Origin of the sequence: Velocimicrobium porci (assembly GCF_009696045.1) — a bacterium.
GTDB lineage: Bacteria > Bacillota > Clostridia > Lachnospirales > Lachnospiraceae > Velocimicrobium > Velocimicrobium porci.
In genome coordinates, this window is sequence record NZ_VUMT01000002.1 from 115343 (window position 1) to 173013 (window position 57671).

55 protein-coding genes and 2 tRNA genes (2 of these 57 running past the window's edge) are annotated in these 57671 nt (G+C 33.4%); 13 read left to right on the forward strand and 44 right to left on the reverse strand.

Annotated features, from left to right (window positions below; all coding sequences use genetic code 11):
- From FYJ58_RS02090 to FYJ58_RS02120, 7 genes are all read right to left on the reverse strand, one after another.
- Nucleotides 1-1382: the 5' portion of a chemotaxis protein CheA gene (locus FYJ58_RS02090; protein ID WP_154516554.1), read on the reverse strand. The gene continues 775 nt to the left of window position 1, outside the view; 1382 of the gene's 2157 nt are visible here — the first part of the coding sequence; its start codon is at nt 1380-1382; its stop codon lies off the left edge, out of view.
- An 80-nt stretch (nt 1383-1462) separates the two neighbouring features.
- Complete coding sequence (locus FYJ58_RS02095; protein WP_154516557.1) at nt 1463-1855, reverse strand: response regulator; 393 nt, start codon at nt 1853-1855, stop codon at nt 1463-1465.
- Nucleotides 1856-1926: 71 nt separating this feature from the next.
- Nucleotides 1927-2955 (reverse strand): protein-glutamate methylesterase/protein-glutamine glutaminase, encoded by a 1029-nt coding sequence (locus tag FYJ58_RS02100; RefSeq protein ID WP_154516560.1) that lies wholly within the window; start codon nt 2953-2955, stop codon nt 1927-1929.
- Nucleotides 2956-2973: 18 nt separating this feature from the next.
- Nucleotides 2974-3786 carry a CheR family methyltransferase gene (locus FYJ58_RS02105; RefSeq protein WP_154516562.1) on the reverse strand — a complete coding sequence of 271 codons (813 nt, stop codon included), beginning with the start codon at nt 3784-3786 and terminating at the stop codon, nt 2974-2976.
- A gap of 245 nt (nt 3787-4031) precedes the next feature.
- On the reverse strand, nt 4032-5219 hold the full coding sequence (locus FYJ58_RS02110) for a pyridoxal phosphate-dependent aminotransferase (protein WP_154516565.1): 1188 nt from the start codon (nt 5217-5219) through the stop codon (nt 4032-4034).
- Between the two features lie 121 nt (nt 5220-5340).
- Nucleotides 5341-6048, reverse strand: coding sequence for a TraX family protein (locus FYJ58_RS02115; RefSeq protein ID WP_154516568.1), 708 nt, complete (start codon nt 6046-6048; stop codon nt 5341-5343).
- An 82-nt stretch (nt 6049-6130) separates the two neighbouring features.
- The gene (locus FYJ58_RS02120) at nt 6131-7834 is read right to left on the reverse strand and encodes a S8 family peptidase (protein WP_154516571.1); all 1704 of its coding nucleotides are present in this window, start codon (nt 7832-7834) and stop codon (nt 6131-6133) included.
- 284 nt (nt 7835-8118) lie between these two features.
- On the opposite strand from FYJ58_RS02120, the gene FYJ58_RS02125 reads away from it, so the two are divergent.
- Complete coding sequence (locus FYJ58_RS02125; protein WP_154516573.1) at nt 8119-9540, forward strand: S8 family peptidase; 1422 nt, start codon at nt 8119-8121, stop codon at nt 9538-9540.
- 103 nt (nt 9541-9643) lie between these two features.
- Here the strand turns inward: FYJ58_RS02125 and FYJ58_RS02130 are convergent, their stop codons facing one another.
- From FYJ58_RS02130 to FYJ58_RS02160, 7 genes are all read right to left on the reverse strand, one after another.
- On the reverse strand, nt 9644-10279 hold the full coding sequence (locus FYJ58_RS02130) for a DUF3793 family protein (RefSeq protein ID WP_154516576.1): 636 nt from the start codon (nt 10277-10279) through the stop codon (nt 9644-9646).
- A 33-nt stretch (nt 10280-10312) separates the two neighbouring features.
- The gene (locus FYJ58_RS02135) at nt 10313-11977 is read right to left on the reverse strand and encodes an amino acid ABC transporter ATP-binding/permease protein (protein WP_154516578.1); all 1665 of its coding nucleotides are present in this window, start codon (nt 11975-11977) and stop codon (nt 10313-10315) included.
- Nucleotides 11970-13775, reverse strand: a complete 1806-nt coding sequence (locus FYJ58_RS02140) for an ABC transporter ATP-binding protein/permease (protein WP_154516581.1) — start codon at nt 13773-13775, stop codon at nt 11970-11972. Before FYJ58_RS02140 ends, FYJ58_RS02135 begins: the two co-directional genes overlap by 8 nt.
- A 36-nt stretch (nt 13776-13811) precedes the next feature.
- Nucleotides 13812-14240, reverse strand: coding sequence for a YbaN family protein (locus tag FYJ58_RS02145; RefSeq protein ID WP_154516584.1), 429 nt, complete (start codon nt 14238-14240; stop codon nt 13812-13814).
- Nucleotides 14228-14512 (reverse strand): DUF2325 domain-containing protein, encoded by a 285-nt coding sequence (locus FYJ58_RS02150; RefSeq protein ID WP_154516587.1) that lies wholly within the window; start codon nt 14510-14512, stop codon nt 14228-14230. Before FYJ58_RS02150 ends, FYJ58_RS02145 begins: the two co-directional genes overlap by 13 nt.
- A 101-nt stretch (nt 14513-14613) precedes the next feature.
- Complete coding sequence (locus FYJ58_RS02155) at nt 14614-15042, reverse strand: flavodoxin (RefSeq protein ID WP_154516590.1); 429 nt, start codon at nt 15040-15042, stop codon at nt 14614-14616.
- A gap of 54 nt (nt 15043-15096) precedes the next feature.
- The gene (locus tag FYJ58_RS02160) at nt 15097-15699 is read right to left on the reverse strand and encodes a DUF3793 family protein (protein WP_154516593.1); all 603 of its coding nucleotides are present in this window, start codon (nt 15697-15699) and stop codon (nt 15097-15099) included.
- A 465-nt stretch (nt 15700-16164) separates the two neighbouring features.
- Here FYJ58_RS02160 and FYJ58_RS02165 point away from each other — a divergent pair, with 465 nt between their 5' ends.
- Nucleotides 16165-16338 (forward strand): hypothetical protein, encoded by a 174-nt coding sequence (locus tag FYJ58_RS02165; RefSeq protein WP_328597780.1) that lies wholly within the window; start codon nt 16165-16167, stop codon nt 16336-16338.
- A gap of 101 nt (nt 16339-16439) precedes the next feature.
- Here the strand turns inward: FYJ58_RS02165 and FYJ58_RS02170 are convergent, their stop codons facing one another.
- Nucleotides 16440-17630, reverse strand: coding sequence for a phosphopentomutase (locus tag FYJ58_RS02170; RefSeq protein WP_154516599.1), 1191 nt, complete (start codon nt 17628-17630; stop codon nt 16440-16442).
- A 249-nt stretch (nt 17631-17879) separates the two neighbouring features.
- Here FYJ58_RS02170 and FYJ58_RS02175 point away from each other — a divergent pair, with 249 nt between their 5' ends.
- On the forward strand, nt 17880-19259 hold the full coding sequence (locus tag FYJ58_RS02175; protein WP_154516602.1) for an MATE family efflux transporter: 1380 nt from the start codon (nt 17880-17882) through the stop codon (nt 19257-19259).
- A gap of 102 nt (nt 19260-19361) precedes the next feature.
- Here the strand turns inward: FYJ58_RS02175 and clpX are convergent, their stop codons facing one another.
- Both clpX and FYJ58_RS02185 read right to left on the reverse strand, forming a co-directional pair.
- Nucleotides 19362-20759 (reverse strand): ATP-dependent Clp protease ATP-binding subunit ClpX, encoded by a 1398-nt coding sequence (gene clpX / locus FYJ58_RS02180; RefSeq protein WP_154516605.1) that lies wholly within the window; start codon nt 20757-20759, stop codon nt 19362-19364.
- 126 nt (nt 20760-20885) lie between these two features.
- Nucleotides 20886-22544, reverse strand: a complete 1659-nt coding sequence (locus FYJ58_RS02185; protein ID WP_154516608.1) for a S1C family serine protease — start codon at nt 22542-22544, stop codon at nt 20886-20888.
- Nucleotides 22545-22931: 387 nt separating this feature from the next.
- Between FYJ58_RS02185 and FYJ58_RS02190 the strand changes: the two genes are divergently transcribed.
- Entirely contained in the window at nt 22932-24404 is a 1473-nt protein-coding gene (locus tag FYJ58_RS02190; protein ID WP_154516611.1) for an undecaprenyl-phosphate glucose phosphotransferase, read from the forward strand.
- A gap of 55 nt (nt 24405-24459) precedes the next feature.
- Here the strand turns inward: FYJ58_RS02190 and FYJ58_RS02195 are convergent, their stop codons facing one another.
- Together FYJ58_RS02195 and FYJ58_RS02200 are read right to left on the reverse strand one after the other, a co-directional pair.
- Nucleotides 24460-25689 carry an HD domain-containing protein gene (locus FYJ58_RS02195; protein WP_154516614.1) on the reverse strand — a complete coding sequence of 410 codons (1230 nt, stop codon included), beginning with the start codon at nt 25687-25689 and terminating at the stop codon, nt 24460-24462.
- Nucleotides 25690-25812: 123 nt separating this feature from the next.
- Nucleotides 25813-28179 carry an ATP-dependent DNA helicase gene (locus FYJ58_RS02200; RefSeq protein WP_154516616.1) on the reverse strand — a complete coding sequence of 789 codons (2367 nt, stop codon included), beginning with the start codon at nt 28177-28179 and terminating at the stop codon, nt 25813-25815.
- Between the two features lie 176 nt (nt 28180-28355).
- On the opposite strand from FYJ58_RS02200, the gene FYJ58_RS02205 reads away from it, so the two are divergent.
- A complete protein-coding gene (locus FYJ58_RS02205) occupies nt 28356-28715 on the forward strand; it encodes a DUF1292 domain-containing protein (RefSeq protein WP_154516619.1) in 360 nt (119 codons plus the stop codon).
- 165 nt (nt 28716-28880) lie between these two features.
- Here FYJ58_RS02205 and FYJ58_RS02210 read toward each other — a convergent pair whose 3' ends face one another.
- The 25 genes from FYJ58_RS02210 to FYJ58_RS02330 form a co-directional block, all read right to left on the reverse strand.
- The gene (locus tag FYJ58_RS02210; protein WP_154516622.1) at nt 28881-30722 is read right to left on the reverse strand and encodes an ATP-dependent helicase; all 1842 of its coding nucleotides are present in this window, start codon (nt 30720-30722) and stop codon (nt 28881-28883) included.
- 32 nt (nt 30723-30754) lie between these two features.
- On the reverse strand, nt 30755-32224 hold the full coding sequence (gene gltX, locus FYJ58_RS02215; protein WP_154516625.1) for a glutamate--tRNA ligase: 1470 nt from the start codon (nt 32222-32224) through the stop codon (nt 30755-30757).
- A gap of 338 nt (nt 32225-32562) precedes the next feature.
- Entirely contained in the window at nt 32563-33171 is a 609-nt protein-coding gene (locus tag FYJ58_RS02220; protein WP_154516628.1) for a cytidylate kinase-like family protein, read from the reverse strand.
- A 92-nt stretch (nt 33172-33263) separates the two neighbouring features.
- Nucleotides 33264-34853: a peptide chain release factor 3 gene (locus tag FYJ58_RS02225; RefSeq protein ID WP_154516631.1), complete on the reverse strand. Its 1590-nt coding sequence runs from the start codon at nt 34851-34853 to the stop codon at nt 33264-33266.
- A 73-nt stretch (nt 34854-34926) separates the two neighbouring features.
- On the reverse strand, nt 34927-35349 hold the full coding sequence (locus FYJ58_RS02230) for an arsenate reductase/protein-tyrosine-phosphatase family protein (protein ID WP_154516634.1): 423 nt from the start codon (nt 35347-35349) through the stop codon (nt 34927-34929).
- A 31-nt stretch (nt 35350-35380) separates the two neighbouring features.
- Nucleotides 35381-35728 carry a thioredoxin family protein gene (locus FYJ58_RS02235; RefSeq protein WP_154516636.1) on the reverse strand — a complete coding sequence of 116 codons (348 nt, stop codon included), beginning with the start codon at nt 35726-35728 and terminating at the stop codon, nt 35381-35383.
- A gap of 12 nt (nt 35729-35740) precedes the next feature.
- Nucleotides 35741-36736 (reverse strand): permease, encoded by a 996-nt coding sequence (locus tag FYJ58_RS02240; RefSeq protein ID WP_154516639.1) that lies wholly within the window; start codon nt 36734-36736, stop codon nt 35741-35743.
- Nucleotides 36733-37026, reverse strand: a complete 294-nt coding sequence (locus tag FYJ58_RS02245) for an ArsR/SmtB family transcription factor (RefSeq protein WP_154516642.1) — start codon at nt 37024-37026, stop codon at nt 36733-36735. The genes FYJ58_RS02240 and FYJ58_RS02245 overlap by 4 nt, the downstream gene beginning before the upstream one ends.
- Nucleotides 37027-37286: 260 nt before the next feature.
- On the reverse strand, nt 37287-37850 hold the full coding sequence (locus FYJ58_RS02250; protein WP_154516645.1) for a GNAT family N-acetyltransferase: 564 nt from the start codon (nt 37848-37850) through the stop codon (nt 37287-37289).
- A gap of 197 nt (nt 37851-38047) precedes the next feature.
- Nucleotides 38048-38563 carry an ATP-binding protein gene (locus tag FYJ58_RS02255; protein ID WP_154516648.1) on the reverse strand — a complete coding sequence of 172 codons (516 nt, stop codon included), beginning with the start codon at nt 38561-38563 and terminating at the stop codon, nt 38048-38050.
- On the reverse strand, nt 38563-39042 hold the full coding sequence (locus tag FYJ58_RS02260; protein ID WP_154516651.1) for a GNAT family N-acetyltransferase: 480 nt from the start codon (nt 39040-39042) through the stop codon (nt 38563-38565). Before FYJ58_RS02260 ends, FYJ58_RS02255 begins: the two co-directional genes overlap by 1 nt.
- A 222-nt stretch (nt 39043-39264) precedes the next feature.
- Nucleotides 39265-39348 (reverse strand) — tRNA-Leu (locus FYJ58_RS02265).
- Nucleotides 39349-39377: 29 nt separating this feature from the next.
- Nucleotides 39378-39449 (reverse strand) — tRNA-Asn (locus FYJ58_RS02270).
- A gap of 140 nt (nt 39450-39589) precedes the next feature.
- On the reverse strand, nt 39590-39949 hold the full coding sequence (gene rplT / locus FYJ58_RS02275; RefSeq protein ID WP_154516653.1) for a 50S ribosomal protein L20: 360 nt from the start codon (nt 39947-39949) through the stop codon (nt 39590-39592).
- Nucleotides 39950-39981: 32 nt separating this feature from the next.
- Nucleotides 39982-40179, reverse strand: coding sequence for a 50S ribosomal protein L35 (gene rpmI / locus FYJ58_RS02280; RefSeq protein WP_154516656.1), 198 nt, complete (start codon nt 40177-40179; stop codon nt 39982-39984).
- Nucleotides 40180-40243: 64 nt separating this feature from the next.
- Entirely contained in the window at nt 40244-40738 is a 495-nt protein-coding gene (gene infC / locus FYJ58_RS02285; RefSeq protein WP_154516659.1) for a translation initiation factor IF-3, read from the reverse strand.
- A gap of 346 nt (nt 40739-41084) precedes the next feature.
- Nucleotides 41085-41666, reverse strand: coding sequence for an accessory gene regulator B family protein (locus tag FYJ58_RS02290; RefSeq protein WP_154516662.1), 582 nt, complete (start codon nt 41664-41666; stop codon nt 41085-41087).
- A gap of 10 nt (nt 41667-41676) precedes the next feature.
- Complete coding sequence (locus FYJ58_RS02295; protein ID WP_235912530.1) at nt 41677-41841, reverse strand: cyclic lactone autoinducer peptide; 165 nt, start codon at nt 41839-41841, stop codon at nt 41677-41679.
- Nucleotides 41842-41956: 115 nt separating this feature from the next.
- Nucleotides 41957-43261: an ATP-binding protein gene (locus tag FYJ58_RS02300; protein ID WP_154516665.1), complete on the reverse strand. Its 1305-nt coding sequence runs from the start codon at nt 43259-43261 to the stop codon at nt 41957-41959.
- Between the two features lie 5 nt (nt 43262-43266).
- Nucleotides 43267-43995 (reverse strand): LytR/AlgR family response regulator transcription factor, encoded by a 729-nt coding sequence (locus FYJ58_RS02305; protein ID WP_154516668.1) that lies wholly within the window; start codon nt 43993-43995, stop codon nt 43267-43269.
- Nucleotides 43996-44140: 145 nt separating this feature from the next.
- On the reverse strand, nt 44141-45487 hold the full coding sequence (locus FYJ58_RS02310) for a lanthionine synthetase C family protein (protein WP_154516671.1): 1347 nt from the start codon (nt 45485-45487) through the stop codon (nt 44141-44143).
- A 1-nt stretch (nt 45488) separates the two neighbouring features.
- Complete coding sequence (locus tag FYJ58_RS02315; RefSeq protein WP_235912531.1) at nt 45489-47300, reverse strand: ABC transporter ATP-binding protein; 1812 nt, start codon at nt 47298-47300, stop codon at nt 45489-45491.
- A complete protein-coding gene (locus FYJ58_RS02320) occupies nt 47284-50364 on the reverse strand; it encodes a lantibiotic dehydratase (RefSeq protein WP_154516674.1) in 3081 nt (1026 codons plus the stop codon). Before FYJ58_RS02320 ends, FYJ58_RS02315 begins: the two co-directional genes overlap by 17 nt.
- A 68-nt stretch (nt 50365-50432) precedes the next feature.
- Nucleotides 50433-51749: a sensor histidine kinase gene (locus tag FYJ58_RS02325; RefSeq protein WP_154516677.1), complete on the reverse strand. Its 1317-nt coding sequence runs from the start codon at nt 51747-51749 to the stop codon at nt 50433-50435.
- Complete coding sequence (locus tag FYJ58_RS02330) at nt 51734-52402, reverse strand: response regulator transcription factor (protein WP_154516680.1); 669 nt, start codon at nt 52400-52402, stop codon at nt 51734-51736. The genes FYJ58_RS02325 and FYJ58_RS02330 overlap by 16 nt, the downstream gene beginning before the upstream one ends.
- 178 nt (nt 52403-52580) lie before the next feature.
- On the opposite strand from FYJ58_RS02330, the gene FYJ58_RS02335 reads away from it, so the two are divergent.
- The 8 genes from FYJ58_RS02335 to FYJ58_RS02370 form a co-directional block, all read left to right on the forward strand.
- Nucleotides 52581-52754: a gallidermin/nisin family lantibiotic gene (locus FYJ58_RS02335; protein ID WP_154516683.1), complete on the forward strand. Its 174-nt coding sequence runs from the start codon at nt 52581-52583 to the stop codon at nt 52752-52754.
- 64 nt (nt 52755-52818) lie between these two features.
- On the forward strand, nt 52819-52992 hold the full coding sequence (locus FYJ58_RS02340) for a gallidermin/nisin family lantibiotic (protein ID WP_154516686.1): 174 nt from the start codon (nt 52819-52821) through the stop codon (nt 52990-52992).
- A gap of 187 nt (nt 52993-53179) precedes the next feature.
- Entirely contained in the window at nt 53180-54181 is a 1002-nt protein-coding gene (locus tag FYJ58_RS02345; protein ID WP_154516688.1) for an Ig-like domain-containing protein, read from the forward strand.
- A gap of 151 nt (nt 54182-54332) precedes the next feature.
- A complete protein-coding gene (locus FYJ58_RS02350; protein WP_154516691.1) occupies nt 54333-55034 on the forward strand; it encodes a lantibiotic protection ABC transporter ATP-binding protein in 702 nt (233 codons plus the stop codon).
- A 2-nt stretch (nt 55035-55036) separates the two neighbouring features.
- Complete coding sequence (locus FYJ58_RS02355; protein WP_154516694.1) at nt 55037-55765, forward strand: lantibiotic immunity ABC transporter MutE/EpiE family permease subunit; 729 nt, start codon at nt 55037-55039, stop codon at nt 55763-55765.
- Nucleotides 55765-56496 carry a lantibiotic immunity ABC transporter MutG family permease subunit gene (locus FYJ58_RS02360; protein ID WP_154516697.1) on the forward strand — a complete coding sequence of 244 codons (732 nt, stop codon included), beginning with the start codon at nt 55765-55767 and terminating at the stop codon, nt 56494-56496. The genes FYJ58_RS02355 and FYJ58_RS02360 overlap by 1 nt, the downstream gene beginning before the upstream one ends.
- The gene (locus FYJ58_RS02365; protein ID WP_154516700.1) at nt 56489-57319 is read left to right on the forward strand and encodes a NisI/SpaI family lantibiotic immunity lipoprotein; all 831 of its coding nucleotides are present in this window, start codon (nt 56489-56491) and stop codon (nt 57317-57319) included. The genes FYJ58_RS02360 and FYJ58_RS02365 overlap by 8 nt, the downstream gene beginning before the upstream one ends.
- A gap of 80 nt (nt 57320-57399) precedes the next feature.
- Nucleotides 57400-57671 carry the 5' portion of a response regulator transcription factor gene (locus FYJ58_RS02370; RefSeq protein WP_154516703.1) on the forward strand. Its footprint extends 391 nt past the window's final position, so the window shows 272 of its 663 coding nt (coding positions 1-272); it begins with the start codon at nt 57400-57402; its stop codon lies off the right edge, out of view.

Below are 57671 nucleotides of genomic sequence, written 5' to 3' on the forward strand. Positions count from 1 at the left end.
TTGCTCTCAATGCCATGATCAACAGCATTACGTATTAAGTGCATCAATGGGTCTGAAATATGTTCTATAATATTTTTATCCACCTCGGTTTCTTCACCGATTACTTCAAGTTCAATATCTTTTCCAAGTTTTTTTGAAACATCATAAACAATTCGATTCATTTTCTGGAATGTATTTTTCAATGGCATCATTCGCATTGCCATAATGGATTCCTGCAATTCGGTTGTTATTTTTGATAATTGTGCTGCTGCTTTCTGAAAATTCGTTAAATCTAATCCCGGAACCTGTAAATCCGGATTTTGTAATACAACTGCTTCTGCAATTACAATTTCACCTATTAAATCCATTAATTCATCCATTTTCTTAACATTGACACTGATAAAACTCTGTGCCTCTGCTTTTTTCGATTCCTGATGCTTCTTTGGTTCCTTTTTCTTCTGCTCCTGTTCTTTCGACTCCGATACTTGTTTATTTAATTTCTCAATTAATTTTTCCTGTTCTTTCTTTTCTTGTTCTTTCTCTTCCTGTCCCTGTTTTGGAGAACTTTCTTTTTCCTGTTCCCCATCCAAATCAATAAATATTTCTCCTCCAGAACAATAAGCTAAGAATTCCTCTGGAGTACATTCTGTAATTTCAATATGGTCCACACCAGAACTATGATCAATTAATTCCATAATTTCACTGGCATCTGCCTTTGTCTGCAAAGCCATTTTAAATCCATACTTTAGGATTTCCTCTGAACTTGCCTCATTCGTTATAATATCTTCCGGAGTATACTGAAGATCTTCTGCAACCTCTTTTAATGAATATACAGCTGTATAAGCACGTATATTACTCATTTGTGTATCTTTGTTATAAGTAATAAAAATTTTATAAAATTTACTGTCTGCTGATGCAACCGGTGCAATATAAAATTTCTTTGGAGGTACATATTCCTTTTCAGGAGGAAGTTCTTCTCCTTTTTCAGTTATATTATGCTTAATCTGGTCTAAGAATACTTTTATGTCGGTTATTAATTGTTCCGGGTCACCATCCGGTTCTCCGCCTTCTCGTATTTTTTCCAACTCACCATTTATAAAATCCGTTACCTCTAGTATGTAACTTACCAGTTCTGAATGAGGCACATCATCTGGGTGTGATTCCCGAATGTAATAAAATACATCCTCTAACGTATGAGAAACGGTAGTAATATTATTATACATCATAACTCCGGATGAACCTTTTATTGTGTGCATTGCCCGAAAAATTTCATTAATCGCATTCTCATCAAACTCATTATCATCTTTATGCTCTAATGCCAGATTTTCAATATTTTCAAGCAATTGTTCGCTCTCGAATAAGAACATATCTAACATTCCCTCTGTAATGAATTCTTCTCCCATTGTCTTCCTCCTTTCACAAATACCTATTTTGTGAGGTTGAATTTAGGATTGCCAAAATGGCAATCCCTAAGCACCACAAATTATATTAATTCCAATTTTCTAAGAACATTTTCAAATTTATCCTGGTCTATTGGCTTACCTGCATAAGCAACACAACCAAGTTCAAATGCCTTCGTTACATTACGTCCTTCATTTAACGCAGTTGTCATAATAATTTTAGCCGCTTTGTCCTCTGGAATCCCTCTGTCCTTTTCAATATCACGGATTGCTTTTAATGCCTGATAACCGTCTAAAGCCGGCATCATAATATCAAGACATACTAAATCGTATCCCTCATCTGCATCTAATGCCATAAGGAATGCATCAACTGCCTCCATTCCATCCACTGTTACATCACACTCACCATACTTCGATAAAAAGCGGAGCATAAATTTCCTACTTGCAAAATCATCTTCTGCTATTAATATTCTCATTTCTTCCTATATCCTCACTTTCATTTTCTTTTTTATCTCTATTTTAATCCGAAGCAGAGATTCCTACACACCTATCTTCCATTCAGAATGTTATAAATCTTAGGAGCTACATTATTTATATCAACCTGATATTTTACTGCTCCTATCTCATAAGCAACTTTAGGCATTCCATATACAACACAGCTTGCCTCATCCTGTCCAATTGTTTCTGCCCCCGCACGACGCATAGCCAGTAACCCCTTAGCACCGTCTGCCCCCATTCCGGTCAATAATACGCCAATCCCATGAGAACCGGCATTAGCTGCTACCGAATGAAATAATACATCAACTGATGGACAATGACCACTAACCTTTTCGCCTGCTTTACATTCTACCCGGTATGTACCGCTTATTTTTGTAAGCCGCATTTGCAAATCCCCCGGGGCAAGCAATACCTTTCCCCGTTCCACAATATCACCGGACTGTGCCTCTTTTACAAACACACTGCTTTGATTATTCAATCGTTCTGCATACATTGTAGTAAACCCGGGAGGCATATGCTGAACAATTACGGTTCCCGGTATGTCAGGCTTAAAATTTTTTATAACTGTAGCAATTGCTTCGGTTCCTCCTGTAGAGGCACCAATTGCAATAATGCGTTCTCCATAATTTTTTTCAACATTCTCTAAAATAGAAGAAGTTCCCCTGCTTTGTTTTAAGTTACCCATTTTGGCAGTCGAAGCAATTTTTATTTTTATATTCAATTCCTTTTTAACAAAATCTTCAATCTGCTTAGGATTATTTGTATTCGGTTTACTTACAAAATCCACGGCCCCAGCATTCAATGCTTCAAAGCTTTCTCTGTTTTTTACGCTAACAACAACTGCAGGCAATGGGTACTGTGGTATAAGTTTTCTTAAAAATTCAATCCCGTCCATTCTTGGCATTACAACATCCAATGTCATAACATCCGGACGATACTTTAAAATAGCATCTCTTGCCTCATACGGATTAGAAGCTTGTGCAACAACTTTCAATGCAGGATCACTTTCAATCCCTCTCACTAAAAGTTCGCGAAACACAAGAGAATCCTCTACAACCAAAACTTTAATCTGTTTCATACTATCACCTATTATTTATTAAATTACTTTTTGATAAACGGCTGGTCTTACATACCGAAACCTCGTTCTCGACTTATCAATCGTTTCCGTTGTTCCAATAAATAAATAACCGCCAGCTTCCATATGGTCGTAGATTCGATTAAGCAATTGTATTTTTGTTTCTTCATCAAAATAAATCATAACATTTCTTAAGAATACAATATGAAATTTTTTACGAAAGGGAAGTGGATTCATCAAATTAAATTCCCGGAATAAAACCTGCTTTTTTAATTCATCTGTAACCTGATACTCCTCTTCACTTTTTCGTTTAAAATAGCATTTCTTCCATACATTTGGAAGTGGAGCTATCTGTTCTGCCAAATATTTTCCCTCAATCGCAAATTTCAATACTTTCGTTGATATATCTGTTGCCAACAGGGTAGTATCCCAATTACCTTCTGCAAGCTTAAAATAATCCATTAAAAGCATTCCTAGCGTATAAGGTTCCTCACCTGTCGAAGCAGCTGCACACCATGTACGAATATCCTTATCTTTACTTTCTCTTATTCTTAGCTGTGGAAAGACATTCTCTTTTAAAAAACGAAAGTGCTCTGGTTCTCTCATAAAATAGGTATGATTTGTTGTCAACACATTAATAATATTTTTAGCTTCCTGACTATTCGGATGATATTCCACTTCATCCATATATTCGTTATAACTTGTATAGCCATTGCGGACTAAGTGATTCTCAAGTCTTCCTTCAATTAATGTCCTTTTATGTCCCAACTCAATACCATACTTTGATTTTACATAATATACAATTCTTTGAAACTCACTTTCAGAAATTTTCAAAAAAGCTCCTCCTACTCCTCACGATATAATATATTTTAATCGTTTTTTCAACTTTTGTCAATCGAATCCCCAAATTCCATGAATGGAAGTTCTTTCTTCTTTTTTCATGAAGTCATATATAATTTAACCACATTAATAAACTGTTTCATTTCTTCCTCTGTTCCTATTGTTTCTGATTTATCTGCTTCATCCCCTTGTTTTCCATAAAAGCTTTGAAAAATCAGCAATTTTATAAAATAGGATTTTTATCTATAATACTCTTTTGCCAATGCCTGAAAGCTTGGAATAGAGCGTTTTATCATATCATAATCAACACAATAAGCAAGGCGAACATATCCCGGACAACCAAATGCACTTCCCGGTACTAATAATAATCTATGTTTTTTTGCCTTTTCAGAAAATGCCACATCGTCTTTCTCAAATGCTTTTATAAACAAATAAAATGCACCTTCCGGCTTTACCATTTCATAACCGCACCGACTCAATGCATCGTATAGAAATTTACGATTTCTATCATATTGAGAAATGTTTATCGGCACATCCACGCATTTTCCAATTACTTTTTGCAATAAAGACGGTGCGTTAACAAAGCCAAGAATTCGATTCGCCACATTAGCTGCATGCACAATTTCTTCCCAATCGTCCAATTCACCTGGCATTACTAAATAACCTATTCGCTCTCCCGGAAGTGATAAAGACTTACTATAGGAATAACCTACGATTGTATTTTCATAGTACTTTGTCAAAAAAGGCACCTCTACTCCGTCATATGCAAGTTCCCGATATGGTTCATCTGATATTAAATAAATAGAAGTTCCAAATTTATCCTGCGCCTTATACATTATCTCCGCCAGTGCCTTTATTGTATTTTCCGAATATACGACACCAGTTGGATTGTTTGGTGTATTCACAATAACCGCCTTTGTTCTTTCTGAAATTCTATTAGCAAATTCCCGAAGATTTGGCAAAAAACTCTTTGTATCCGGAGGAACTACAATCAGATTTCCGTCATAATTATTTACATAATTACGATATTCCCCAAAAAATGGTGCAAATACAATTACTTCATCCCCAGGATTTAACAAGGTTTTCAAAATAACATTCAGTCCGCCGGCTGCACCAACGGTCATTAAAATATGTTCCACTCCAAATGCAGTATCAAATCGCTTATTCAAAGAAACTGCAATCTCTCTTCTAACTTCCTCATATCCCGAATTATTCATGTACCCATGAATATCCATCGGGTTTTCTTCCGTCACAATATCAATAATTGCTTTTTTTACTTCGTCTGGTGGTTCTATACTTGGATTGCCTAAGCTATAATCAAAAACATTTTCTGCCCCGTATAAATCCGCCATTTTTTTCCCCTCTTCAAACATAGCCCGAATTACAGAACTATTCTCTACAAGAGCTTCCATTTTTTTAGAAATCATGTTTCTCCTCCTAGGTTTACCTTCATTACTGTCATGTTATTATTTTAACATAGATGCTTTAATAATACAACAAAAGTCCCTTTTCATGGAACATATGTTTGTGTTAATTTCTTGCGCTTTTTTAAATATAAATTGATATTCCATAGAGTATAAGTAAATGCACCGGATAAAAAAAATAAAAGAAATATTTTAGTTTTATTCCTCTTTCATGATTATAAAATGCAATCGGAATAAAACCAAGCAATGCAAACGGCTCCCATAAAAAAGAGCATGCCCCAATAAAAATCTGTTGTTGCTTACAATTACGGTACAAATATAACACTGCTATCGAAACAATTCCAAACAGGGAATAATCCGTATATAACAAAATACTCACAACAATTCCCAATAACAAAATTATAATATATCCCATTGTAAGGATTCTTCCTGCCACCCTTTGTTCCAACGTCCGAAAGCCAATCAAAACAAGTAAACCGATAAAAAGCGTAAAAAATACATTTTGGCTTTCCATGTCACAGATCGTCCTACTCACTGCCAAATCAAACGGAATTTCAGAAATAAAAGCAAATAAAAGCAGCCTTTCTGCATATTTTTTCACATTATGTGTATGTAAAAAACCCTCTACAAGCAAAAAACAAAATATAGGAAATGCACTCCGTCCAATTGCCCTACAAATTTGATACCCCCAAAATATACTATCATGAATTTGTATTCCATTTGAAAAATGGAGCAGATTATTCAATATAACTGCTCCAATATGGTCAATTAACATTGTTAAGACTGCTATTATCTTTAATGTACTTCCATTGATACCAAATTTTATTTTCATTTCTATCCCCATACCTAGTTTAATTTTTTTATATCCACATTATACCCTATCTAAGATCGATCAATCAATCCTCTTTCTAAAATCAACTAATCCTCATGCTTTCAAATGTACTATATACATCCAAAATTCCATACCCCCATTCCCTATTTGGATAATTTAAATTAATCCTCTTTGCACCGCGAATAAATAAATTTTCGATTTCCGTAGTCTGCATTGCTCCACTATTTCCTCTGACAATCCCCCACTCCAACATTAATGCTGCAGCACCAGCTCCAATTGCACCTGCAACCGAAGTTCCACTCATTGTCCCAAATCTTCCATTTAACAGTGGTCCATATACATTTACCCCCGGTGCTGTTATTTCAGGCTTAATATCATTTGTTATCGTATAACCCCTGCTGGCACCCGGATAAATACTATTTGTAATATGATTGTATCCTGTCATTGTCAATATTGATGTCGTGTTTCCCGGCTCACATACTGTTGTATAAGGTTCTGGGTTCAAGAAATAAGTATCCTTTGTCAAAAAATGCTCCATACTCATCCAAATATTATAAAAAGCATTATCTACCCCGTCATTAAATACCCGAAGCTTCCAAATACCAGGTGTTGGTGTAACAATCTGAATTACAACTACTTCATCGCCTGTATAGGTTTCTACAACTGTATAATGAATATAAATCTGACTTGCTTCTAAAGGAAATGTAATGGCGCTACCGTCCTTGTACCAAATTGGAATCTTTCCTGTATACTCTCCCAACGGAGAAATAAGTCCCACAGAAAATAGACTGGGTGCACTTGTCCATAATTCCATATACACACCTGTTTCATTTTCTCCAACACGAAATTCTACCTCTTCTTCTGTCCCTGCACTTAACAAATCACTTTGGTAGTGATGAGATTGATTTCCCTCATTTCCTGCTGCCACAACATAAGCAGTCCCAAAAGTAGGAGAAATCATGTTAAGATACCGGCATAGTGGTAAAGTTCCGCTATGGTTTCCGGCATTTGTCCCTAATCCAACGTAAATAACAAGTGGCATGCTTTTTTGAATTGCAATATTTTGGATATATCTTAATCCCAACATAATATCAATTTCTGAGTAAGCAGCTGCCTCCTCCTGAATACAAAAAAAATCCCTAAGATGCTGTTTTGCTTCTTTCAGTTTTACAATAACAAGCTGTGCCTGAGGAGCAGCTCCTGTAAACTGATTTTCCAAATCCTCATTTCCGGCTGCTAATCCGGCTAAAAATGTCCCATGCCCATTTTCATCTCTTGATGGAACAATCGAATAAGGATCCTCCGATTGTAAGGCCTCATTAATCATATCCTGAGTATACTCAGAACCATAGTAAAGACCTTCCGGCGAAACCCCTGTTCGCTCCATTTGATCCCAAATTGCTATAATCCGGCTTGTATTATCTGCATTTTTAAATAAAGGATTGGTGTAATCAATTCCTGTATCAATTAACCCAATTAAAACTCCGCTTCCTGTTAAATTAAGATATGGCTGTCTGCGAACCCTTAATATACCGGCATCTTCCATACTAGACGTATCTAATAATCCAAAGCATTTCGGAACAGTCGAATATCCATATTGATTCAGCGTAATCATAGGATTTCCTGTAATAGGCTGCGCAATCACGAAAAAACGTTCGTTTATCTGCTGTAAACAAGTAGGGTTATAAATACGTTCTAATGACTCTATTCCTCCCAAATATTCCAATATATAATCTGCATAGCCATTATCATAAAAAATATCTCCACAATTTTCCTGTTTCGCCATCCTTATTTCCTTTATACCACACAAACATCATTTTATTATATGCAAGACAAAATTTTATGCTACAATCATTATACCTAAAACCATTGTATTTTTAGCCTAACTTTTTATTATACTGCAAATTAAGCACTTGTAAATACCGGTTAGCAGAATTGAATTAATTATACAAAGGATACCATTTTATTCAATATATTTACATTTAATTCCATGTGTGTTATAATCATTTATGTAGTATATATACACAAAACCGAAAGCGTATACCTAGCAACGGGAAAGGAGAATCAATTATGAGAGTTATGAAACAAAAAAGAAACAAGTCATTTGTCAGCTTACTATTATGCATGACAGTTGCAATGGGAACTGGGGAGCTTCCATTCAACCCAGCCGTAACAGCAAAAGCTGCTGCGATTGAACAGGATTCTGTAACAGATATCAATGAATACGAAGACAATGAAATGATTGTTGTGTACAAAACAGAAGCCACTACCGTATCAGATCTTCCAGACAGTGCAACGGAAGAAAAATTAACAGACGATTGCTCTTTAATCGAAGTAGATTCAAAAGCAGAATTAAAAGATGCAGTTGATACACTTGCTAATGACCCAAATGTCTTAGTTGTACAACCAAATTATACATATTATTCAACAGACAGACTGGGCAATAATTCTTACCACTATTTACAATGGGCATACAATGGCGAACATAATATTAACATTCTTCCTGCCTGGGACATGCCTCAGAGTGCAGAAGCCGAAACTATTGTAGCGGTTGTAGATACAGGTATTGACTTCCAGCATACATCTTTATTAAAAAATCTTTGGCAAAATACAGATGAAGATTTTTATTCCAATCAAGATAATGATGGAAATGGTTATCCTGGAGATTATTATGGATGGAATTTCTATTCTAACAACAATCAGGTATGTGAATATAGAGCTACCCAATATGGTCATGAAGACGACCATGGAACTCATGTAGCTGGTATTATAGGTGCTGATTCTGATGCTGGAAGCGGAATTGCTGGTGTTGCCTCAAAATCCGTATCCAATATTAAAATTATGCCTGTAAAAGTATTAGGCGGTCCTAATGGTTCTGGCTCTACTGATTCTATTATTAAAGGCATTCACTATGCCGAACAAAATGGTGCTACTATTTGTAACTTAAGTCTTGGAATGAATCAATATGATGCAGCTCTACATCAGACAATGCACGATTCTTCGATGTTATTTGTTTGTGCTGCCGGAAATGGTATCAAGGCTACAAACTGGAGAGGTTATGATATCGGAAGATTAAACGTATATCCAGCCTGCTATAATTTGCCAAACCAGATTACAGTTGGTAACTACAACACAACCGGTCAGATTGACCAAAGTTCTTGCTACAGCTCAACATTTGTTAACATAGCTGCTCCTGGAACTGATATTTACAGTACTGTCGTAGATCCAAGTCACAGTAGCCAAGGTGCATATAACTACATGACAGGTACTTCCATGGCAGCTCCAATGGTAACCGGTGTTGCAGCTATGGTATCTTCCTACTATGGTAACTTAAGTGCATCCCAGATTAAACAGGCAATTTTATCTGGTGCTACAAAATCTCCAATTTTAGCAAGCAAAGTAGCAAATGGTGCTAAATTAAATACATATGGTGCATTACAAGCTGCTGCTTCTTATTCTTATTATGGAATGGATGCACAAAAAGCTTCTTAATGCCTAAAATTTTTATGTAATAAACTAATTACTATTTAACCAATTGTGTATAAATACTACTTGCAAGCACCCGCTCACTCTTTATTTTAGAGTGAGCGGTCTTTTATTTCCATTCCTTTTTGTTTTCTAGTATCTGGCGTAACGTAATCCCATCTTTCAATAACTTCCAAAGCAATATTCTTCCTTCATTATAGTAATGAAACAATTTATCTTGATGAAATTCCTTATTATACACCTTCCAGTATCCAGATAGCAGATAATTTTTCCCTTTATTTTCCATAAACCCTTTAACATCATCCAATGGATACCCTAAAAAAACACCTACTTCATGCGGAAATTCTATATTTTTTGTCTGATACAGCATGTACTTTCTTTTGAGATACGCAATCATTCCTTCCAATGACTTGCTTAGATATCCATTTTGTTTTAAAAAATATCGAATCTGTGAAGAGAAAAGATATTCCTGCAATTCTTCTCTGCGATATAAAAAGACCATTATTTTTTTCTTTCTCATTTCTAATTTTTCCATCTCTATATCCGTCTTCCAAAATATCTTTTTCACATCTTCCCAATCAGTATTATCAATAATTAAAAGATTAGCAGGCTTAATATCCAATAAAACCGGTGCACACTGATATGCAATCTGTTGCTCCAACGCCAAATTCTTTGAATATCCTGTTAATTTTTCTTCCTTTTGAATGATATAACTTCCCTTCTCTTTCTTTATTACTTTTAGCATATCACCCTATTATCCATTTCATTCAAATATCATTTAAACAGTTTCTTCCATATGAATCGTTGTATCAGTAATATTCATTGTAGACCGTCTATGTGACACTAATACTATTGTCTTAGACTGCTGTTCCTTCTTTAAAGTTTTTAAAATCACCGCTTCATTTAGACTGTCCAGATTACTCGTCGGCTCATCTAAGAAAATATAGTCTGAATCTTTTAAGAATGCCCGTGCAATTCCAATCCTCTGTTTTTCCCCGCCTGAAACCGAGCTTCCAAGCTCACTGACAATTGTCTTATAACCTTGAGGCAATGCTTCAATAAAATCATGAATCGAGGCTTTCTTCGCGGCACTTATAACTTCTTCCATAGTTGCATCTTCCTTTGCAATCTTTAGATTATTTTCAATCGTATCGTGGAACAAAAAAGTTTCCTGTTCTACATATGCAATATGAGCTCTAAGAGATTTTGTGTTTATCTTGTTTATGTTTGTATCCCTATAGCAGATTTCCCCTTCTGTCGTCTCAAAAAATCTCATCAATAATTTTAAAAATGTAGATTTTCCACAACCACTTTTTCCATGAATTCCAATTATAGTTCCGTGTTTTAAATGTACATTTAATCCTGATAAAATCTGAGTCGATTTTCCTTTGTTATAATAAAATGTAAGATTGTTGCATTGAATATCCCCTGCCACAAATTCATTTCCATCATCAACTTCTTTTGTTACAGCCTCTTCCTCTAATAAATTTAACACACGATTTCCACTAGCTAATGTTTGATGCAGATTATTAGAAAGACTCGACAATGCCGCCACAGGACCAAATGAACTCATAATAGCAATAACGGTCAAAAGACTCTCTGAAAAATCAATCTTTCCTTGCTGTTCCAATATAGCAGCTACAATAATCATAAAAACTCCGGTTCCAATAATTGAAATATCTGTCATTACTCTTTGCCAGCTCTCCAATCGTTTCAATTGTGACTGAGCGGCTTTCAAATCTTCTGTTTTTTGATTCATTTTATTTTTTCTTTGCTCTATCTGGGCATATTGATTAATCTCTCGGATTCCTCTCAAATTGTCCAATACAGTAGAATTTAATTCACCGAACTTTTCCCGATATCTTTGTCCTAATTTTGCTCCCAGTTTTCCATTAAACATAGGTATCAATATACCTACCAAAAAATATCCCAAAAAGGCAACTAGACCAAGAAAAATGTGTCTTTTTCCAATAAACCATACCATAAAACCAGATGTAAGAACCGCAATACAGATTGGCGAAATCGTATGTGCATAGAAAACCTCCAATAATTCGATATCTGTTGTTATAATCGCAATCAGATTTCCTTTTTCTCTTCCATCTAATTTTGCAGGCGCAAGTATCCTCAGCTTTTGAAATACCATATGGCGAATTCTTGCTAAAAGCCGAAATGCAATATAATGATTACATGCCTGTTCACTATATCGTAAAATTCCACGAAACACTGCCAAACTAATAAGAACAATTGTAATATATTTCATTGCCATTCCTGAGAATAATCCCAGAACTGATAAAATTCCATAACCACCTAATACTGTAATAAATGTTGCACATAGATGTCCGGCAGTTCCCATTATAATTGCCACTGTCATCGGAAGAAGCAATGGTTTAATCAACCCAATCAGACCATACATTACCTGCCAGCCATTTCTTTTTTTATTCATAAACGCTTCCTCCATTCTGGTCGATTACTTGATTTTTACGAATTACACGATAATCCTCCAGCTCGCTTTGCTGTTCATACAGTTTCTTATATATCCCTTCCTCTTTTATTAACTCATTCTCAATTCCAGTTTGTACAATTTTTCCCTTTTCCATAACATATATCTTATCTGCCGACTTAGCGTTAAAAAGACGATGAGTAATTAATATTACTGTTTTTTTCTTTGCTAAACCGATGATAATCTCCATAATAAGATTTTCACTTTCGACATCAATATTAGAAGTCGCCTCATCAAATATATATATATCACTGTCGTGAAGCAAAGCTATTGCTAATGATAACCTTTGTCTTTGTCCTCCTGAAAGATTTGCTCCATTTTCTTTAAGAAGCATATCCAAGCCACCATGCTTCTTAATAAAAGAATACAATTGTACCTGCTTTAATATTTCCTCCATTTGTTCATCAGATGCCTCTTGATTTCCCATTTTAAGATTTTCTCTTACCGACCCTTGAAAGAGATAATTAATATGGTTTACCCGCGTAATCAGCTTATTTTTTGTCTGCATGGAAAGTTCCGTTATAGGAATACCACCCAGTGTAACCTTACCTTTGTCCGCACTATACTCTCCTGTTAATAAAGATGCAACTGTACTTTTTCCACATCCGGATTCACCAACAATTGCTATAAAATTATTTTCTGGTATCTTCATAGATACCTTTTTTAATATTTGTTTTTTTTCTCTCTTTTGTTCCTCTTTTTCTTTTGAAAATGGATAAGCAAAATCAACATTTTGTATCAATATATCTTTTCCGGTCAACGCATCCGCTTCCACTCTACCATTCTTTGCTTCCTCTTCATCTAAAAATGCAAAAATTCTATCTGCAGCAGCATTTCCATTCATCGCAATGTGAAAAAAAGAACCAAGCAAACGGAGCGGAAGGAAAAATTCTGCTGATACCATAATGATAAAAAAGCAATGTTCGATAGAAAGTAAATTTTGTTGAAATAACTTTAAACTAAGGATAATTCCAATCGCACTTCCTCCATATGCAATTAAATCCATGATACTAATTGAATTTAACTGCATAATCAAAACACGCATTGTTACCTTTCTGAACCGCTCTGCTTCTTTATCCATTTTTTTTGCATATCTCTCATCTGCGTTATATATTTTCAACGTCGTCAATCCTTGTAAACTTTCCAAAAAGCTGTCACCAAGTTCTGTATACGTGCCCCAATATTTTTTTAACAGTTTTTTAGCAAACTTTTGTACTGCAACTATGGAAATTGGAATAAATGGCACGCAGAGAAGTAATATCCCTGCTACTTTTATACTCATAGTTCCTACAACAAAAAACAATGTCAGAGGTGCAAGTATACTGTAAAAAAACTGTGGTATATAATTTCCAAAATAAATTTCTAATTGTTCCACTCCCTCTGTACTAATCTGGACAATTTCAGAAGTAGATTTATTCTCACTATAACGTGTTCCAATTCGAATCATCTTGTTAAAAATTAGCGTTCTTATCTTTTCTTTTACCATTAGCGATGACAAATTTGACAATTGCCCGCTGATATGAGTACAAATACCTCTTATACATAAAATTACCATAACAAGCAATACATACGAGTATAATTCCTCACTTGTTATGGTTTTTTTATACATACTTCCTATTATTCCTGCCGTTCTATATAAAAATACGATATTCGCCAAAAGACTAATCCACTGACAGACTACCATTCCTGCGGTATAGCCCCGGGTTTCTTTTAATGTGCCCAACAGCCTCTTATGAAACATAAATTTTTCCTCTCTTCCTTTTTTATCGCTCCACTCCTATGTCATAATCTTCTCTGTCTTTTTATTTTCTATTGAGCTAATTTCTTTTTCAGAAGGCTTTACTGTCTTAATTCGGAATGAAATATAAATATAATGAGCTACCGCGATTACTATAATCAATGCTTTCGCATACCAAACTGGTGAAAAAATAAAACCTATTCCAAGCAAAACAGTAATCATACTTAATGCAGAACATTTTTCTTTCTTTGTCATTGCCTTTGTCTGAACAAAACTCTCAATATATTTTTTATATAATCTGGTTGATAAAAACCACCTATGAAAATACTCTGAACCTCTTGCAAATAAAATAGCGGCTAACAATAAAAACGGTGTTGTTGGTAAAATAGGAAGAACAATTCCTATTACTCCCAGCAAAACGCAAAGGAACGCTGCTATAATACATAAAAAACGAACTATTTTCTGCATTTTTCCTCCAAAATTTCAATTAATGCACTTCCACTACTGCTGTGACAGCGAACAACTTCTACATGATTCCGTTCTGCTTCTGTTAATGCACAACGAACCATTTTATGAGATACTGTATTCGTAAATAATACAAATAAATCCGGACAGCCAAGCTGTTCTTTTAAGTTTCCAGACATTTGAGTAAATATTTTTGCTTTACAAGAATATTCCTTACATATTTTTTTATATCTACAGACCATTCGGTCATGCCCTCCGATAATTACAATACTCATATACAAGTCCTCCTCTTATTATGAACTGTTACAAAATCAATTTTATCCTTCTTATCTGTTATGTAGCATTGATTTCGTAACAGTTCTTTCTTCTTTTTATATTACTGTGCTAATTGCTTTCCTAACATTCTGCACTGTACCTTTGCATCTTCATCAGGAGCTTCCATTGCTATTACACCTTCACCCCCTACGATTTCTGCACCGGCTTCTTTCATACGTTCTTCCCAATCTCTCATCCACTGCCCATCACCCCATCCATAGGAGCCAAATAAACCTATTTTTTTCCCGGAAACAATAGACTCGATTGAAGAAACAAATGGCTCTGCTTCTCCTTCTTCTAACACTTCTGCTCCCATTGCAGGACATCCCATTGCAAAAACAGAAGATTTTTCTATCTCTTCTTTTGAAGCGGAAGCAAATTCAACTAATCTCGCTTTCTTCCCATTTTCTTCAATCCCCGCTGCAATTTCGTTTGCCATTTCTTCCGTATTACCTGTTCCTGACCAATATACAATCATAATTTCTCTCATTGTTTTACCCCATCTTCCTTTCTTTCTATTTTTATTTGATAGATAACTTCTTATTTAACTCGCAATAAGCTTTGTTTCACTTTCGTCATGACGATTGGATGAATAAAAAGATAAAATCCACTCTATTTTTACACCACTTTGAACTAAATATTTAATATGCCGTTTTGCATAATCATAATAAGAAAAAATTTGCTTTGCCTGTTCCACATTGTAATAAACCTTCCAGTACCCGCATAATAGAAAATTCTTTCCGCTATTTTCTATAAATCCTATAACATCCCTTAACGGATATCCTAAAAAAACACCTATCTCATGTGGAAATTCCATCCTGTTCTTACGATTGATATGAAAACGATACGATAATTGGTTTAATTGTTCTCTCGTTCCTGCTTTCTCATATCCAAGCCCCTCTAAAAAAGATGCTATCCTTTTTTGGTTCAAATAAGACTCTAATTCCTCTTTCCGATATACTAAATAAGTAATCTTATCTTCATTTCTGCTTAAACATTTAACGGATATTGCTCCAAAACAAAATAAGCGATAAAGTTTCTTTTCATTTTCAATATCTGTTATTAATATATTAGACATCTTAATTCCTAATAAAACAGGTGCACATTGGTTTGCAATTTGCATATCAAAATCAGTTTTCTGTGACATAATTTCATCCTTTCCTTAGTTAGCATCAACTAACTACAATTAGAATACACTAATTTTTTATAATAATCAAGTGTATTGTTTGATAAAATATTTCAATAATAAGTTCCAAAACAGTCATTTCCAAATATTTGCTTTTCTTTTCAAACTATGCTATACTATATCTAACAAAATTTAATCAGAATAAAAGAACCGTCTTAAAGAAGGGCTTTTGGTATTACGCTTGACAGCGTTGTATGAAGAGTCCTTCTTTTTTTATAAGATTGGTATACAATTGAATTACTATGTAAAAATTCAAGATGTAACAAATATGGTTCATAGCATCTGTTACAAAAAACTATTCTGCATTTTATTTTGCACTGCTTCCATAAGCGAAATAAGTATTGGTAAAATAATTTTGCCAAGCAGTGAGAGGCAGGAAAAAACTAACAAAAGCAAGGTTGAAAGAAAGAAAAAAGAAAGGAAAATATAGTTGATACGATTACCGTAGACCTTGATGGTATGAAAACCGGTACGGTCCTGACTGTTAAGGATATTCCAGAACTTATGAGCAATAAAATCGAATTGCAAGTAGATACCGATGAGATTGTACTGCGTATAAATGACAGAACAAATCATACATCAATAACATCCGAAGAATAAACAATTTAAAAATAGAATCCGTTAAATACAAAATCCTAGGGACAACTTCCAAAAAAAGTTGCCCCTAGGAACATTTTTATAGCTTGTAACAAAATTATTTATTATTTTAATTGATCCAAAATAGAGGAACCAATTGTATTCTCTGGCATAGCTACATCAAAATTATCTGCAATTGTTGCACCAATTGTAGCAAATGTGTCTACTGTAGGAAGTTCTCCATGTCCACTCATAGATGGAGAATATGCAAGGAATGGTACCTTTTCTCTTGTATGGTCTGTTCCTGTATAAGTTGGATCATTTCCATGGTCAGCGGTAATAATTAATAAATCATCTTCTTTTAACTCACCTAATAATTCACCAAGTTTTTCGTCAAAGCGTTCGATTTCCTTACCATATCCGATTGGATCTCTTCTATGACCCCAAAGTGCATCAAAGTCAACTAAGTTTACAAAACATAATCCTTTGAAGTCTTCCTTCGCAATCTCAATTGTCTGCTCCATTCCGTGAACAGAACTCTTAGAACGATGAGAATCTGTAATTCCTTCGCCAACAAAAATATCATTAATCTTACCAACAGAAATCACATCATATCCTTGTTCCTGTAGTGCATTTAATGTTGTCTTTCCATAAGGTTTTAATGCATAATCATGGCGGTTAGCAGTACGTTTAAATTCACCTTTCTTTTTACCAACATAAGGTCTTGCTATAACACGTCCTACCTTCCACTCGTCTTTCATTGTAATCTCTCTTGCAATTTCACAGCAACGATATAATTCATCTAATCCAAATGTTTCTTCATTTCCACAGATTTGAAGTACAGAGTCTGCAGATGTGTATACAATCATAGCACCTGTTTTAATCTCTTCTTCTGCTAATTCATCAAGAATTTCTGTACCACTGGCACTCTTATTACCAATTACTTTTTTTCCAGTGCGTTTTTCTAACTCGTCAATTAACTCTTTTGGGAACCCGGTTTCCGTAAATGTCTGAAAAGGAGTCTCAATTTTAAGTCCCATCATCTCCCAGTGACCAGTCATAGTATCTTTACCATTACTAGCCTCTTTCATTTCCATATAATATCCAATTGGTTCTTTCGCTGGTTCGATATTTTTTAAAGGGTGTAAATTTGCAATACCAAGCTTTGTAAGATTTGGAATCTTAAAATTGTCCATTTTTTCAGCTATATGTCCTAGTGTATCTACCCCAATATCCCCAAACTTTTCAGAATCCGGCATAGCACCGATTCCCATCGAGTCAATTACTATAGTAAAGATACGATTATACTTTTTCATAAATTTCAATCCTTTCTTATTTTTCTAAATTTACTGCTCCTATTTCTATCTCTTATCATCCATTATAAACAGTTCTTTCATTCACTGCAATTAGTATATCTGATTTCATATTATAATAAAATCCCACCTGTCCCTCATTTAGCTACCTTTTATTTTGTCCTGTTTATTATCTAAAAACAAAATAATTTGTCACTTTCCGTCTTTTATGCTATACTGTAAGTTCGTACATAAAATTAACAGGAGGTAACCATGTCAAATCAATCTACGCAAACACTTACCCTTACACAAGAGCAAAATAAGGCATTCTATCAAAAAGTCTTTGCTCTTGTGATTCCAATGGCACTACAAAATCTAATTAATGTAGGTGTAACCGCAGCAGATACAATTATGCTTGGTAAAATAAGCGAAACGGTTCTGTCCGGTGCTTCACTGGCAGGACAAATCCAATTTATTTTAACTTTAATTTTCTTTGGTCTTACATCCGGTGCCTCAGTACTTACTGCACAATATTGGGGTAAACGTGATACAAAAAAAATTGAACAAATACTTATGCTTACAATTGATGTTGCACTTATTATTTCATTAATATTCACACTTTCCGCACTGTTCATACCCGGTGCTTTGATGCACATTTATACTTCAGATCCCGCTGTCATTGAAGCAGGAATTGTATACCTTCGAATTACATCCGTTTCCTATCTCATGATGTCAATTACCATGGTATATCTTAATGTTATGAAAAGTGTTGAACGAGTTGTTATATCCACAATTGTATATACTCTTTCTCTTTTTATCAACATTGGGATCAACGCCGTATTAATTTTTGGTTTATTGGGATTTCCTAAGCTTGGGATCATGGGGGCTGCAATTGGAACATTGATTGCCAGAACATTTGAGTTAGTCCTCGTATTCATTTACGCTTATAAAATAAACAAGACCATAAGAATACGTATTTATCATATGTTTCATATTGAAAAGACATTGTTCAAAGATTTCGTTGTTTATTCTGTACCGGTACTATTAAATGAACTTTTATGGGGTGTCGGTGCTTCTGCGAATTCTGCAATTATCGGACATTTAAGTACTTCTGCTGCCGCTGCTAACTCAGTTGCACAGGTCTGCCGGCAGTTAGCTACTGTAGTAACATTTGGTGTTTCCGGTGCAACTGCCATTTTTCTTGGCAAAACAATTGGTGAACATAAATTTGAGCTTGCCAAAATATATTCTAAAAAATTCATTAAGCTTGCATTATTAACAGGCACAATTGGTGGTACGCTCATCTTCTTGTCAAGACCAATTGTTCTGTCTGTAATGAATTTTTCCGCAGAAACTGCAAATTATTTAACTGTAATGCTATTTGTTATGTTCTATTTTTCAATTGCACAAGCTTTTTCCTGTACTTTAATTGTTGGAATCTTTCGTGCAGGTGGAGATACGAAATATGGTTTGTTCTGTGATGTTGGAGCTATGTGGGGATTTTCCATCTTATTTGGTTTCCTTGCTGCTTTTGTGTTCAAATGGGATATTCGGCTTGTCTATATTATTCTTATGAGTGATGAAATTATTAAAATACCAATTGCCGTACGGAGATATAAAAGTATGAAATGGCTGAAAGATGTGACAAGATAACACTTCGCTAATTATAATAGAAGGAGGCGTAGCCTCCTTCTTTTGAAATAAAGCTATCAGTATATAAAATAGCCTGTACAGCAATAAAAATGATTAAAAAAATTAGTTTTGTGATTCAAGCAATGGTGTATGTGTAAAGCTTCCACGCATCTCAATCAATGGTGCGCCCTTTTTTTCGATATAATCTCTTGTTATCGTAACTCTTCCAATATTTTCATCTTTCGGAATTTCATACATAATATCAAGCATAAATTCTTCAATGATAGCCCGTAACGCTCTTGCCCCTGTTTTCTTTTCTAATGCCTTTTCTGCAATTGCTTCCATAGCAGAATTATCAAATACTAAATCTACTTCATCTAGTGCAAGTAATTTTTGATATTGTTTTAAAATTGCATTTTTTGGTTCTTTTAAAACTTGAATCAGCATTTCTTTTGTCAATCCCTCTAATGTAAACAGAATTGGAAGACGACCTAAAAATTCAGGTATCATACCAAATTCTCTTAAATCATCCACAATCACCTTACTAAAAATATCCGGATCGTTATCATATTTGTCTTTAAGTGTTGCACTAAAACCGATTGATGCCTGCTTATTCAAACGTGCTTTTATAATTTTTTCCAGTTCTGGAAATGCTCCACCACAAATAAATAAAATATTTCTTGTGTTAATCGTTGTAAGAGGCACCATTGCATTCTTACTAGTTGCCCCTACTGGCACTTCTACATCGGCTCCTTCTAATAATTTTAAAAGTCCCTGTTGTACAGACTCTCCACTTACATCACGATTTGTTGTACTTTTCTTTTTCGCAATTTTGTCGATTTCATCAATAAAAATAATTCCTCGCTCTGCTTTTTCCACATCATTATCTGCTGATGCAAGAAGTTTTGACAATACACTTTCCACATCATCGCCAATATATCCGGCCTCTGTCAATGATGTAGCATCGGCTATTGCAAGTGGAACCTGTAAAAGTCTTGCAAGTGTTTTTACAAGAAATGTCTTACCACTTCCGGTTGGGCCAATCATAAGCATATTGGATTTTTCAATTTCAATATCATCCATAGTTCCTGTTGCTACACGTTTATAGTGATTATACACAGCAACCGAAATAACTTTCTTTGCATATTCCTGACCAATTACATATTCATCTAACTGTCCTTTTATAATATGAGGTGCCGGTACATTCCGTATGTCCAATTCCGGTGTTTTTTCCTCTTTTACCTTCTTTTTCTTTAGCTTCTGGCTTTTTGGAATATCCATAGGAGGTGGATTAAAATTCATCATATTTGGAGGCATATTCATAAAATCTATATATGGCATACCACCTGTATTCAAAGAATCGAATGTCTTCTGCATACAATCCGCACAAATGCATATATTATTCGGAATATGAATCATTTTTCCTACTTTACTTTCAGGTCTTCTACATATATAACAAATATCTTCATAATCATCTTTTTTTTCTTTATCAATCTCTATTTCTTTATTATTGTCGCTCATCTGGATTACCTCTTTCTTTAGAAATCTAACGTTATTATAGCGTACCTTTCGATTCAGTACAAGATTAGGTTTCTTAAAATACCATAAAAAAATGGGTGTATTTTTTTTACACCCATTTTTTATAACCTAGTTACCAAAATTTTCTATAAAATTTTTAAAGATATCGTCTGCACTATAACTCTGAGAATCATCCTGACTGCTATTTGGCGCTTGTTGATTGTTTTGTGTAGTTGTGTCCGAATTTTTTGAATTGTTATCTAAACTGCTTAAAGAGCCAGAACCTTTTAATGTTATATTTAACTTAACTTCTTTATATTCTCCGTTATCGTTACGTTTAACAACAACTGTAATTTTTGTTCCTACCTTTAGGCTATTTACTTTTTCTTTTACAGCTTCAATCGAGGATATTTCTCTATCATTAATTTTAACAATGATGTCTCCAACCTTCATACCGCCTTCTTCAGCAGCACTATCTTTTGCCACTTCATATACATAAACCCCTGTAGGCATGTTATAAATATTGTTATTTTCTGTAATATCTGTACCTGTAATTCCAAGATATCCTTTTTCATTTTCGGTCAATACCTCACGATTCATTAAATCATTAATGATAGGAATTGCAGTAGAAATTGGAATTGCGTATCCCATTCCCTCTACATCAGTAGATGCATATTTTACAGAATTAATTCCAATAACTTCACCTTTCAGATTTAATAAAGCTCCACCACTATTACCCGGATTAATTGCTGCATCAGTTTGTAATAACTTCATACTTGTAGAAGAAGATTTGCTAGAAGAGTTTTCTACCGCAACTTGACGATCTTTTGCACTAATATAACCAACCGTAACAGACTGACCATATCCTAATGCGTTACCGATTGCAACAGCCATCTCTCCTACTTTAACATCATCCGAATCACCTAATGTGGCAACCTTAATCTCCTTTAATGTAGATTCTTTAATATCCTTTACATTAACTGCTACAACCGCTAAATCAGCTGAAGAATCGGTTCCTTTTACTTCTGCCTCTACTACTTCATTGTCAATAAAGCAAACTGAAATTGTTTTAGCACCGTCAATTACATGGTTATTCGTTGCAATTAATAACTGATTATCATTCTGACCTACAATAATTCCTGAACCGCTTCCTTCTGCCTGTTGAGATAAATTCCGTCCAAAATAATTGATATTTTCTTCAACTGTACTTGTAATAGAAACAATTGATGGCATTGCATTTTCAACTAAATTTGCAACACTTGTGTCATCTGTACTACTCGTTGATTTAGAAGAAGTTGTTGTTGCTGTAACAGAACTTCCGGTCTTAGTAGACTCAATGGTAACAGGATTCGAAGAATTAAAATGGGATACTGCTAAATTCGTTCCCTGAAAAACTCCACCGGCTACTAATCCAAAGACTGCCGCAATTGCTGCTGTTCTTCCCAGTGTTCTTCCAAATCCTTTCTTTTGTTTCTTATCTTTAACCTCTTTATCCTCAACTGTAAAAGCAGTACTCTCTGTCTGACTTTGACTAAAATTATCGGAATCGTATCCATAAGCAGGTGCCTGATAGGAAGTTTGTTCTGTTTTTGGAGTCTGTTCTTCTACTTGTGCTTTCCAATAATTGTAATCAGATGCTGTTTGACTATCTTTTGTACTGTTGTTATCTTCTGAGGTTTTTGACTCAGGCGAATTCACTAAAGTAAAATCGTAAGTTTCTTTTAAGCTTTCATCATTTTGTAAGTTGTTTTCTCCATTATTGTTGTTATTATAAAATTCATCTCTCATAATAATTACCCCTTTCGCATTTCTATATCAATTTGATTTATTATCTGTTCTTGATTCTGTAATCATTCTATCAGTAATTTGTGTTCAGTTTGTGAAGACTATTTGAATAGTATGTCATAGAAGTATGTACTTTTTATGAACTATTAAACCATTAAAACAATATATGCCTTGAAAACTTAGTATTTCATAATCCGTTATAATAAAAGCAAAAACGGAGATGAAAATGATAATGAAAATTTTAAAATAGGAACTCTTGATTTAAGGAAGTTTAAATATTCATGTGTTTGTCGTGAGAACTGCAAATTTATTATAGACGGATTTTATATAATGTATTATAATAAAAAGGCTATACAAGCAAAAACTAAGAAACAAAGCAGGTGCTTCATTATGATAAAAGACAATCAAAAATTATTAAATCAAGTTCACGTTATCATTGATGCAGTTATCATTGTAATTGCATTTTATTTGGCTTATCAAATTCGCTTTGACAGCCCACTTACCTATTCTATTCCATCATTGGAAATTGTTGGATACTTTTATCCATTGAGAATTTATGCAAGAATTTTATTATTATTAATCCCTGGATATATATTAATCTATTTTAAATGTAATATGTATGGTCCAAAACGGTCCCGAAGCAGATCTGTTGCAATTGATACAACGCTTTACTCGAACTTAGTTGGTATTGTATATTTTACCTTTTTAATGGTTATATTTAAGCAAAATGAAAGCGGTAGTTATTCCTCGCCATTTTTGGATTATTTCAAAGTATTTGGAGAAACTTCCCGTTGGTTTTTAGTTATTTTCTTCCTCTTAAATGTAACTTTAGACCTTATATTCCGTTTTATTCTCGTTACCGTACTACGGCATTTTCGCAAAAAAGGATATAATCTGAAACACGTTCTTATCGTAGGATATAGCCGTGCAGCAGAACGATATATCAAAAGGCTGAAATATAATCCGGAATGGGGATATCAAATTCATGGCATTTTAGATGACTCCCTTTCAAAGGGTCAGGAATTTCTTGGTGTATCTGTTATCGGTACATTAGAGGATTTACCGAACTTATTAGCCAAAAATACATTAGATGAAATCGCAATCACACTTAGTATCAATGAATATGCAAAATTAGCTTCTATTGTAAATATGTGTGAAAAATCTGGTGTTCATACTAAATTTATTCCTGATTATAATAATATTATTTCTTCCAGACCTTATACAGAAGATTTATTTGGCTTACCGGTTATTAATATAAGAAATGTCCCATTAAGCAATGTATTTAATAAAACAATCAAACGGGCAATCGATATATTTGGTGCAATCGTAGCATTAATCTTATTTTCAATACCAATGATTATCGTATCCATTATTATAAAAACAACATCCAAGGGACCTTTGATTTTTAAACAAACCCGTGTTGGGCTTCATAACAAGGAATTTGCAATGTATAAGTTCCGCTCTATGGAACAACAGCCCCCTGAAAAAGAAAAAGTTGCATGGACAACCATTAATGACCCTCGTGTGACCCCGATTGGTAAGTTCATAAGAAAAACAAGTATTGATGAACTCCCACAATTGTTCAATGTGTTAAAAGGTGACATGAGTCTTATCGGTCCAAGACCAGAGCGTCCTTTCTTTGTTGAAAAATTTAAAGAGGAAATCCCACGTTATATGATTAAACATCAGGTTCGTCCAGGCCTTACCGGCTGGGCACAGGTGAACGGCTACCGCGGTGATACCTCCATTAAATTACGAATTGAACATGATTTATATTATATTGAAAACTGGACTTTAAGTCTTGACTTTAAAATTTTGTTCCTTACATTTTTTAAAGGATTTATCAATAAAAATGCTTATTAAAAAACGTGTACCAAAATCTTTCTCTTATGATTTTGGTACACGTTTTTATTTTTATCTACCATTCTGTTGTAAGGGTTTCTTTCTGCTTTTGAACCTGCTCAGTTACCTTCTTCGTAATGTCACTGTCTTCTAATACTCTCGATACCATATCACTTTTTTCCTTTTCTGCCGCTTCTTTTTTCCTCTTCTGTTCTTCAACTTCTTTCTTGTATTCTGCTGCAAGCTCCCGGTCAATAACAAACCTATTGTCCATCGTTTTCATAATATCTCTTATCTGCATCTCTTTAAATACCCTGTCATACTGCAAATCATAAATCTGATTATCTCGAAAACTTAAAACCATCGGTCTTAAAATATTAATCTTATTTTCATTTAATACTAAACCACGATGTCCATTTGTTAATTCGACACATACACCTACAGAAAGAATATTAACGCTGTCAATTAATGCACGAACTGCAATTGGACTAAATTCATCCTCTTTCTTCTGCAAGTAACGAATTGCCTCCACTTCTGATTTTGGCTCTTCATTTAATTTCATGCTTGTCAGAATATCATATGTATATGCAACTTGAATGATATCCGCTGCCTGGCTATTTATTTTCTTTTCCCCTTCCATATGGTCAATCTTACGAATCGTCTGCCCAATAATGCTTTTTACCTGAGATTCAATATTATAGTCTGCATTAATTAAGTTGCATCCTAATATATGAGATTTTTTCAATAACTTTTTATCATCCTGTACATAACTTTCCTTGCCACGTTCATTTTCTCCGGCCAGCAAAAGCTTTCCGATATCATGAACTAATGCTACTGTTACTACATGCTCTTTTTCTATACTTGAAAACTGAAGACGATTAGACATAAGGGCGGTCAAAATTGCAACATTCAATGAATGCTTATATACATCATCTTCTGGACTTCTCAAGTTTTGCATAAAATTAATCTTATGATCAAGATTTCCATAGTTCCGGACAATATCTCTGGCTAATTTTCCTAATGACATCGCTTTTTTCCCTGTGGCAATTGCCTTTAACGCATCTCGCAATGTAAATATCGACATCGTCTGGAACCGTTCAAATTCCACATCCTCCTGACTCATAGGAGGTACCGGCTCCGCCGGCTCTAAAATATAGATTCCCATAAGCCCAAAGTTACGGATACTATAGATTCCCTGCATCGTAAGCTTTGTATCTCTTTCATATAACAAAACACCATTTTTATTATAAATTGGTCTTGCCAGCCTCATTCCTGCCTTTAAATCTTCTGCCTTTACAAATCGCATTCGTTTTCCCCGCTTTCCATCCTAAATTAATACTTCTTCTTTCATTATAATATGTTATATTAAAAAACTCAATAAAATCTATATACAGATAAATCATTCAGAATATTTTTTCTATACAGTTTTCTAATTTTTCTCCTCTTTCCAGAACATTTTCAATGCCTCACAAATGTTTCTTTTGTTCACCAAAAGATTTGGAAACCATTCTCTCGGAAAAAGTGCAACATATTCTTCTTGCAGAAAACGACTATCCAGTAAAAGTATTGCTCCCTTATCTTCCATTGTACGGATTACCCTTCCTGCTGCCTGAAGCACCTTATTCATTCCAGGATACAAATAAGCATATTCAAATCCTTTTTGTTTCCTTTCCTGATAATAGGAACGGAATAACTCCCGTTCATTACATACCATAGGAAGTCCGGTACCCACAATAACAGCACCAATCAGTCGATCCTTCTTTAGGTCGATTCCTTCACCAAAAATTCCACCCATTACACAAAATCCAATTCTAGTCATCGTTGGTTTTTCTTTAAAATAGGATAGAAATTCTTCTTTCTCTGGCTCCGTCATTGAATTCTTTTGAATATATAATTCTTTTTGTTCCGATAATTCCATATATTCTGCAATTTCATTCATCAACTGATAGGATGGAAAAAACACAAAATAATTTCCAACTTTTTCTTTCACAAATAAATTAATATATTCTGCTATCTTTTGATACTCTTTATCTGAGCGTCTGGAATACTTCGTACTCACATCATTTCCAATCATTAGAAGTCTTTGTTTTTCAGAAAATGGAGATGGTGCATAAATGGCATAATCCTCGCTGTCGCCGCCTAATTGTTCTTTATAATACTGAATTGGAAGTAGCGTGGCTGAAAAAAAGACTGCACTTCTCCCTTTTCCAATACAGGAACGAATCTGACCGGATGGATTCATACATTGCAGTGTAATACGAAACGCTCCGTCCTCTCTGTAATCCGTATAAACAATATAATTATCATCAATATAATCATAGATATTCATAAAATGACGCAAATCAAAATAAAATAACAATACGGTTTCCCGTTCATCAAAATTAGAAAATTCTTTTAAAAATTCTTCCATCTCGGAGGTAAGACGTAGCAAGTGCAAATAAAAATTCCCTGTCTGATTAACAATACTACAATCGTCACATTGTCTTTTTAACTGCAGCATATCAAGGTTACAGGCATCCAAACGTTTCACTAATGTCTTTGAATACCCTTTCACAAGCCGACGTACTTCTAAAATGTCTTCTTTATAAAGAACTGCGCTGTACATTGCTCTTGCCCGCTCAACCAGATTATGTGCCTCATCAATCAAAAAAACATAGTCATTTTTCTTCTCATTTGAAAAAAAGCGTTTTAAACTTACGTGCGGGTCAAATACATAATTATAATCACCTATAACAACATCTGCCCACGTTGTTATATCCAGACACATTTCAAATGGACAGACACAAAACCGTTCCGAATATTCTAATATTAACTCTCTTGTAATCTGATTCTGCTCCGTTAATAATGCAAACACCGCATCATTTACCCTGTCAAAATGCCCTTTTGCTCTCTCACATGCAACAGGATTACATTCACACGTATCCATAACGCAAATTTTTTCTTTTGCAGTTATTGTCACATATTTTAATTCTGCCCCTTCTTCTATTAATCTTGAAAATGTTTCTTCTGCTACAGTTCTTGTAATTGTCTTTGCAGTCAAATAAAAAATCTTGCAGACAATTCCCTCTCCCATAGCTTTTACAGTAGGAAAAACGGTAGAAATTGTTTTTCCTACTCCTGTCGGAGCTTCAATATATAAGTTTTTATTGCGCAGTATCGTCCGATACACACCTTTTACCAATTCCTTTTGCCCTTTACGATATGCAAACGGAAATTGAGTTCTCTGAACCGACTGGTTCCTCTTCTGTATCCACTCATACTGCCAGCATGCCCATTTTGCATATTCATCTGTCAGATGTAAAAACCATTGCTCTAATACTTTATAGTCATATTCTTCTACAAAATATTTTTTCATTTCTGTTTCAATATTGCAATAGGTCATCTGTACTTTTATTTTATCAAGCGACTTTTTTTTCGCATAAATATATGCATAACACTTAGCCTGTGCCAAATGAATCCCAATTGGTTCTTTTAAATAATCCAAGTCCATATAGATTGCCTTTATCTCATCAATTGTAACATCTTCTTCCTCAATAATTCCATCTGCCCTTCCTTCGACACAAAATTCCAGATGATGTCCATCCCGCTCTACCGGAACAGTAATGGACAAAGGTACTTCTGCCTGATAACTTCTCCCCATGCTTTTTTGTATCTTTCTATGAATTCTACTGCCTTCCTGCATTGCATCCAATTCCGCTATGCCAACTATTCGGTTATCAATATCGCCAGAACGCATAATAAACTCTACTAAATTACGAACGGATATCTTAATAAGCTGTTCCATTTTTATGTCCATACATGTCGCAAATCTCCTTTCTCTTTATTTGCAGGCTATATTATTTTTTGCAACTCTCTCTACTATCTTCCCATACCCCCTGTATAAAAGCAATATATTTTTCTTGCTTTTTCCTGCTATATCTGTTAAATTCATATTAGAATATCTATTCAATAATTATAAAGAGAGGTACTATAATGAGTGAACATAATCACGAACACGAATGTGGCTGCGGTTGCGGCTGTGGACATGACCACGAACATGAAGAGCAAATGACAGTTACTTTAACATTAGATGACGGAAGCGAATTAGAATGTTTAGTATTAACAATCTTCCCTGTTGGAGAACACCAATATATTGCCCTTCTTCCATTAAATGAAGAAAATGAAGAAGAACAGGGCGAAGTTTATTTATACCGTTTCGAAGAATTAGAAAACGGAGAAATTGAACTTCAAAATATCGAAGAAGATGACGAATACGAAGCTGTAGCGGATGCATTTGATGAATTTTTAGATGCAGAAGAATTTGATGAAATGTTTGACGAAGACGAAGAATAGAATTGTCATTTTGTGAAAAACATGTAAAGTGTATTGTATAATAGAGTGATTACATATTTTTATGTAACCACTCTATTATTTTAGGCTTCAATTCCGTCAAGTTCACCGATGACATACTTGTTATGGGAACCCATTCCAATTATCGAAATATATTACACTTTTATTTCAAAAATTTTCTCGATTTTTTTCTATCAGCTCATATACAAACCTAGACGGCTCTAATTTTTTATTATACCGCTCTTTTGAATAATAAATATACAACTTACGCTTTGCCCTTGTCATTGCAACATAAAATAATCTTCTTTCTTCTTCTAAATCAGCTTGTACCGATGCTTTATTATGTGGCATTACCCCTTCATTGGCATCAATAATAAATACCGTGTCATATTCCAATCCTTTTGAACGATGCATTGTTTCCATAACAACAGCGTCTTCTTCTTTTTTATCCTGCTTTTTTTGCGCTTCCAGCTCTTTTTTGTACTCTTCCATATGTAAAAACCATTCTTCGTATGTTTTTAATGGTCTGCATCCTTCCAGTAATTCATCCAGCACCTCATATAATTCTTCTACCCGAATTCTTCTATAATCGGCGTATTCCTGCAAATAATCATCGTATCCAATACTTTTTCGAATATATTGAATTGCTGCATAAGGTGGTTGGTCTTTTAACCACTCCATATCATATTCCCAGTCATCAATCCGATCCAGCATATATTTTTTATCCTGGTAAAAAATTCTTAAATCTTCAAAAGAAACCTCGGGATATTCAAATGCCTCCCTGCTTATGTATCTTTTGGGACGATTTGCAATCCGAAGAAAATACTTACGTTCTCTGTTTCCCATTGCAATCTTAATATAGCTAATTATATCTCTTGCAATCCAGTGATCATAAATATTAGGAATACTATCCTGCATACAAAATGGAATATTATAAAGCATAAGAAGTTCCATTAATGCCCTTGGTTGAGAATTTGTCCGAAAAAGGATTGCAATTTCCTTATATGGTACCCCACTTTCATGAAGCGTAATAATTCTCTCTACAACTCTCTTATTTTGCTCCCTCATTGTGGAAAATCCAACGACCGACACAGGTTCTCCTTCTTTTTGATTGGCATAAATTTTCTTTTCAAATCGTTTTTCATTATTCGATACAACCTTTAGTGCTGCCTCTACAATTGGCTTTCCTGAACGATAATTTACATCAAGCAAGACTTTTTTTGTATCTTTAAAATCATCTTCAAAGTGAAGCATAATCTCAGGCTTTGCTCCTCTAAAGCGGTAAATTGATTGATCATCATCACCTACAATAAACAAATTCCTATGCGGTTCTACCAACATTTTTACAATTTCATATTGTATCTTACTAATATCTTGAAACTCGTCAATTAATACATACTCAAACTGACTCTGCCACATTGCCAGTATATCCCCACGCTGACTGAGCAAGTCATAACAATACACAAGCATATCATCAAAATCAAGCATATGTTTTTGCCGTAACATTGTATTGTAATCGTTTAAAATATCACGAAATATATCTGCTGCACAATTAGACGAATAATAATGTTCTAGTGGCATCATTTCTCCTTTTACAAGACTGATTTCACTTTCTAAATCAGAAATAAACTCTGCCTCATCTTGTATATCAAGTTGATATTTTGATAGAATATCGCGGAAGAATTGCCGTTTCTGCTCCACTCGGATAATTTGATTTGGTGAATAATGATATGCATGTTTCAAGATAGAAAAAAAGATTGCATGAAAAGTTCCAAACTGCACAGGAGCATAACTACCATTCATTTTTTGTAGAAAACGTTGTTTCATCTCGACTGCTGCTGCCTTTGTAAATGTAACAACTAATACCTTTCTGGGATTTACACCCAGTTCTACTAATCGCTTCGCACGCTCTGTAATCACCGCAGTTTTACCGGAACCGGGCCCAGCTAATACAAGCATGGGTCCGTCCTTATGTTCAATGGCTTCTTTCTGTGCACCATTAAAATTCATTTTATATCTCCTATATTTCCTACTATAACTCTTTACTGTAATTCATTTTCTAATTTAGAGATTGCCGCTTTAATTCTCTTTACGGATTCATTTTTCCCAACAATTTCCATAATTTCAGTTGCACCACCTGGTGTCATCTGTTTTCCGGAAACCGCTGTACGAATTGGCCACATTGCGTATCCATTTTTACAGCCTTTTTGCTCCACATATTTTACCAAAGAAGCATATAATGCATCATTGCTATAATCTTCCTGAGCTTCAAAAATTGGAAGTAACTCTTTTAATACTTCCAAAGAAGTTTCAGGTGTTGTTTTCATTTTTTTATGGCGATACATTTCAATATCATATTCCGGAACTTCTTCAAAGAAATCAATCAAATCTTTAATATCTGGGAAAATCTCAATTCTTGTCTTTACTAATTCTGCAATTTTCTTTAAATCAATATCTTTTGTGATTACCTCTTTTATATAAGGCTCAGCCATAGAATAGAAGCGATCAAAATCCATTGCTTTCATATATTCGCCGTTCATCCATTTTAATTTTACCATGTCAAAAACAGCCGGTGATTTGTTGATTCGATGATAATCAAATGCTTCCACCAATTCTTCTAATGAAAAAATCTCTCTGTCTTCTGCAGGACTCCATCCAAGTAATGCAACAAAGTTTACAATTGCTTCTGTCAAAAATCCCTGATCTAACAAGTCTTCAAAAGAAGAATGTCCACTACGTTTGCTTAATTTCTTATGTTCTTCATTTGTGATTGTTGGACAATGTACATATACAGGTACTTCCCATCCAAATGCTTCATAAAGACGGTTGTATTTTGGAGAAGAAGATAAATATTCATTTCCCCTTACAACATGCGTAATCTTCATTAAATGGTCATCTACGACATTGGCAAAATTATAAGTTGGATAGCCATCTGATTTAATTAAAATCATATCATCTAATTCTGAGTTTTCTACTGTGATATCTCCATAAATTACATCTGAAAATGTAGTAGAACCTTCTGTTGGGTTATTTTGACGAATTACATAAGGAATTCCCGCTTCCAGATTTTTCTCAACTTCTTCTTTTGATAAATGAAGACAATGCTTGTCGTATTTTGCAATTCCCTCTCCATTTTCATCTGTTTCAGAAGTTTTCAAGCTCTCGAGTCTTTCCTTTGTACAAAAGCAATAGTATGCCTCTCCCTTTTCAACTAATTGTTTCGCATATTCTAAATAAAGTCCTTGTGCCTGACGTTCACTTTGTACGTATGGACCATATCCACCATCCTTATCTGGTCCTTCATCATGAATAAGACCTGTTTTTTCCATTGTACGATAGATAATTTCAAGTGCACCTTCCATAAACCGTTCCTGGTCAGTATCTTCGATTCGAAGCAGGAAATCTCCTCCTTCGTGTTTTGCGATTAAATATGCGTATAAAGCCGTTCTTAAATTACCAACATGCATACGTCCGGTTGGACTTGGTGCAAATCTCGTTCTAATCTTTCCCATTTCTATTCAGTACCTTTCTTTCTATATATTTTTTATTTATAAAGCAAATTCGCAACTCATTAGATTATATACCAAAAGCCTATTATTTTCAATGTTCCCAAAATCATTTTTTGAACAAAGTGGACAAGTCTACCTCTACTCCCTATATCTCTCACTCATGAGGGACTTGCTCCACTTTGCGTGCCAGATGCGTGTTGCATGCTTTTTGCAACAATACTCCTTTCGCATCAGTGCACATCCTCACGGAGCTTTTTTGCTTTATAGGAGACGAACTTTCCTATAAAGCAAAAAAGCCGGCTACATCCAAAAGATATTGTGGCCGGCTTCTCTTCATTTCACTATTCTTTTAAAAATTCTGCAATTAATTCAACATTTCGTTCAATTGAATGTTTATCTGTACGAAGTACCAAGTCATAGTTACCTATACTTCCCCATTTTTCACTTGTGTGGTAATTGTAATAATTCGCACGTCTTTTATCAAACTTTACAACTTCCTCTGCTGCTTTTTCTTTTGTAATTCCGTATAATTTTGTTGCGCGGTCAATTCTAAAATCTAATGATGCCTGTAAGAAAACACTTACCATATTCGGGTCTTCTTTCAAAATATAATCGGCACATCTTCCAACAATAACGCATGGACCTTCAGCGGCAACTTTACGAATTATGTTGGATTGAGCTAAAAAGATTCGATCATCAATTGACAAGCTGGAAAATCCAAAATCTTGACTGCCATACGCATTCATGCCCATTGCAATCGAATATAACAAACTGTTTGTCGCTTTTTCTTCTGCTCTCTCAAATGCTACCTCTGCAAAACCACTTTCCTTGGCAGCTATTGTAATTAATTCTTTATCGTAGAACTTAATATCAAGCTTCTTCGCTAATTTTTCACCGATTTCCCGACCACCACTTCCGTATTGTCTGGTAATCGTAATTATTTTATTCATATCAATGCCCCCATTCGCGACTGCACATGCTGTTCTTATTTATATTGATGTTATAATTATATCATATTTTTCAAATTATGCAAAAACTTTTTCTAATTACGGCCAAATTCGCTCAATTCCAATCCTTCATTTCTTTCCTGTACTGTTTTAATACTCCATGGATGAGTAAAAATAAGTAATGGATTGCCTTTTAAGTCTTTTATTTTCTTTGTATCCGATGTTACACTTAGTTTACTTACATCAATCTCTTTATTTTCAATCCAGCGGATATGCTCATAAGGTAATGGTTCCAGTCGGATTTCAACGCTATATTCTGATTCCAAACGATATTTCAATACATCAAACTGAAGAACTCCTACAACCCCTACAATAATCTCTTCCATTCCTGTGTTATATTCCTGAAAAATCTGAATGGCACCTTCCTGTGCTATCTGCTCAATTCCTTTGATGAATTGTTTTCTCTTCATCGTATCAACCTGGCGTACCTTTGCAAAATGCTCTGGTGCAAACGTTGGAATTCCCTCATATGCAAACTTATTCTTGCCGGTGCATAATGTATCTCCGATTGAAAAAATACCCGGATCAAATACTCCAATAATATCTCCGGCATACGCTTCTTCTACATGTTTTCTCTCCTGTGCCATCATTTGCTGTGGCTGGGACAGACGTATCTTTTTTCCTCCCTGAGTATGATATACTTCCATACCAGCTTCAAACTTACCAGAACAAATTCTCATAAATGCAATTCTATCTCTATGTGCTTTATTCATATTAGCCTGAATCTTAAAGACAAAAGCAGAAAAGTCTTCACTAAAAGGATTAATCTCTCCAATATCCGATTTTCTTGAAAGAGGTGATGTTGTCATATCAAGGAAATGCTTTAAAAAAGTTTCTACCCCAAAGTTGGTCAATGCAGAACCGAAAAATACCGGTGAAAGCTTACCTGCACGTACCCGTTCCATATCAAATTCATCACTTGCACCATCTAACAGTTCAATTTCTTCCATTAATATATCATGATTTACTTTACCAATCAGCTCATCAACCCGGTCATCACCAAGAGATACCTCTACTGTATCCACTTCTTTTTGCCCATTATTTGCAGCAGTGAATCTTGCAATTGTTTTTGTCTGTCTGTCATAAACACCTTTAAAATTCTTTCCTGAACCAATTGGCCAGTTAATTGGACAGGTGCGAATCCCTAATACATTTTCAATCTCATCAATTAATTCAAATGGATCATTCGCTTCTCTATCCATTTTATTGATAAATGTAAAAATTGGTATTCCTCTCATTACACAAACCTTAAATAATTTAATCGTCTGTGCCTCAACACCCTTTGAACCATCAATTACCATCACAGCGGAATCCGCTGCCATTAATGTACGATAAGTATCCTCTGAGAAATCCTGATGTCCTGGTGTATCTAATATATTAATACAATATCCATCATAATTAAACTGCATAACAGAAGAGGTAACAGAAATTCCTCTCTCTTTTTCAATTTCCATCCAGTCGGATACCGCATGTTTTGCAGTCTTACGTCCTTTTACAGAGCCTGCAAGATTAATTGCTCCACCATATAATAAAAATTTCTCTGTCAATGTTGTTTTACCTGCATCCGGATGTGAGATGATGGCAAACGTTCTTCTTTTTTCTATCTCTTTCTTTAAGTCAGCCAAAATAATTCCTCCTAATTTCTTGTAACCACCCGTTCATTCTATCGAAAACACAGTAGCTTGTCAAGAAACGGATTTATTGAAAAAAAACAAAGGGACGGGATAATTCCAATTCTTTCTTTAATTGAATGATTTTTGTTTCAATCTCCTCTATTATTTGCATGAATTCTTTATCCGATTTGTCTGTTGGATCATCCAACCCCCAATTATCATCAAATGGTCTTTCAACAAAAGGGCACCCCACATTACATCCCATTGAAATTGCTATATCCGGCTTTGGAATATCGGAAATCAATTTTGAATACTGCGTCTTTTCCATGTCTATGCCATATAATTGTTTCATAATACGAACTGCATCTTGGTTAATTCGAGGCTTTGTTTCCGTTCCTGCCGAATAACTTTCAAACACATCAAAAGCGAAATGCTTTCCTAATGCCTCTGCAATCTGGCTTCGACAAGAATTATGAACACAAATAAATGCTACTTTTGGTTTTCTCATAATAGAAATTTCCCTTTCATTTCATAAATGACTATACCCTTACCTTATTCAAAATATCAATGACTTCGTCTTTTTTTAAAACTTTTCCATAAGACACAACCTTTCCATCTACTACCAATGCAGGGGTAGTCATAACCCCATAAGCAGCTATTTTTTCAAATTCTCTAACATGGTCAATCGTGGTATCCATTCCTAATTCAGAAAGTGCCTTAATAGTAACTTCTTCAAGTTGATTGCACTTGTCGCAACCACCACCTAATATTTTCACGTCTTGTTGCTTCTTTTTTGTTTCTGTCTGTTCCATTGTTTCCAAAGTGCAATTTTCACAACAACTGCTGTCTTTTTCTGATTTCTTTTTACCTAATCCAAATAATGCCATTTCTTTACCCTCCTAAATAAAACTTTGAAATATATTAAATAAATACCCAACAATCATAATTCCAATCGTACATATTGCTATGAAAGTACCAAGTAGCTTCGGTTTTACTGCCTTTTTTAGCATAATTATTGATGGTAGACTAAGCGTTGTAACTGCCATCATAAAACTAAGGATTGTTCCTAATTGTGCTCCTTTCGACAGCAAAGCTTCTGCAACAGGTACTGTACCAAAAATATCCGCATACATAGGAACTCCTGCCAAAACAGCAAAAACAACTCCTAAAAGATTATGACTTCCAAGTATTGTTTCAATCCACTTTTCAGGTATCCAATTATGGATTACTGCACCAACCGCAACTCCGATCAAAATGTACGGAAATACTTTTTTGAATGTAGATGCCGCCTGCTCTTTTGCATAGGATAAGCGTTCTTTTTGTGAAAGCGTTGGACTGTCAATATCAACCACATCCGCTTTTAAGATAAACTCTTCTACATACCTTACCATGTGCATTTTCTCAATTAGTGTACCACCAATAACCGCTACAATCAAACCGACGATTACATAAATTATTGCAACCTTTGTTCCAAAAATACTCATCAGAAGCACCAAACTTCCTAAATCAACCATAGGCGATGAAATTAAAAAGGAAAAGGTTACACCTAATGGAAGTCCGGCACTTGTAAATCCGATAAAAAGAGGAATTGATGAGCAGGAGCAAAACGGTGTTACTGTTCCTAAAAGTGCCGCCATACAATTAGCACCGATTCCGTGAAATTTCCCAAGTATTTTTTTACTTCTCTCTGGCGGGAAATAGCTCTGTATATAAGAAATCAGATAAATCAACACACATAGTAGTATCGTAATTTTAATCACGTCATACAAAAAAAATTGAATGCTGCTCTCCAGTTTCCCAGATATATCAAGCCCTATTCCCTCCAGTCCACTTTCTATCAGATTATTCAGCCATTTCATACCAAGTATTTGTTCTTGAATAAACTCCCATATCATAGACAGTCACGCCCCTCTTTTACACATGACAGATTTTCAATGTAGTCCTTAAATCCTTTAAGTGTTTCACAACTCAAAGAGTAATGATGCCATTTTCCCTCTTTTCTGTCGTTTACAAGTCCACAATCGCACAAAATTTTCATATGGTGCGATAGTGTTGGCTGCGTGATTTTAAAGGTTTCCAATAATTCACATCCACACTTTTCACCATTCGATAGCATTTGTACGATTTGTAATCTGTTAGAATCTCCTAATGCTTTGCAGATTGCGGTTACATCAAGTACATTCATTTTTATCACCTCACATTGATTTTTATCTATGTATCTACAATAATATATACATAGATGATTGTCAATGTGTTTTTGTAAAAAATATAAAATCCCTTCGATACAGTTCATAATCGAGCGAAGATTGTAATTCACCTAGTTGATTTTTCCATAAGTTTATTCTAACTTGCAGTTTTTTAAACCCATTTCAATTATACAGACTCTTACTTTCTAAAAAATTTGTTCTTCAAACAATTTTTATGCCATTATAAGTCAAAATCTATCTATTTCATTTTAGTAGGATTGTCCAATACATAATACAAGAAAATATTTTCATCCCCATTTCTGGTAACCCGCATGTTTTCTTTTACAAATCGAAATCCACTCTTTTCAATAACTCTTTTCGATTGATTATTTACAACAGAATGACTGCACATTAAGTAATCATACTTTTCATTTTCAAAGCAGAACTTAATTACCCTATTAACTGCTTCCGGCATTAATCCTCTACCCCAATAATCTTTGCTAAGAACGTAGCCAATTTCTCTACCTACAAAATTATCATATTCTTCGTTTAACGAAAAACTAATTTCTTCAAGTCCCAAAGATCCTATTACTTTATGATTATCTTTCTGTTCTAAAGCAAATGTATGTTTTTCTTTGATAAACATCTCCAAAATTGTTTTTGATTCTTGAATTGATGTATGAGGCTTCCACCCAGCCATTTGACCAACCCCATCCACTTTCGCATACTCATAAAAGTCTTCTAAATCTATTTCTTTCCATTCTCTAATTATTAACCTATCTGTTTCAAGCACCACATTTGTCAAATCAACATTTGCATTCATAATTCTAATTCTCCCCATTGAATTCGATTTTTCTGTTTTTTACCATCTTCTTACCCTTCAGCCCAAAAGCATCTATCACTCTAAAAAGTTCAGGCGATGCCGATTTATCTTTAATAATCATTCTATCATTGGTTTTCAAAAGTAACAAAAATCTCTCCGCATTATGTTTAAGCAATCTACCAAACTAGAAGTCGTCGTTATAAATTAATATCAATTTCATACTTATCATCAATAAGCACATAGTTTACATTATGATTTATAGCAAGTTCTAAAATGTGAGAATTATCCTTTAACACACTTTCCAAAGTACACCCTTCGTCATCTAAACGATTTTCAATAACACTTGCATATCTCTTTATGTCCGCAAAGTGATTTCTTATGTAGTCCTCGCTCATTACAAGACAATAGTATCTAATGTTATCAAGATATTCCTTTTCAAAATTCTTAGACCAATCAAAGGGAATATAACACCCCTCAATAATAAGATTCTGCTTGTTCTCTATTGCAGTTTTAATCATTTCACAAACAATTGGCCATAAATAATCTGTAAGGTCTGCATCATCACTCATTGGAGTAAGTTCTGTATTTCCACTTCGAATTAAACCCATTTTTAAATGGTCTATTGATAAATAGGGAAATTTACATTTTTCAAGTAATTTCTGAGCAAGAGCAGTCTTTCCTGTATGTGATGCTCCTGTAATTAAAATAATCATTATTCTCTTCCATTTACATAAATTAGATTTTTTTGTTTCTCCATTACATAGTTCGTCAAAGAAATTCCATTTTTAATAACTTGTTGTCCTTTAATTACTCTATATCCTCTTTGTTCAAAGAACGTTTTAGCAGTAATAGAAGCGTGTGTTATTATTTTATTTGCATTGACCCGTTGTTCCAATTCATCGCAGATAGCAGAAGCAATACCTTGTCTTTGATAATCTTTATGGACAAATAATCTGTCAAGATATCCAGTTTTATCAATATCTCCAAAACCTACAATAATCTCATTTTTGATAGCAACTATCGTAAAATGTGCCAAAAAAGATTTATCCCATTCATTCAAATTCACATTGCCAGTTGCCCATACATCTAATTGCTCTTTTGTATAGTCTTTGGCATTTACATTATGAACTGTCTGATAAAATAATTCTGCTAAAAACTCACAATCAGAAGTATTATACATTCTAAGAAGCATAATGCGTTACCTCGTCAAATTCAAAATCAATTTCATTAATTACACTCTCTCCAATTATCCGGCCATCTGGTGCTATAATTAAAAAGAAATATCTACTATCTTAACAACTTAAATGTCAACTCAGTTTCTAATATTGATACCAAATTAAATAACGTGTTCAAACAGTGTAAATACCAAAAAAGAAACCTTTAGCCATAAAGGTTTCTTCATCTTTCAACTTACTGCGGGAGATGGGACTTGAACCCACACGTTCTGACGAACACAAGATCCTTAGTCTTGCCTGTCTGCCAATTCCAGCACTCCCGCATTCTATATGTAATTAGTTACATAAGAAACTCCCCGAGTAGGGCTCGAACCTACAACCCCACGGTTAACAGCCGTGTGCTCTACCATTGAGCTATCGAGGAATACAAAAGCTATTATAATCTTTTACTTAGAATTTGTCAAGTGTATTTTTCTTTTTTATTATATATTACTTCACAAAGGAACAAATACGTCCTCTGTGAAGCTTGTCCTATCAACCTGATAATACTAATAATATAATTGATTAAGCTGCTACTTTTGCTTTTGCAACTTCAACTAAAGCTTTAAATCCTTCTGGATCATTGATAGCCATTTCAGATAACATCTTTCTGTTTACCTGAACATCTGCTAATTTAAGACCATACATAAATTTGCTGTAAGAAAGACCATTCATTCTAGCTGCTGCATTAATACGAGCAATCCATAATTGTCTAAATTGTCTCTTTCTTTCTTTTCTACCAGCAAATGCTGTCGTTAGACCTCTCATTACAGACTGTTTTGCAACTCTGTATTGTTTGGATCTAGCACCTCTATAACCTTTAGCTAATTTTAATACTCTATTATGTTTCTTTTTAGCATTTAATCCGCCTTTAACTCTTGCCATTGTCTATGTCCCTCCTTTAAAACTTCTACTAATTATAGGTATGGTAATACTTTCTTCATTACCTTTTCGTTTGCTGAATCAACAGTTGTTGCTTTTCTAAGATTTCTCTTAGTTTTAGCAGATTTCTTTGTTAAAATATGTCTTCTATATGCTTTATTTCTTTTTAACTTTCCTGTTCCTGTTACTTTAAAGCGCTTAGCTGCAGCTCTTTTTGTTTTTAATTTTGGCATGTCTATTTCCTCCTTATATATAATCATCCATATTCGGATTCCTTCTCGAAACCCGTTCTCTATGTTAACGTTTTTCTCCTAAAAACATTATCATACTTCTACCTTCTAATTTAGCAGGCTTTTCAATCACTGCTACATCTTCCAATTTTGAATAGAAATCATCGAGAATCTGCTTGCTCATTCCCATATGTGCCATTTCACGACCACGGAAACGAAGTGCAACTTTTACCTTATCACCTTTTGTAAGGAATTTTCTTGCCTGATTTGCTTTTGTATTCAAGTCATTCACATCAATATTCGGTGATAAACGAATTTCCTTTACATCCGTTGTTTTCTGTTTCTTCTTTGCTTCTTTTTCTTTACGGGTCTGTTCGTATTTGTACTTACCGTAATCAATAATCTTACATACTGGTGGTTTTGCTGTTGGAGCAATCTTTACTAAATCAAGCTCTGCCTCTCTTGCTAATTTCATTGCATCTCTTGATGACATTACTCCAAGTTGTTCTCCGTCTTCTCCAATCACACGAACTTCTCTGTCACGAATCTGTTCGTTAATCATTAAATCGCTAATAGTAGTGCACCTCCATATATCTATGTCTTTACTTTCCCTGTTCTTTGCAAGTATTCTCTTTCCACACAAAAAAAGTGGATAGCAGCTCCTATCCACATGTCAAGATCAACCTTTATGGTTTGTTTGATTGCACCACAATTGTTTGATATTAACCCAAGTCATCTTAAAAAGCTTTCTTATAGCTTCGATGCTAAGGTGAGAGTGGATACTCTGCTTTGTTTTCTACTCACAACAACATCCAGTATATACTACATTTTACTAAATGTCAATTACTTTTCTTAATTTTTTTACCAAAAACATATGAAATAAATTCTCGATAAATTTTACATCTATTTTATATTTTTTTGTGCAGATTATTTTTTCGAAGCAACTCCAATATCTGACTAAAACAAGCTTCAACCGATGCTAGTGTGATAAGCATAACTATTTTATTTCCCTGATATAATATAAAGCTGACTTCCAGCACTATAAGTATACTTATATACCATCTTACCTTCTTTCGGTAACATACTTTTTCTTCTATATTTAATGTTCTGTTTTCTCCTTCTACCGGTGACAGAAACCAAAGAATTCCCCAGCATACACAGCTAATCATTGTCGATAATTTCCATGGAATTGTTATATATTTCACCATAACTAAGATAACTGTTAATGATAAACAAGACGCGAGAAGACAATTTAGATATCTTCTCGCATGAATTCCACCAGCATAAGAACGAAGTGGAATAAAAAACATAAAGAATAAAATACACTGCCAAAGCATTCCAATATAAATAGATAAAAAAATACTAATAACTGTATTTAAAATAACCTCTAATCCAACTTGGAATCCATAGCAGTAAACTTCTTTTTCCTCTTTATCCAAACAAGTTTTTTGAGCTATATAATATGTAAGCCACTTTGCCATTTTCTCCATAACATTTTCCTTAGCTTCTCTTATATTTTTCTAAAGCTTTTGGCATCTTAGGCTGGTGGAAAATATACATACAATTTCTTCTGGCTGCAATAACGGAAAATAATAATGCCATATTAGACAATGCAGTTACCGCAATTCCTTTCTTCATCAACTTATTCATTAATTTTTCCCTCATTTAATTTCCTCCTTATTCAATCTGATATCTAAATAACTATTCTGTTCAACAAAGCAAAAAATTGAACTGTCTTTATTATATCCAAAAACAATCCAATTCTTTTTATATGTAATATTTACGGATGTACAAGTAATTTTTCCTCTGGTACATACAACAAAATATTCAGTTCAAATACATGTTCATCATATTGATACATAAATTCTCCATTATACTTGCTAACTACCCTTTTCATAGATGGAATTCCTATACCATGATTTTTGTAATCTTTCTTTTCTGTTATAAGGCTTCCCTCTTTCGTTTCTTTGATTTCACCATTATAAGAATTGCGAATAGAAAGCATCAAAACATTTTTACGAAATAAGATTGATATTTTAATAAACCGTTCTTCTGTATTCACTACCTTATATACTGCCTCCATTGCATTATCTAAAGCATTTCCCAATATAATACATATGTCTCCATCTTCAAATGGAAGTTGATTAAAAACCTCTATTTGAAGTTCAAATGGTATCTCATTTTTTTGAGCAATTTCATATTTATAATTAATCAACGAATCAATTAATATATTTCCACTTTTACATATCTCATATTTGAAATACTCATCCATTTGCATAATCCGCTCTATATAATTCTGTAAACGATTGTACTTTTTCTGCTCAAGTAACTCATGCATATAAATAAAATGATTTTTCATATCATGACGAATAGCTCGAAAGCGAAGCATTGTTTCTTCTCTTTCTAAAGAATGTCTTTTATACAAAGTAAGTTGCTGTGAATACAGCAAATTTGCCCTTTTTACCTCTAAATCTTCTGCTAACTTATCGTATATTTTCAATAAAATCAAATTTGATATTAAAATCATAATACAAGAAATTATTGACATAATAATAGAAAAATAAGAAGCATTGTCTCTGTTTAATAAAAAAATAGTATGAATTATAAATATTCCATTCATTGGAACAGCAACTAAACCAACCCACTGTCTTAAAGATATATCATAATGCCTTTTCTTCCGAAAATATTTGGATAAAATTTTAATAAATAAAATCATGCAAAATTTAGAACAAATTGAACCAATTAACTCCATCTCTTTACAATCAATATCTAAAATTCGGAACCCAAATCCTATGATCAGTTCTACTGCCATCCAAAAAATACAAAGAAGTAAAGAAAAAATTAATTTTCTTTTTGACTTTCCCTCATACATGAAAAATGCTACAAAAGAAATACAAAAAAAGTTATAGATAAGATTTAGAAATGGAGTTCTGCCTACATATTTCCAAGTTATTTGTAATAAAAAATACATAAGCCAAATTCCACACTGCTTTAATTTACTTTGGCTCTTCCCCTCAAATACTATATGAAAAAAAGCTGCTACTATGTAAATACCTATTATTTCTAAAATCAGATTCATTATCATACTTTCTACTCCACAAGTTCTTCATTATTTAAAAGAATACAATATTGTCTACGTATTGCCTTCTGACGTTCTTCACTAATATACAATACTGTCCCGTCTGTTAAAATAACTTGTGTAAAAGAAAATGTTTGTATCCACATACAATTAACAAGATATGACTGATGAATTCTTAAAAATGGAACTTTCATTTTTTCTAATTCAGCTTCCACTTGATTTAATTTTCCATAAAATCGTTTTGTATTGTCTTTCAACACTACATAAATAATTCTACCTTTGCTCTCAAAATAACAAATATCTCCTATTTTTACCCGATTCATTTGTTTTCTAAAAGAAAATGTAAAATATAACATCTTTTGACTTATTTTATCAAGTGCTTTATAAAAATAATCCTCAAATAATGAAATATCAATTGGTTTACTGAGAAATCGAAACGGCTCTACCTCAAATAATTCCTTCCAATAGGTTTCATGGCTGGAAATGTAAATCAGTAATACCTGCTGGTCCTTTTTACGAACTTGTTTTGCCGTAGTAATTCCATCCTGCTTTGTCATTTCAATATCTAAATAAATTAAATCATAACTCTCTCCTCTGTCTATTGCACTTGCTAAAGTACTTCCATCAAAATAGATATCTACCTCAATTACCATACCTTTCTTTTTTGCAAGTTCCAATAATAATGTTTCTACTTTCGATGTAATAATACAATCATCATCACAAACAGCAATTTTAAACATAATTCCACCCTCTTATATTCTTCTCAACATACTCTTATCAATTTTGTCTTCATAATTCTACGCTGTTTTTTATAATAGCATTATTTTACAAAAATTTCAAGAATCAGGGTGTATTATTCCAATTGTCAAACTGTATTAGTAAAAACTATTGTAACTGAAATGCATATTTCCAATATCCGTTCCTATTTTTTCCTTCCCCGTCCAGCAAAGCAAGACAAGTCCCGATACAACCATCTAAAAAACCAATTGAATCATAATCTTTCAATTTTCCATTCTTATCATCAATCTCGACATTATAAAATCCATAAATATAATCTTTCTTATAAAATTCATAAATTTTTTTCTTTAACTGAATCTTCTCTCCTATAAAATATTCTTTTCCTATTAGTTCCTCTAATGACAATAGAATCTGATAAACTCCCGCATATCCATGGCAAAAAGTAGGTGAAAAAATTCCTCTTATATCTCCTATCGAATCCTTCAATATTTTTAAGGAACTCTCAATTAACTGTTTATCCTGCAACGCTTTGCCGGCACAAACGAGAGCATAACAGATTCCTGGGGTTCCATAACACCACGCATCTCTTCGAATCACATTTTTTTCAGAAACAACATGCTCCTTATATTCTTCAAAGCTTATTTGTCCTTTCCAGAAAACTCTATTTTTATCAAATGACTTAAATTCTAACAAAAAGTCTGCCATCCGTTTGATTGCTTCTTTCTGCCCTTCTATTTCTATTCCCTCAAGTATCATTTTAGAAAGAACAGTCATTGGCCCGGCAATTCCATGGGACAAACTTGTATTAAAGTTTCCATTTGGATAAATTTCACTTTCTATCTCACTAAACTGATACTTACTTGGTACATACCATCCCGGAACGTTTTCACCTTGAACTACAATTGTTCTGCTAAGCTCAAGTAACGCAGAAATCCCTTTTTCTATCCCTTTATAATACTCATCCTGTTTTTTATAAATTAATAAATAGTTTAAAATACCTGTGATTCCCTCAATTGCATCATAAAAGCTTATAAATGCTCCATGGTTAAATGTGATATTTTCAATATAGTAAAAAAAACGTTCTAATAAAAAATGATTTATATTAAACAGAAATTTTTTATAATTCTGAAATTTTTCAGACAAACTTACTGCAGCCAATCCGATACCTGCGACTCCGGAAAACATAGAAATAGATTGTATTCCCGTTTCACTTAAATTTAGAGCTACCTTTTCTAAATATTGATGTCCAATTTCATTCCAATTTTCTTTTGGAAATCGTTCATTTAACTCTGCATAAAGCATGCATAATCCCGGTATCCCATGACTTAATGTCATTTCTTCCCATGGTTTATATTGGATTCCATTTAATACTCTGATATTTTTCTCTTTTCCAAGTATGGATAATATTCGCTCATAATCTACTAGCTCCAATCCTATTTGTTTGACTATGTTTGTAATATCTAGTTGTCCTTGATTATCCCGATTCGAATTCACATTATTCCCCCCTTAGACATTCATAATTTTCTGATTCATATAACACTTCATATACCGGACAATTTTTCAATAACTCTTGATGAGTTCCTACGCCTACAATTTTTCCCTTGTCAAGTACAATAATTTTGTCTGCCATTTTAGCTGCATTAAGCCGGTGAGAAATAAATACACCTATCTTTTCATTAGACAGTTCAAAAAACTTTTCAAATACTTCCTTCTCAGCAACCGTATCTAGTGCCGCATTCGGCTCATCTAATATATAAACCGAAGCTTCTCGAAAATAAGCCCTGCACAATGCTATCTTCTGCCATTGTCCCTGAGATAATTGTCTTCCATTCTCAAACCAATTTCCTAATTGAATATCTAAATCATAGTCATTTCCCTGTTTTAAAAACTCCAGTTTTGTGTGTTCTAGAATCTGTTTTATTCTCGAATCATTTTCAATTTCTTTCAAATAACCAAATCCGATATTTTCTCTTAACGTCATTTCATACTTAACAAAATCCTGGAATAAAACAGACAGTTTTCCCTGATATTCTTCCAAATCAATGTTTTTAATTGAAACGCCATCCAGATAAATATTCCCTGAAGATATCTCATATAATCCTGCCAACACTTTTAACAGGGTACTCTTTCCTGAACCATTAGGACCAACTAAAGCAATCTTTTCCCCTTTTTTAATTGTAAGATTAATATCTTTTAATACATTTTCTTTTCCAGAATAAGAAAATGAAAGATTCTTGATTTCAATTTCTGTGATATCATCTGGTATTGATTTTGTTTTAACTGCCTTCTTTTTCTTTTCTTCCTCCTCCAAAAACTGAAATAACATATCCATATACAGAGTGCTATTATAAATAGCATAAATATTAGACATAACAGCTTGTGAATGACTCTGTACAAGCCCCACACTTCTAATGTAACTAACTACATTTCCAACCAGTATTTTTCCTATGTATGCCTGCATAATAGCCGTTCCGATAATAACAAAATTAATTGCCTGCATAACACATTCATAGATTACATGAAATATTGTTTTTAATCTTAAAATATTTTGATTCTGTTTGATAAAATGCTTACTGAGTTTCCAGTATTTTTCTAACAGATAAGGTTTTAAATGAAAAAGGCTGATTTCCTTAAATGAAAAATCATGTGTTAAAAGATAACTTAAATACCATGTTTTTCTTTCTTCCTTTGCACGATTCCACATCATTTCAAATTCCTGCTGCCCAATTTTTAAAAAATAAAAAAGTGATAAAATTGGAACAAGTAAAAGCAACCCCGACAGATATGGATTCCACACAAATAAAAAAACGGCAGAGGATACCATTGTCACAACTGAACTTACAGTTCCAAGTAATGCTGAAAAAATCTGATATGGCTTATATGCAATTTCACCTGTAATTTTCTCAATTTTGTCATAAACTTCCGGAGTTTCAAATTCCTTTAAAGACAAGCTGCTGCATTTTTCCATGACCATGTAATGCAAACGAAACTGAAGAATAAATTGAAATTTTCCTTCCATATATTCATACACCTGTGAAATTAACTCCCCTATCATTCCTATTGTCATATAAAGAATAAAAATCCAGATAACATATCTCATTCCCTTTTCTAATCCTGCTATCGAATTAATTAATTCCTGTGATAACAGTAAAGAAAGTAATGGAAAGATACCCGTTATAATACTAAGTATCAGAATTTCTGTTATTAATTTTTTATCAATTTTCCATATCAACTTCATAGTTTTCGGAATTTGTCTTAAAGATAATATGATATCTTTTATTTTTACTTTCTTATTTTTTTCCATCATGCTCCCTCTTTTTCATCTGATAACGTTTGGCATATATAATATGTTCTGCCATTACCATTACTTTTCTTTCCTTCTCCCTGTCTGTTCCAAATAGGCGATTACAATGCAAATGAAGTACACTTGCTACAATTTCTCCGATTTTTAGTTTACTTTTAACTTGTTCTTTTATATTTACCTGATAAGCATTTACCACTCCTTCTCTTAATGAGCATAATTCATATAATTGCTTCCCTTCTTCTGATTTTTTTAACCCCTCCCAATCATTTTCCAAATCATAAAATTGTAACAGCTCTTCTTTTTCTTTTCTAAATTCATCTAAATAGTCCGAGGAATGAAAATTGTCTTCTAAAAATTTTAGCTGTTCTTCAAATGTATCAAAAAACTGTTGTAAATACAGAAAAATAGAAAAAATCCCAACGCGCTCCATATCATAATTCAGTATTCCAAGCCGTTTGTAACGCAACAGACAGCTTACAATCTGACTGTCAGCAAAAAAGAGATGTTCGGCATTAGTAATCAACTTTCGTCCTCCATATCTCTCTATTTCTCTTTCATAAGAAGCAATTACCAAATCTGAAATAATATTTTTTCTTTTTAATTCTTTTGTCCACTCTAATACTTTTATGTAAAAACGAATCAGTTCTTCTGTCGCTCCATAGAATCGTACTCTGACATGAGGTTTTGGATCTGCATACCGCATAAAGAAACAATTGATGTTATAATCTTCTCTTATCTGCTCGTAAAAATCGTATAATTCAAAAGCAATTAATTCCTCTTCTCTGTCTTGTTTTGTATAAAGCTTTAAAAACAACCATTCATCAAATGGCTGCTTAATTCTCTCTTCATCTGTTATCATCTCCGCCTCTTCTAAATACGACTGATAAACCTTTTCTTTTTCGCGTTTCACAAATGGAACTACAATTTCAGAAACATAAGAATTTCCTTTTTCATCAACAAGAGGGTTAAATCCTTTTTCTACCTCTTCTAGCAATATATCTTCTGTATTTTTTTTCTTTAATTCTTCATATATTAAGTAAAAACTATATTCTTTTGCTAAATTTAAATAGAGTCTGTTATCTGATTCAGACAGATAGACATGTTCGGGGATTTGTTTTTTTATTATAAATTGCTTAAAATTCTTTTTAAATTCTTCATAAGATGTTTTATCATTCATTTCAATCTCGTTTCGATGAAGCTTCCATCTTGCAGTAGACAATACAATATTTCCAAATCGGATTTCCGGAATATATCGATTTTCTGCATAAATATAATTCCATGGGAAGTTTTCCCATTTCCTTTTTCCTTCCTGCGAAATTTCTTGTAAAAAACGCAACACATTAGGATATAACATTGGATTATACATATTGTTTGTCTCGAAAATTAAAAATTTTCCATTTTTTTTGTTTTTAGCATAAAATTTTTCATTGTATATTCCAATTACAATGTCTTGAAGACAAATATTATACTCTTTTGGCTTATTCGAATTTGTATACAAAGAAAGTTCTTTTTCTCTAAACGTAACCTCTCTTACCACATTTCCTGAGCGAATTGAATCTGGTAAAAAATTTAATTCACAAAGTTCAACCGTATCCTCTCTAAGTTCTTTTTCTTTCTCATAAATTGTTTCTAATACTCCTATAAAATCATTGGATAAATCACAAAATCTTCCAAACGTTTTTCCTGCAGTCGTCGCTCCAACGCTAGGTGCCAGATAAAGCTTCATTTCATCTTGATATTGCTTCACTATAAAATACAATTCAAGAGAAACTGGTACTTCACTGGTATCTACATGATAGTCGCAATATTTCTCTATTTCTTCCTCTGTTATTTCAATTGGACAATTATTTTCTAACGCTTCTACATATTTATCTAAAAAATAATGTTTCCACTCTTCCCTGTAATTCTTTTTTGTCTGAAATGTTTCATAAAAATCATTTGCAGGTTTTGTATAAGTTTCCGGTGCCCCTAATCCAATACCAGAGTCCAAAAGTTCTATAACAGGAACTTCCCTATTTACACCATACTTTTCCATAAACTTATTTCTATATTCGTCCATGTAAGTAAATGAGTCTTTCACCGGATTACTAATATAGATAAGCATACTGGCTAATTCATTTATTTCATTTGCTAATTTATGATGCAACTTAAAAGGCGACTCCTTTATCTCCATATCAATCTGCAAATAAGACGATGCAGATATAATTTCTTTCATAAAAGCAATTACTTCCAGGTACTTTTCCTCACCTTCACCAATTTTACATGTTTCATATTCTTCACATAACAGCTTTAGTTGTTGTAATTTTTCTTCTAATTCTTCTAATCCATTTGTCTGTTTCAGACGCTCCATAAAATCATCAAACTGATTTTTCACTGTAAAAGGTGGTCTGAGATTGGATATCAATATTTGTTTTTTTATCAATTCAGCTATGTAATTCTTTATCTTTTCTTCTTCCACATCAGGATATGCTTGTTTTACTTCCCAAATAATATCCTGGTATCTGACAAAATCTCCACAAAGTTCATAAACTATATGAAACACCTTCGTAGCCCGGACACTGATTTCCTCCACATCTTTTTGTGTACTATATAATAAAACGGCACGATTTCCTTTTATACAGCATGCCTCATTCCTGCGAAATAATAAAGCTTCTGGTTGATTTTCTTCTATTTTCGAAATAAGTAAAAATAACCACTCCAAATCAATCAGTACTTTCTTTTTAAACGCTTCTTTCACTAATTTAAGTTGATTTTCTTCACTAAACTTACCAATTGTAACTGCTGAAAATAAACCAAATGGTGTCGTTCTCGTTTTACTTCGAACCATATACTTTATCATAGAATTATAAAAATTCTTTTTCTTTTTCTCTGAAAGCTTAGAAGAATCTTTTAAATAAACATTCATCATATCATAAAGTGATTTGCTTGCCACCAGAATCTGCTCTCGAAAAACCGGATTTGTACAAGCACGTTTCATACTTTCTTCTGTATATTCAATATTTCCCTCAAATGGTTCCTTTGGCATTCGAACCATATAATTATTTACATGATTAAACAACTTTTTCATTTAGCTCTCCCTCTATCAAATATTTTATTAACTGCATAAGAACTAACATATCAATTAAAAATCAGAAATTAATCAAAAATAGGTAAGCAAACCTCTACTGATTCCCATGTAGTTCCATTTTGTATACACTGAATGCTTCCACCATGCATTTTTATCATTTTCTTTGCATAGCGAAAGCCAATTCCATAATGCTTCTTGCCTTCTCCCCTTTCTTTTCTATATTTGCAAACCATTTCTTCATTAGAAATCACTACAACATACTTATTTTCTTTCCTTTTGATTACCACTTTTATTTCTGTGCCTTCCCTCCCATGTTCAATCGCATTGTCAATAATATTAATAAATGCTCTTTGTATAAATGGCACATTTAGTTTTAACTTCCCTTTTATTTTATCTGCCTGACATACAATCTTTGCTCCTTTATTTTTTCCATAAAGAATTGCTTCTTTTAAAAGTTCATTACTATACTCATTACATTGTAAAAAACAGCAAGAATCCATAATAAATACTTCTGTTCTTGTAAATCGGATAAGCATATCAATATAAGACTCTATTTCTTTTCCTCCTTCCATAATTCTTTGAATATAATGGTTATTACTTTCACATTCAGCCTCCAAAAGTTCTGCATTTCCTTCTATAATTGTGAGAGGAATTTTAATATCATGAGCCAGCGCCGCAATCTGTTCATTCTTCTCATTCTCCATCTTCCATTGCTTTAGTAATGCATTACTTAAAACATCTCTCATCTGAAGCAATGCATTAAATATTTTATTAAACTCTTCTATCGCACTATTTTGCGATTTAAAATCTAAATTCTGGCTTTCAATTTCATTTATGATATAATTTAACTTTTTAAATTCTTCTGACCACTTTTTTATGAGTCTGGAAGTTATAATATAGATATAAATAATGTAACTAATAGCCATCAAAAAAATACTAATCACATCATAACTTGGAAGATATTTATCGTATCTTGTGCAAAATTTTGCTTTCATATTATATTTAACAATACAAATCTCATCATCACGTTCTATCATACAGTAGACACAATTACCTTTTATCCGGTGCTTCTTCTCTTCTAAAAGACTTTTTGAATATCGTGCCTCTTCTTCTGTCATCGTTCCATAAAACATTCCATCAGAAGAAATAACACCAAAACTTGCTCCTTCCGGAAGCATTTTGGCAGAAACTTTTTTTGCATTTTTTATTTTACTTATATTTTGTTCTAAAATATGTTCATTATAATTAGCAGGAATTACAATACCTGATACGACCAAAATATAAGTTGCAATTAACCATACTACACTAATAACAATGAAACCGATAATTAACTCATATAAATACCTTATCATCTGTTTTTTCATAGACGTTAATTTATATTCCATCGGTATCCAATCCCCCACATTGTTTTAATTGGTTCCAATTGAAATTCTTTGAATTTTTTACGAATTGAATAAACATACTCTGTAATCGTCCTAAATTGGGTATCAGAGTCCCAATCATACAATGCTTCATATAAATCTTCCTTTGAAAATACTTTTCCTTTATTCTGTACTAAAATTTTACAAATCTTATATTCTGTTTTAGTAAGCGGTATCCGTTCTTTTTCCATATAAATTTCATTTGATTCAAAGTCAAAAATGAGTGAATCAATAACAAGCCTTCTTTTTTCTAGCGACTTTTCCTTTTTTCTCAAGCAAACATTAACTCTGGCTAATAATTCTTTTATTCCAAATGGTTTCGTAATGTAATCATCTGCTCCTGACATTAATCCTTTCACTTTATCTTCTTCACCTGTTTTAGCTGAAACAAAAATAATAGGACATTCAACAACTCCTTCTAATTGTTCTATAATTTCATAGCCATCATGAAATGGAAGCATAATGTCTAAAATAATAAGATCAAACTTAGAAAATTCTAATGGTTCAATGTTTACAATGCATCTCTTTGTTTCTACGATGTACCCCTCCTTACTTAGCACTTCCTTCATCAGTTCTAAAATATTTTTATCATCGTCTACAATCAGTATTTTACTCATACTCTACTCCCTCCAGCTCAAACACTCCAACCTACTTGTCCAATTATAAAATAGAAACATCAAATTTTAAGGATAATGTATAAATTACTGAGTTAAATGAAATATTTTCGGATTTTTGATTTTTTTTTGATTTTTTACCTGTATAACTAAATTATCAAATGAAAGGAGGGGAATTCACATGAAGAATTTTAATGATTTCGATTTGGATGTCATCACATCTAGCAAAACTAAGGCGGCTCCAAAACCAAGAATCACCAGTAAATCTCTTTGCACACCTGGTTGTGTAACAGGAATTTTACAAACTTGTGCTATTCAGACAGCTACCTGTGGTTGCAGTATTACTGGTAAATAATTATTTTAATGTATTTTCTGTGCTTATTTAACAAACAAATCTAATAATAATGGGAGGATTTATTATGGCAAAATTTGATGATTTCGATTTAGATATGACAAAATTAAAAAATAAAGGAACAGCTCCAAAACCACGTATTACTAGTAAATCTCTTTGCACACCTGGTTGTGTAACAGGAATTTTACAAACTTGTGCAATCCAGACAGCTACTTGTGGATGCAGTATTACTGGTAAATAAATATACACCTTTCGGTGTAGTGTCTTTACATAGAGATTAGTCCAAATGTGGCTAATCTCTTTTTTATTAAAGAAAATTATTGTAATTTTTAATTTTTTAGATTATAATAAACTTATTTAACACCCTTGTGGGAAAATATGGATAACAATGTGACAGCAAAACTGTACTAAAAGGAGGAGGATTCTTTATGAAAAATGTATTGAAAAAAGCAATTTCAGGAATACTTGCATTGAGCATGGCAGCTGCCATGATGGTAAGTACTGCAATTCCGGCTCAGGCAGCAACCAAAAAAGTAATTCCGGTAAAGGTTTCTTATAACGGAAAGAATTGGGAAAATGATTCCAAGCTCTGGGCACATTCACAAAGCGACTGTGTAATTACACCAGGCGACAAAACTTATAAACTAACAAATACACTTTCTATAAACTATCAGGTATACATTCCAAAAACTGTATTGCAAAAAAACGGTTCTGCTATTGACCTCAATACATCCCTTAATGTAATGGATTCCACTAAAGATTGGAATTGGCTTGGAAGTATCGAGGGAAAATATTCAATCTCTGTTGTCAATGAAAAAGGTAAATATGGCATTTATGCATGGAACAACGAAACGGAAAAAATGGTTTCTGCAAAAGATACAGCAAAACTTGTAACATTAAAAAAAGATGGTGATTATGTTATCGCAACTGTAAAAAATGTAGCACTGAAAAGTGAAATGGAAACGGGAGATGGCAAGTCAAAGAAAATCGATACAAAAACTCCAAGACATTTAAATGCAACTGTTCGGTTATGTGGTGTAAACACAAAGGTAAAAGCTACTCTTTATATAGATAATGTTGTGGTAACTTCAGGGCAGAAAAAAATATTCTCCATAAATTGTTCTGACAAAAATATGCTTTACTTTTATTACATGAATGGTTCTAGTAAAGAGAAAGTCGTACAACCTGTTACTTATTCCAATACATTACTAAAGCTGACAAAAACTTCGGCAACAATTAAAACTGGTAAGACAGTTTCTATTAATGCCAAAGCTACCCCGGCAGAAAAAATCACATATAAATCATCCAATGAAAAGGTTGCTAAAGTATCCTCTAAGGGTATTGTAACTGGTGTAAACGCCGGTAAAGCTGCCATTACTGTAACTACAAATGGAGTAAGCAAGAACTTTTCAGTTACCGTCACAAAATAATTAAATTTTTATAGAACATATTTTAAAAATCCGGAAAGGTAAAAATTTACTTTTCCGGATTTTTCTTTTTTAGAAAATTCAAAAATCTTTATAAAATCTTTAAAATTAAAGGTTATCATATAAATACAACAGATAGAAAGGATTTAATATTATGAATACAATATTAGAAACAAAGCTTTTAACAAAACAATTTAAATCACAAACTGCAGTAAATCAAGTGTCTATCCATGTAAATGAACATTCTGTTTATGGCTTACTCGGTCCAAATGGTGCTGGTAAGTCTACTTTACTTAAAATGGTAACCGGTATTTTACATCCAACCTCTGGAGAAATTTTCTTTGATGGTCATAAATTTAGCCGTAATGATTTAAACAATATTGGTGCATTGATTGAAGCTCCTGCTCTTTACGAAAATCTGTCAGCTTACGAAAATCTTAAAGTCCGCACAGAATTATTGGGATTATCCGATGAACGGATTCGTGAAGTTTTAGAGATTGTAAATTTAAAAAATACCGGGAGCAAAAAGTCCGGGAATTTTTCAATGGGAATGAAGCAAAGACTTGGCATTGCCTTAGCCCTTCTTAACCATCCAAAATTACTTATTTTAGATGAACCAACAAATGGCTTAGATCCCATTGGAATTGAAGAATTAAGAGATTTAATTCGTTCTTTTCCTCAAAAAGGAATTACTGTCATCTTATCCAGTCATATTTTATCAGAAGTTTCTCTCATCGCAGACCATATTGGTATTATTTCCAATGGAGTACTTGGATATGAAGGTAAGATACAAAAAGGTGATGATTTGGAACATCTGTTCATGTCTGTAATCAGAGAACACAGAATGGGGGCATAACTATGAATTATATAAAATCCGAACATTTAAAATTAAAACATACATTTATGCGTAAATTAATATTGATTGCTCCTTTCACAACTGCAATTTTAGCATTACTGATCGGAGGAATCAGCTATTATCAGCCAATGACATTTTATTGGTGGTACGCATTTTTATTACCAGGCACAATTGCTCTTTTTTGTGCTATGTCCAATCAGAAGGAAGAACGTGCAACAAAATATTATTCTGTCTACTCGCAACCAATTAATTTAAAGCATTTTTGGTATGGAAAGATTATAACTCTTTCCGAATGTACAATAATTGCCGGCGTTGTCCTTGCATTACTGGTTAGCTCTATATCAATAATTTCACCGGCTACCGTTGTATTTTCTCCATTTAAAACCGTTATCGGCTCTTTGCTTATCACGTTCACCGCACTTTGGCAGATTCCTCTTTGTCTGTTTTTATCCAAAAAGACTCACGTCTTTTTCCCAGTCCTGCTAAATTCGGTTTTAGGAATTTTTATTCCGACTATTGTTGGTAATACATCAATATGGTGGCTGTTTCCACACTGTTATGGTGGCAAACTATCGGAACCATTCATGGGCATCGGTCTGAACGGTGTTTTTACAAACTCCGACAAATTTTCATTTTCAGCGATACCAATTACACTGATTCTTTCATTCATTCTCTTTTTGTTGTTTAGTTTACTCAGTGCAAAATGGTTTGAAAGACAGGAGGTAAAATAATGATACTTCTTCATTCTCTAAAAAGTGAATACACAAAAACCAAACACAGCTCTTACCTTTGGATACACCTTTTAATTCCTTTATTTGGTGCAATTCTATTTGTCTTATATTTTTCTTTATATGAAAGTACACCACTTTATAATAAGTGCAAGATGATATTGGAATTAACTGCAACTGTGTTTCCAATCCTGATTGGCATAGTTACTGCTGTTGTCACAAATATGGAAGAAAAAGCTTCTTATTTTTACAGACTTTTATCTTTTGAACACCGCCGAGGTATTTACCTTAGCAAGCTTTTACTGCTTTTCCTTTCAGGAACTTTTTCTGTTCTTTTACTTTTTGTATTATTTACCGGAGGTATAACTATTATAACTCCTATAGAATCCTTTCCATACTTTATATTGTTAAAATCTTTTTTAGCTCTGATTATTAGTGGACTTTTTTTCTATACCGTTCATTTGTTTATCAGTTTTAAATTCAGTATTGGTATTTCTATTTTTATAAGTATCGTAGAAGCTTTATTGACCATATTGTTTAGTAATGTTTCTCTTCCTGGAATATGGAAATTCATACCATTTTCATGGTCAGTAAAACTGTCGGAATTTGTTTTACAGGGAAAACAAAGTGAATTTTATTCTGGTCTTATCGCACTTATTATTATCACTGTAATCACAATTTTCATTACAACAACATGGTTTCAACAATGGGAGGGGAAAAAAAGTTATGAATAAGATTTTTTATACATCTGCATTACTTTTTCTTTGTCTTACATGTCTAAGTGGCTGTTCCTCTATAGAAAAGAAACTGGAGGAACAAAAATCTCAAAAAGAAAAAGCCGTTTTAAATGAAAAAGATTTATCCGAGTTCAACTATCAAAATAGCTCTTATACTATATTAAATCAAACAAAAGAGCAATCAGAACTTGGCTCCTGGGTGGGAATTATTCAAAAATATGTGCTGGTAAATAAAGATGGAAGTTTTTTAAATCAATATGATATTGATGGTTATGATTTATCAAATCTTGTAGAAGCTTCTGAAAACTCTGATCAAACCGGTTCTTATGTAATCACATATTACAATATTTATAAAACCAAAGAGAATTCCCCAAAAGAACTGATTTTAGACATCAATGATACCTACTACCTTGCTGTTCCAACCAAACAAATAACATCTTCTGATAAAGTTCTTTCTATTTCGTCACTCGCCAATGCAGCAGATGAAGCCGGTAATTACCATATTAATCAAAATAATTGTACCGAATTAATTTGTGGAGAAAAAACTTATAAAATCAGTGATACTGTAATGAACCATAGCGAAGTTGGTGACTACCTTGCTGTATTAAATGAACATTACACGTTTCTTGATTCAACTAAAAAACCTCTTACCCAAGAAGAATTAAAAAAAATAGAGATTACCCCTTCTGAAGCATCGAAACAAAAACGCATTAGCTGGACATATACCGGTGTATATAAAATCAAAGAAACCAGTATTTTCAAAGCGGTAGCCGTTAACATCAATGGAAAATACCATCGTGCTAATCTTATATCCGGCTGATTGTTATTTTTCAAAAGGTGGAATTCTCTATAATAATACGCTATAATAATAGTAAGAATATATTAGGGAGGAACCTTATTTTGGGAAAAATTTTAGTATTAGATGATGATGCTTCTATTTTAATGTTAATAAAAAATGCCCTTCAAAAAGATGGACATCTGGTCACAATCTATGATTCAGCAGAAAAAATTTCTTTAAATTCACTAGGTCAATATGATTTGCTTTTATTGGATATTATGATGCCAGGTACTGATGGTTTTACTTTTTGTAAAAAAATACGAACAATGGTAGACTGTCCTATACTTTTTTTAACTGCTAAAACACTGGAAGAAGATATTATGTATGGACTTTC

Excerpts from the sequence above, each read along its gene's own strand:
- gltX (WP_154516625.1), bottom strand. The coding sequence starts at position 32,224 with ATGGGAAAGATTAGAACGAGATTTGCACCAAGTCCAACCGGACGTATG.
- FYJ58_RS02340 (WP_154516686.1), top strand. The coding sequence starts at position 52,819 with ATGGCAAAATTTGATGATTTCGATTTAGATATGACAAAATTAAAAAAT.
- FYJ58_RS02135 (WP_154516578.1), bottom strand. The coding sequence starts at position 11,977 with ATGAATAAAAAAAGAAATGGCTGGCAGGTAATGTATGGTCTGATTGGG.
- FYJ58_RS02325 (WP_154516677.1), bottom strand. The coding sequence starts at position 51,749 with ATGGAATATAAATTAACGTCTATGAAAAAACAGATGATAAGGTATTTA.
- FYJ58_RS02260 (WP_154516651.1), bottom strand. The coding sequence starts at position 39,042 with ATGCTTCTTAGAATGTATAATACTTCTGATTGTGAGTTTTTAGCAGAA.
- FYJ58_RS02250 (WP_154516645.1), bottom strand. The coding sequence starts at position 37,850 with ATGAATGCAAATGTTGATTTGACAAATGTGGTGCTTGAAACAGATAGG.
- FYJ58_RS02350 (WP_154516691.1), top strand. The coding sequence starts at position 54,333 with ATGAATACAATATTAGAAACAAAGCTTTTAACAAAACAATTTAAATCA.
- FYJ58_RS02150 (WP_154516587.1), bottom strand. The coding sequence starts at position 14,512 with ATGAGTATTGTAATTATCGGAGGGCATGACCGAATGGTCTGTAGATAT.
- FYJ58_RS02305 (WP_154516668.1), bottom strand. The coding sequence starts at position 43,995 with ATGTTTAAAATTGCTGTTTGTGATGATGATTGTATTATTACATCGAAA.
- FYJ58_RS02295 (WP_235912530.1), bottom strand. The coding sequence starts at position 41,841 with ATGAGGGAAAAATTAATGAATAAGTTGATGAAGAAAGGAATTGCGGTA.
- FYJ58_RS02185 (WP_154516608.1), bottom strand. The coding sequence starts at position 22,544 with ATGAGAGATGAATTTTATAATAACAACAATAATGGAGAAAACAACTTA.
- FYJ58_RS02125 (WP_154516573.1), top strand. The coding sequence starts at position 8,119 with ATGAGAGTTATGAAACAAAAAAGAAACAAGTCATTTGTCAGCTTACTA.
- FYJ58_RS02245 (WP_154516642.1), bottom strand. The coding sequence starts at position 37,026 with ATGAATGTACTTGATGTAACCGCAATCTGCAAAGCATTAGGAGATTCT.
- FYJ58_RS02200 (WP_154516616.1), bottom strand. The coding sequence starts at position 28,179 with ATGGACATAAAAATGGAACAGCTTATTAAGATATCCGTTCGTAATTTA.
- FYJ58_RS02190 (WP_154516611.1), top strand. The coding sequence starts at position 22,932 with ATGATAAAAGACAATCAAAAATTATTAAATCAAGTTCACGTTATCATT.
- FYJ58_RS02145 (WP_154516584.1), bottom strand. The coding sequence starts at position 14,240 with ATGCAGAAAATAGTTCGTTTTTTATGTATTATAGCAGCGTTCCTTTGC.
- FYJ58_RS02195 (WP_154516614.1), bottom strand. The coding sequence starts at position 25,689 with ATGCGATTTGTAAAGGCAGAAGATTTAAAGGCAGGAATGAGGCTGGCA.
- rpmI (WP_154516656.1), bottom strand. The coding sequence starts at position 40,179 with ATGCCAAAATTAAAAACAAAAAGAGCTGCAGCTAAGCGCTTTAAAGTA.
- FYJ58_RS02100 (WP_154516560.1), bottom strand. The coding sequence starts at position 2,955 with ATGAAACAGATTAAAGTTTTGGTTGTAGAGGATTCTCTTGTGTTTCGC.
- FYJ58_RS02210 (WP_154516622.1), bottom strand. The coding sequence starts at position 30,722 with ATGAATTTTAATGGTGCACAGAAAGAAGCCATTGAACATAAGGACGGA.
- FYJ58_RS02345 (WP_154516688.1), top strand. The coding sequence starts at position 53,180 with ATGAAAAATGTATTGAAAAAAGCAATTTCAGGAATACTTGCATTGAGC.
- infC (WP_154516659.1), bottom strand. The coding sequence starts at position 40,738 with ATGATTAACGAACAGATTCGTGACAGAGAAGTTCGTGTGATTGGAGAA.
- FYJ58_RS02115 (WP_154516568.1), bottom strand. The coding sequence starts at position 6,048 with ATGAAAATAAAATTTGGTATCAATGGAAGTACATTAAAGATAATAGCA.
- FYJ58_RS02130 (WP_154516576.1), bottom strand. The coding sequence starts at position 10,279 with ATGCTAAAAGTAATAAAGAAAGAGAAGGGAAGTTATATCATTCAAAAG.
- FYJ58_RS02110 (WP_154516565.1), bottom strand. The coding sequence starts at position 5,219 with ATGATTTCTAAAAAAATGGAAGCTCTTGTAGAGAATAGTTCTGTAATT.
- FYJ58_RS02170 (WP_154516599.1), bottom strand. The coding sequence starts at position 17,630 with ATGAAAAAGTATAATCGTATCTTTACTATAGTAATTGACTCGATGGGA.
- FYJ58_RS02360 (WP_154516697.1), top strand. The coding sequence starts at position 55,765 with ATGATACTTCTTCATTCTCTAAAAAGTGAATACACAAAAACCAAACAC.
- FYJ58_RS02140 (WP_154516581.1), bottom strand. The coding sequence starts at position 13,775 with ATGTTTCATAAGAGGCTGTTGGGCACATTAAAAGAAACCCGGGGCTAT.
- FYJ58_RS02335 (WP_154516683.1), top strand. The coding sequence starts at position 52,581 with ATGAAGAATTTTAATGATTTCGATTTGGATGTCATCACATCTAGCAAA.
- FYJ58_RS02235 (WP_154516636.1), bottom strand. The coding sequence starts at position 35,728 with ATGGCATTATTTGGATTAGGTAAAAAGAAATCAGAAAAAGACAGCAGT.
- FYJ58_RS02205 (WP_154516619.1), top strand. The coding sequence starts at position 28,356 with ATGAGTGAACATAATCACGAACACGAATGTGGCTGCGGTTGCGGCTGT.
- clpX (WP_154516605.1), bottom strand. The coding sequence starts at position 20,759 with ATGAGCGACAATAATAAAGAAATAGAGATTGATAAAGAAAAAAAAGAT.
- FYJ58_RS02240 (WP_154516639.1), bottom strand. The coding sequence starts at position 36,736 with ATGATATGGGAGTTTATTCAAGAACAAATACTTGGTATGAAATGGCTG.
- FYJ58_RS02220 (WP_154516628.1), bottom strand. The coding sequence starts at position 33,171 with ATGAATAAAATAATTACGATTACCAGACAATACGGAAGTGGTGGTCGG.
- rplT (WP_154516653.1), bottom strand. The coding sequence starts at position 39,949 with ATGGCAAGAGTTAAAGGCGGATTAAATGCTAAAAAGAAACATAATAGA.
- FYJ58_RS02255 (WP_154516648.1), bottom strand. The coding sequence starts at position 38,563 with ATGATTATTTTAATTACAGGAGCATCACATACAGGAAAGACTGCTCTT.
- FYJ58_RS02155 (WP_154516590.1), bottom strand. The coding sequence starts at position 15,042 with ATGAGAGAAATTATGATTGTATATTGGTCAGGAACAGGTAATACGGAA.
- FYJ58_RS02230 (WP_154516634.1), bottom strand. The coding sequence starts at position 35,349 with ATGAGAAAACCAAAAGTAGCATTTATTTGTGTTCATAATTCTTGTCGA.
- FYJ58_RS02300 (WP_154516665.1), bottom strand. The coding sequence starts at position 43,261 with ATGATAATGAATCTGATTTTAGAAATAATAGGTATTTACATAGTAGCA.
- FYJ58_RS02355 (WP_154516694.1), top strand. The coding sequence starts at position 55,037 with ATGAATTATATAAAATCCGAACATTTAAAATTAAAACATACATTTATG.
- FYJ58_RS02120 (WP_154516571.1), bottom strand. The coding sequence starts at position 7,834 with ATGGCGAAACAGGAAAATTGTGGAGATATTTTTTATGATAATGGCTAT.
- FYJ58_RS02365 (WP_154516700.1), top strand. The coding sequence starts at position 56,489 with ATGAATAAGATTTTTTATACATCTGCATTACTTTTTCTTTGTCTTACA.
- FYJ58_RS02290 (WP_154516662.1), bottom strand. The coding sequence starts at position 41,666 with ATGGAGAAAATGGCAAAGTGGCTTACATATTATATAGCTCAAAAAACT.
- FYJ58_RS02095 (WP_154516557.1), bottom strand. The coding sequence starts at position 1,855 with ATGAGAATATTAATAGCAGAAGATGATTTTGCAAGTAGGAAATTTATG.
- FYJ58_RS02315 (WP_235912531.1), bottom strand. The coding sequence starts at position 47,300 with ATGATGGAAAAAAATAAGAAAGTAAAAATAAAAGATATCATATTATCT.
- FYJ58_RS02175 (WP_154516602.1), top strand. The coding sequence starts at position 17,880 with ATGTCAAATCAATCTACGCAAACACTTACCCTTACACAAGAGCAAAAT.
- FYJ58_RS02330 (WP_154516680.1), bottom strand. The coding sequence starts at position 52,402 with ATGAGTAAAATACTGATTGTAGACGATGATAAAAATATTTTAGAACTG.
- FYJ58_RS02320 (WP_154516674.1), bottom strand. The coding sequence starts at position 50,364 with ATGAAAAAGTTGTTTAATCATGTAAATAATTATATGGTTCGAATGCCA.
- FYJ58_RS02160 (WP_154516593.1), bottom strand. The coding sequence starts at position 15,699 with ATGTCACAGAAAACTGATTTTGATATGCAAATTGCAAACCAATGTGCA.